Origin of the sequence: Nonomuraea sp. NPDC050328 (assembly GCF_044459405.1) — a bacterium.
Taxonomy (GTDB): domain Bacteria; phylum Actinomycetota; class Actinomycetes; order Streptosporangiales; family Streptosporangiaceae; genus Nonomuraea.
Window position 1 is genome coordinate 55,733 of sequence record NZ_JBITIW010000013.1, and the last position, 56,169, is coordinate 111,901.

Sequence of the window (56,169 nt, forward strand, 5' to 3'; positions counted from 1 at the left end):
GACCTGCCCGGCTAGCAGCCCGTACGGCCGGCGCTAAGGGGGGCGCGGGGCCCGCCCTGGACGGGCGGGCGCGCGCACCCAGTCGTCATGTCGTCGTCATGTCGTCGTCATGTCGTCGTGTGGTGTCGTGTCGTCGTCGTGTCGCGTGTCGTCGGGTCCCCGGCGGGCGACGCCGGACGGTTACGCCCTACTCGCCGCCCTTTTGCACATATCCCCTGATGAACTCTTCCGCGTTCTCTTCCAGCACCTCGTCGATCTCGTCCAGGATCGCGTCGACGTCGTCGGTGAGCTTCTCGTGCCGCTCCTGGACGTCGGAGCCTGCGCTGGCCTCGGTCTCCTCGACCTCACCCTCGCGCTTGCCGGCCTGCTTCTGGCCGCCGGTATCCTTCGCTGCCATGTCTACCTCCGCATGGGGGACTCGTCTGTCCTTATCTTTCCCCGAACCGGCCGACCTTGCGCGCGGATGGCGCCGCGATCTTCGGAGCGTGTCCGGGCAGGAGAAGGAGTCATTCGCCGCCGGTCAGCGCGGCCACGAGGTCGGCCGCGGTGCGGCAGCGGTCGAAAAGCTCGCCCACGTGGGCCTTGGTGCCCCGCAGCGGCTCCAGCGTGGGCACCCGCTGCAGCGACTCCCGGCCCGGGATGTCGAAGATGACCGAGTCCCAGGAGGCCGCCGCGACGGACTCGCTGTACTGGGCCAGGCACCGGCCGCGGAAGTAGGCCCGGGTGTCGGTGGGCGGGTTCTCCACGGCCCGCTGCACGGCCTCCTCGGTCACCAGGCGCTGCATGCGCCCGCGGGCCACCAGGCGGTTGTACAGGCCCCGGTCGGGGCGGATGTCGGAGTATTGAAGATCGACGAGCTGCAGGCGCGGGTGCGACCAGGCGAGGCCGTCGCGGCTGCGGTAGCCCTCCAGGAGCTCCAGCTTGGCGACCCAGTCGAGCTCGCGGGAGAGCTGCATCGGGTCGTCGGCCAGCCGGGTGAGCACCGACTCCCAGCGGTCGAGGACGTCCTTGGTCATCTCCTCCTGGGCCGCGCCGCGCTCCTCGACGTACTTGCGGGCCTGCTCCAGGTACTCCATCTGGAGCTGGATCGCGGTGAGCTTGCGCCCGTCGCGCATGGAGATCTCGTAGCGGCAGGTCGGGTCGTGCGAGACGGCCCGCAGCGCCTGGACGGGGTTGTCCACGGTCAGGTCGCGGGTGAGGAAGTTGTCCTCGATCATCGCCAGGACCAGCGCGGTGGTGCCGAGCTTCAGGTAGGTGGAGATCTCCGACATGTTGGCGTCGCCGATGATGACGTGCAGCCGCCGGTACTTCTCCGGGTCGGCGTGCGGCTCGTCGCGGGTGTTGATGATCGGCCGCTTGAGGGTGGTCTCCAGGCCCACCTCGACCTCGAAGAAGTCGGCGCGCTGGCTGATCTGGAAGCCCTCACTGCGCGAGTCCTGGCCGATGCCGACCTTGCCGGCGCCGACGACGACCTGGCGCGAGACGAAGAAGGGCGTCAGGTGCCGGACGATGTCGGCGAAGGGGGTGGCCCGGCGCATGAGGTAGTTCTCGTGGCAGCCGTAGGAGGCGCCCTTGGCGTCGGTGTTGTTCTTGTAGAGCTGGATCGGCGCGTTGGTCGGCACCGCCGAGGCGCGCACCGCCGCGTCGTACATGACGCGCTCGCCGGCCTTGTCCCAGATGACCGCCGCCCGCGGGTTGGTGCACTCCGGCGTGGAGTACTCCGGGTGGGCGTGGTCGACGTAGAGCCGCGCGCCGTTGGTCAGGATGACATTGGCCAGGCCGAGGTCCTCGTCGGTGAGCTGGCTCTGGTCGGCCACCTCCCGGGCCAGGTCGAAGCCGCGCGCGTCGCGCAGCGGGTTCTCCTCCTCGAAGTCCCAGCGAGCCCGGCGCGCCCGGGCCGCCGAGGCGGCCAGGTAGGCGTTGACGACCTGTGAGGAGGTCACCATCTGGTTGGCGCCCGGCTGGCCCGGTACGGAGATCCCGTACTCGGTCTCGATGCCCATCACTCGACGCACCGTCATGCGCACCCCATGTCTAGCGGTCTGCCTGCTCTCCCGAGCCTAGCCCTTTCTTGATGCCCGGCCAGCACTCCGTTATGGCACAGATGCCTGATGCGTTCGCGGGGCCAGTTCCTGGATGGGCTCCGACGGGGTACGGCGGCGCCGGCCTTTGCCCTTGTCACGGGGCATCAGGCGGCGCAGGAGCGCCTGGCCGGGCTTGTCCACCAGGATGTACACCAGGTAGGACACGGCGATCGAGATCAGCATCGTGAGCCCGGCCAGGAGCCAGGGGTTCATGCCGTCCTTGAGCGGCGGGATGACGACCGCGGCGAGCGTCTGGTGGACCAGGTAGATCGGATAGGTGAGCGCGCCCAGGATCGTCAGGCCCTTCCACGTCATCCAGCGCAGCCAGCCCAGGGCGACCGCGGCGACGAGCACGTAGATGAGGATGATCGCGATCCAGACGCCGATCTCGGAGGCCGGGAAGTTCTCGAAGCCCTTCGACTTCACCCGGCTGCCGACCCGCTCCAGTGCGGCGTAGACCGACGGCCCGAAGCTGAGCGCGACGAAGAACCACGACAGGAACGAGTGCCCGAAGCGCCACAGCAGGAAGAAGGCCATGCCGGCGATGAAGTAGGGCGCCTGGCGCGGCATGAAGAACAGGGTGAGCCACTCGTTCAGCTCGGGCAGGTGCAGCCACTGCTTGGCGGTGAACTCCGCGGCCAGCGCGCCGAGGGTCCACAGGCCCATGAAGGCGTAGCACCGCTTGAGGGTGATGCCGACCACCACGAAGATCGCCATCAGCACGTAGAACCGCAGCTCGGCCCAGAGCGACCAGAACACGCCGGAGGCGTGCCCGACCTTGGCCAGCGCCTGGACCATCGTGAGGTTCCAGAGGTAGTCGCCCACGTCGAACTTGGGGCGGAAGCCCTGGACGCTGGTGAAGGTGTAGAGCGCCCAGATGCCCAGCACGGTGAACCAGTAGGCCGGGTAGAGCCGGGCGAAGCGGGAGACGGCGAAGGCGCCCACGCCGCGGCCCCAGGCGCTCATCAGGATGACGAAGCCGCTGATGAGGAAGAAGAGCTCGACGCCGAGGATGCCCAGGGTGGCCACCGGCGCGACCGGGGCGAAGATGTGGTTCGGCTCGGTCACCCAGATCGACTTGAACGCGGCCAGGTAGTGGAAGGCCATCACCGCGAACGCGGCCAGGAAGCGCAACGCGTCGAGTTCGCGCAGGCGGGGAGGGGGTGTCACCGGTGTCCATCCCTGGGAAGCGTGTGGCTGGCGTGGGGGAAGTCCCGTGTGACACCTTATTTCCACTTTGAGACGCATGTGACAGCTTTGGCGACAGTGACGCGTGCGCTCGGTGGCAGGACGCCTGCCGTACCCCGTAGACAGCGGAAAGGCCCGCACCGGGCGGTGCGGGCCTTTCGCGGGTGGTGCTTAGAGGTACTGGCCGGTGTTGGCCACCGTGTCGATGGAGCGGCCGGCCTCGGTGCCCTGCTTGCCCGACACGAGGGTGCGGATGTAGACGATCCGCTCGCCCTTCTTGCCGGAGATGCGGGCCCAGTCGTCGGGGTTGGTGGTGTTGGGCAGGTCCTCGTTCTCGGAGAACTCGTCCACGCAGGCCGCCAGCAGGTGCTGCACCCGCAGGCCCTTCGTGCCGCTGTCGAGGAACTGCTTGATCGCCATCTTCTTGGCCCGGTCGACGATGTTCTGGATCATCGCGCCGGAGTTGAAGTCCTTGAAGTACAGGACCTCCTTGTCACCGTTGGCGTAGGTGACCTCCAGGAAGCGGTTCTCCTCGCTCTCGGTGTACATGCGCTCGACGACGCTCTGGATCATCCCGTGAATGGTGGATTCGCGGGAGCCGGCGTGCTCGGCGAGGTCGTCGGGGTGCAGGGGCAGGTCGGAGATGAGGTACTTGGAGAAGATGTCCTTGGCCGCCTCGGCGTCCGGCCGCTCGATCTTGATCTTGACGTCCAGGCGGCCGGGCCGCAGGATCGCCGGGTCGATCATGTCCTCGCGGTTGGAGGCGCCGATGACGATGACGTTCTCCAGGCCCTCGACACCGTCGATCTCGCTGAGGAGCTGCGGGACGATGGTGTTCTCGACGTCGGAGGAGACGCCCGAGCCACGGGTACGGAAGATCGAGTCCATCTCGTCGAAGAACACGATCACCGGGGTGCCCTCGGAGGCCTTCTCCCGAGCACGCTGGAAGACCAGGCGGATGTGCCGCTCGGTCTCGCCGACGTACTTGTTGAGCAGCTCGGGGCCCTTGATGTTGAGGAAGAAGCTCTTGCCGGACTGGCCGGTCTTCTCCGCGACCTGCTTGGCCAGGGAGTTGGCCACGGCCTTGGCGATGAGCGTCTTGCCGCAGCCGGGCGGGCCGTACAGCAGCACGCCCTTCGGGGGACGGAGCTTGTGCTCGCGGAACAGGTCGGCGTGCAGGTAGGGCAGCTCGATGGCGTCCCTGATCTGCTCGATCTGCCGCATGAGGCCGCCGATCTCCTCGTAGGAGATGTCGGGGACCTCCTCCAGCACCAGCTCCTCGACCTCGGACTTGGGGATGCGCTCGTAGACGTAGCCGGAGCGGGGCTCCAGCAGCAACGAGTCGCCGGCGCGGATCGGCTGGTCGAGCAGGGACTCGGCCAGGCGGACGACCCGCTCTTCGTCGGCGTGGGAGATGACCAGGGCGCGCTGGCCGTCCTCCAGGAGTTCCTTGAGCATCACGATCTCGCCGAGCTCCTCGTAGCCGAGGGCCTCGACCACGTTGAGCGCCTCGTTGAGCATGACCTCCTGGCCACGCCTGAGGGTGTCGACGTCGACGGCGGGGCTGACGTTCACGCGGAGCTTGCGGCCGCCGGTGAACACCTCCACGGTGCCGTCTTCCCGGGCCTCGAGGAAGACGCCGAAGCCGGACGGCGGCTGCGCCAGCCGGTCGACTTCCTCCTTGAGGGCGACGATCTGGTCTCTGGCTTCCTTGAGCGTCGACACCAGGCGCTCGTTCTGCGATGTGACCGCAGCGAGGTTCGCCTGTGCCTCGTGAAGACGCTCTTCGAGAATCCTGGCCTGACGGGGTGATTCCGCGAGCTTCCGCCTCAGCGCGGTGATCTCCTCTTGGAGGAAGGAGACCTGTGTGTTGAGGTCAGCGACCTCCCGATCGCGCTGCGCGTGCCTAGCCTCATCATCGCGAGCTGCCACGCCCCGTCACCTCCTTCCCAGTCGAGGGCGACTACTAAGGACCTTACCTATCTCGGGCCCCTCCGTAACCTGGCCGGGCAGTATTCGTCCAATGACACTAAGTATTCGGTAATTAATCCCCATAAGAGCGTTTAGTCCTTGCAGCGTAGAGGTGTGATGATCTGTTCCCTCTTGCCGCGCCCGCACGCTCTCGTGGCCGAATTGTCATAGTTCCTCGGTGGTCCCCTTCGGACGGCGTCGGCGTGGCGGCGGGGTGACCCCGTCGGCCATGCGGCGGGCCATGACCAGGAAACCGGTGTGGCCGATCATCCGGTGATCGGGCCGGACCGCGAGTCCCTCGACATGCCAGTCGCGACTCAGGGTCTCCCACGCGTGGGGCTCGGTGAAACTCCCATGATCCCGAATCGTCTCGACGGTCTTCGACATCTGGGTGGTTGTGGCCACGTATACGCAGATCACGCCGCCGGGCGTGAGCGCCTTCGCGACCGCGTCCACGCACTCCCACGGCGCGAGCATGTCGAGGATGACCCGGTCGACGTCACCCTCGTCGATCGACTCGACCAGATCGCCGACGACCAGGCGCCACGACTCCAGCGGCCCGCCGAAGAACTTCTCCACGTTGGAGCGCGCGATGTCGGCGAAGTCCTGGCGGCGCTCGTAGGAGGTGACGTGCCCCTCGGGCCCGACCGCGCGCAGCAGCGAGCAGGTCAGCGCGCCCGAGCCGACGCCGGCCTCGATCACGCGGGCGCCGGGGAAGATGTCGGCCATGCCGACGATCTGCGCCGCGTCCTTGGGGTAGATCACCGCCGCGCCGCGCGGCATCGCCAGGGTGTAGTCCTGGAGCAGGTGGCGGAAGGCCAGGTACTGCGTGCCGCCCGACGAGCGCACCACGGAGCCCTCAGGCTGCCCGATCAGGTCGGAGTGCGGGATCGCGCCCTTGTGGGTGTGGAAGATCCCCTCTTCCTTCAACGTGATCGTGTGGCGCTTGTTCTTGGGATCGGTGAGCTGCACCTGATCCCCGGGCTGGAACGGCCCGTGCCTGCGAAAACCCATGCGGACAAGGCTAGGGCCAAATCGGGGGGCTCAGTCCGGGTGCGGTTTGATAGCAATGGACCCATGCTTCCCCGTGAAACGATCTCCACCGGCCCCCTGGTGTTGCGGCCCCCGACCGAGCACGACGCCGAGGCGATCATGCGTGCGGCCAACGATCCGGTGACCGCCCACTTCCTCCCCCTGCTGCCTTCGCCGTACACGCTGGAGGACGCCCACGCCTGGATCAAGAAGGCCGGGGAGGGCACCCAGTTCGCGATCTCCGGGCCTGAGGGCGGCTACCAGGGCGCCGTCGGGGTCACCGGGCCCGACAGGTGGGGGACGTGCCAGATCGGCTACCTGGTGGCCCCCTGGGCCCGCGGGCAGGGCATCGCGGCGCGGGCGGCCCGTGCGGTCACGGACTGGGCCTTCGACCGCGGCGTCGCCCGGATGGAGCTGTCGGTCAACGTGGAGAACCTCGCCAGCGTGCGGGCCGCCCTGTCGGCCGGCTTCTCCCTGGAGGGCGTCCTGCGCGACCTGCGGGTGCTGCGCGACGGGCGCCGCGCCGACCACGCGCTCTTCTCCCGGCTGCCGGGCGACCCCGGCGAGCCCGCCTCGCGCTACCTGCCGCGCTTCGACGAGCTGACCGACGGGGTGGTACGGCTGACGCCGATCGACGCCGGCGACGCGGCGGACTTCCACGCCCTGCTCAGCGACCCGCTCACGGTCCGGTACTCGGTCAACCCGGTCCCGCCGATGGACCAGCTCCTGCGGCGCTGCCGTACCACCGAGTTCTGGTGGGCCACCGGCCAGCGGGTCGAGCTGGCCGTCCGGGACGCGGCCACCGGGGAGTTCGCCGGGCAGATCCAGCTCGCGCAGGTCGTGCAGCCGCTCGACCAGGCCATGGTGGGCTACTCCCTCGTCCCGGCCTTCCGCGGGCGCGGGTACATGGGCCGGGCGCTCGGGCTGCTGGTGGACTGGGCCTTCCGCGAGACCGCGCTGCACCGCATCGTCGCGGGCACCGACGTGGCCAACGAGGCGTCGCAGCGGGTGCTGGAACGGGCCGGGTTCGAGCGGGTGGGCGTGGAGCGCGAGCTGTTCCCGCGGCCGGACGGGACGCGGACCGACGACGTGCTCTGGTTGCGGCTGCGCTCCTGACCGCCCGAGAAATCCGGATTTCCGGATCAGGTCTGGCCAAAGCGGGCGCGGCGGGTAAGACTCTGGGTCACCGCCCATGAGTGTCCCGTGATCACCTCGGGGGTTCCCCTATGGCCATGCCCGCCTGCTCGCCTGTCCACGACCTGGTCGCGGCCCTGCGCCGGCTCGACGCGGACGAGGTGCTGGACCGCCTCGTCCGCTCGGCCGCCGCGCTGGCCGGCACGGGGTGCGCGGGGCTGGTCGAGGTGGACGCCCTGCGCGAGTGCGCCTGGCCGGTGCGGGTGCAGGCGCCGCCGGGCGATCCGCTGCGGGTGCGGGCCTGGCTGGCCGAGTCGGTGACGCTCAAGGTGCTGGCCGGCGCCGAGGGCGGGGTCCGCCTGCCGTACGAGCCGGAGTTCGGGGAGCCGGGCTTCCTGGCGGTGCCGGTGCCGATGGCCACGCGCGGGCAGGCCTACCTGTGGGCCGCCGGGCGGGCCTTCGACGACGGCGACGAGCACCTGCTGGGCCGGCTGGCCACGGCAGGCGGGCGCGCGCTGGAGGCGGCGCGTGGCCTGGAGGCCGCGGTGCGGATGCTCCGCGGCGTCCAGGCGTTCCGCTGAACCCCCGCCTCGGCGGAGGCGGTCAGGAGCGGCGGGCCTCGAAGCGCATCGTGCGCGAGACGCCGATGCGCACGGTGGTGCCCGGCGTGATGGTGACCGGCTCGTTCGGCGGGATGTCGTAGAAGTTGGGGTCGCCGGGCGGCTGGATCTGCGTGCCGTTCACCGAGCCGAGGTCGACCAGGTTGACGTCCCAGCCGTCGAGCGCCACCCGCAGGTGCCTGCGCGAGACCGAGCCGTCGGGGCTGGTCACCTTGGCCGGGCGGGCGGTGCCGCCGGTCACCTCGGGCGCGCGGTCGGGATCGCGGCCGAGCAGGTAGTCGCTCTCCAGCGGCAGCGCGGTGCCGTCGTCGAGGATCAGCATGCCCAGCGGCGGGCGCGGCCCCTTGTACGGCACCAGCGTCCGCTGCACCAGCGCCACCCCGCAGGAGGCGCAGTACGGCAGGCGGGGGTCGTTGAAGTGGTCGTTCTTGCAGTCCACCCCGTAGACCAGGTTCTGGCCGTCGGCGTGCTGCTCCTGCGGGCCCGAGTGGGCGCCGTGGTGCTGCTCGCCCTCCGGGCCGGCGCCGTTGCCGGGCGGGTGGTGGTCGAAGGGCGCACCCGGCTCGAACGGCGGCGGCCCGTGCTCGAAGTGCGGCTGCGGCGGACCCTGCTGCTCGAACGGCGGGGGCCCTTGGTGCTCGAACGGCGGGGGACCCTGCTGCTCGAACGGCGGCGGTCCGGGCTGCTCGAACGGCTGCTGCTCCGCGAACGGAGGTACGGCACGCAGCGGCCCCGAGGGCGGACCGGGCGGCGGCGCCTGCGGCGGGATCGGCCCGGACGGCGGCCCCTGTGGCGGCGGGACCGGGCCCGACGGCGGCTGCGGCCGGTGCTGGCCCGGGTCCGGCGGCGCGGGCATCTCGTGGCGCGGCTGCGGCCCCGACTGCATGGGGTAGGGCGCCAGCGGCACCGAGGGACGCTCGGGCGCCGGCGGCTCCTGGCGGGGCTTGCGCAGCTCTTCCTCGACGTTGTGGTAACCGGTCGCGGGCATCTCGGTGGTGAGCGGACGCACCTCGGGCCGGGACGGCGCCGGCGTGCCGGGCCGCTGGTCAGCGTGCTCGCTCAGCTCCAGGACCACGCCGCCGGCGCGCACCACGCCGCCGTCGAGCTGGAGCAGCGGGTCGGCCTGGCCGGCGTCGGGCAGGGACAGCTCGACGTGCTGGACCGGGCCCTTCACCAGGCGGTCGGTCCACGTCAGCGCGTCGCTGCCGGTCAGGCGCTGCTCGCCGTCGCCGGAACGGACCGCGGCGGTGGCCTGGCCGCTGACCAGGAGCGCCACTCCCCCGTTGCCGGACGGACCGGCCACGGCACAGGTGGCGGGGTCGCCGGTCATCGACCGGGCCAGGATCTGCGCCGCGCGTCGGGCCAGGGCGCGCCCGTCGCCACCGGTGGCGGCCGTCTCGCGCAGCGCCTGGACCAGCTCGGCCGCGGCGGCGTCGCCGGAGTCGCACACCAGCAGAAGCCCACCCAGGTGGGCGACCAGCCCGTTGCCGGGAAGCGGTCGCACCACCATCCCGAAGCCCTGGTCGGTCACTGAACTCTCCTCCCCGGAACAGCAACTGCCGCCCGCGAACTCATAGCCTTACGCATACCCAGCCCATGCCTGGCGCTCGCGCGATCGCGGTCTCGATTCGGTGAATCCGCTGGACCGCGACAACCCTATCCGCAAGGGTCAACGACCCGGAAGTGGGCTGATCACTTCAGACCCCGCTGAACACCCGGTTCACGTCGGCCGTGGCCAGCACGCCGAAGATCTCCCCGCCGCGCTCGACGAGGAGGTACTCGGCCGAGGGCGCCTGACGCATCGCCTCGATCAGCTCCTCGCCGGTCAGGTCCGCGGCCAGCACCATGGCCGGCTCCAGCGTGCGCGACAGCGACGCGGCGGTCAGCCAGGGCCGGCGCTGCTCGGGAGTGGCCTGGACGGCGGCCTCGTTGAGGATCGCGGTGGGCCGGCCGTCGTAGTCGGTGACCACGACCGCGCCGGCCTGGCTCTCCGCCGCCTTGCGCAGCGCCTCCGACAGCGGCACGTCCGGGGTGACCGGTACGGCACGGCGGGCCAGCTCGCGGGCGTTGATCCGCGGGATGCGCGCCCGCACCTTGGCGAAGCGCAGCGACTGGCCGGCGCCCATCCAGATGAACGAGCCGAGCAGCAGGGACCACACCACCTGCCACTGGTCGAGCGGCTGGCCGCTCATCATCGACAGCAGGAACGGCGACAGGATCAGCAGGACCGCCAGGACGCGCCCCACCCACGCGGCGACGATGGTGCCGGTGCCCATGTCGCCGCTCAGCTTCCAGACGCCCGCCCTCAGCATCCGGCCGCCGTCCAGCGGCAGGCCGGGCAGCAGGTTGAACACGCCGACGATGAGGTTGGCGAACCACAGTTGCAGGACCAGCACCTGCGCGACGCCCGGCCCCTCGATCAGCAGCAGGTCCGCCGCCAGCCCCAGCCCGGCCAGGCCCAGCGACAGCACCGGGCCCGCGGCGGCGATCAGGAACTCCCTGCCGGGCCGCTTCGGCTCCGTCTCGATCTCGGACACGCCGCCGAGCAGGTACAGCACGATCCGCCGCACCCGCAGCCCGTACATCTTGGCCACCACGCTGTGCGCCAGCTCGTGCAGCAGCACCGACAGGTACAGCAGCACGGCGAACGCGAACGCCACCGCGTAGGAGGCCGCCGGGGCGAACCCGGGCAGGTGCTCGCGGAACACCGGGGCGAACATCCACGTGATCACCGCCGCGACGATGAACCAGGTCCAGGAGACGTACACGGGGATGCCGAACGGCCTGCCCATGGGGATGCCGGAGTTCTCCTGGCGTGGCTCCTGCTCGCTCACCGGTTGTCACCAACTCCTCGACGCATCTCGTGTCCCGCTGCCCCGATGCTACGCGCCCCAACCCTCCCCCAGCCCCCCACCCAGCCAGGAGACGGCAATCCCGGCAGCGGGGACGGGGAAGAACACCGGTCCGGTGCCCCGGCGCCCCGGGGACTGGGGCCGGGGATCCGGGGACCGGGGCCGGGAGACCCGGGCTGAGGACGGAAACCGCGAACCGGGGCTGGGGACGGAGACTTGGGGCTGGGGGCCGGGGGGAACTGAGGCCCCGGGACTGGAGGCTGGAGACTCGTGGAGCGGGACTCGCGGGCTCAGGAGGCGGAGGCTCGGGGGGCGGGGGCCTCGGGGAGCGGGGGCCTCGGGGAGCGGGGGTTCGGACGGCGGGGTTCGGACGGCGGGGCTCGGACGGCGGGGCTCGGACGGCGGGGCTCGGACGGCGGGGCTCGGACGGCGGGGCTCAGGGAGCGGATGCTCGGAGGTCGGAGACGAGGACGGGGCCGGTCCATCACCCACCCCCTTCCACCAATGCGGCGAGAACCCGTACGCCGGGTGATGATCCTGTCCGACCCCCACCCCGGTACGGCGACCAAACCCAAGCACCCGAGCCAGGTTGTCACCCCCATCACCTACAGTGCGGTGCATGACGTTGACATCGCCCGCCGAGCCAGGGCCCGTGATCACCGGAGCCCTCTCCCCGTCGCGAGCGGGCGACTTCATGACCTGCCCCCTGCTGTACCGCTTCCGCGTCATCGACCAGCTCCCCGAGAAACCCTCCCAGGCAGCGGTCCGAGGCACCCTGGTCCACGCGGTCCTGGAGCGCCTGTACGACCTCCCGGCCCCCTCCCGCTCGGTCACCGCAGCTCTGGAGCTGCTGGAGCCCCAATGGGCCCGCCTGCTCGGCGAGGACCCGGCCTTCGCCGCGATGTTCGCCGGCCCCGAGGAGGAGGCGGCCTGGCTGGCCCAGGCGCGCGAGATGCTGCAGCGGTACTTCACCCTGGAGGACCCCACCCGCCTGGAGCCCGCCGAACGCGAGCTCTACGTGGAGGCCGTGCTCGACAGCGGCCTCATGTTGCGCGGGTACGTCGACCGGCTCGACGTCGCGCCCACCGGCGAGGTGCGGGTGGTCGACTACAAGACCGGCAGCGCACCGGGGCCCGACTTCGAGGCCAAGGCGCTGTTCCAGATGAAGTTCTACGCCCTGGTGCTGTGGCGACTGCACGGGACGGTGCCCCGGCTGCTCCAGCTCGTCTACCTCGGCGGACGGGGCGAGGTGTTGCGGTACGCCCCGGACGAGGCCGACCTGCGCGCCACCGAGCGCAAGGTCCAGGCGTTGTGGACCGCCATCGAGCGGGCGCTGGAGTCGGGCGAGTGGCGGGCGCGGCCGTCCCGGTTGTGCGACTGGTGTGACCATCAGGCGCTTTGCCCGGAGTTCGGGGGGACGCCGCCGCCCGTCCCGGACCGCCAGCCTGGCGACCGCATCCGCAGCCACCGCCGCTCCGCCACCGACGAACTCTGACCTACCCAGCCACCCGGCCAACCCGTTCTTGGCCACCGCACAGGAGCATCACCCGCCGCCGGGCTACAGACCGCATTGGTTGGGTGGGCTGCGGAGGTGGGGCCGCCCGCGTGCGGCTCCCCGCCTGAGCTGCCCGAAGGGCTCCCGCTCCATCTGTTGCTGTCCCCTGCCTTGCCCCCTTGTTCCGCCCGGCTCTGTCCCCCTGTCTGTGCGCCGTCCTCCGTCTCTGCGCTGGCCCCTCGTGGCCCCGCCCCGTCCCGGCCGCCTAGCTCGCCCCCGGCCATCCCGGGCGGGGACACCTGGCCGCCGCACAGGAGCATCACCCGCCGTCGGGCTACAGACCGCATTGGTTGGGTGGGCTGCGGGGGTGGGGCCGCCTGTCCCGGTCCTTTTCCCCCGGCCCCCCTTCCCCCGGCCCCCTTCCCCCGGTCCCCCTCCCCGGATCCGGCCGCTCCCCGGACCCGTTCCCCTGGTCCCCGCTCCCCGCTCCTCCCGGCCCTCGGTCCCGCTCCCGGTCCCCGCTCCTCCCGGTCGCTGGTCCCCAAAACCCCGCTCCCCCGGGCTCCGTCCCCTGTCTCCGGGCCCCCGTCTTCCTGGGTCACCTTCCCGAAGGCCCCCGCCGCCCCCTCTTTGGGTCGCCCTCCCCCGTACATGTGGGGAGATGGGGTGGTCTGGAGGGGGATGGGGGGTTCCTCCCTTGGGAGGAGGAAGGGGTCGTTCACCTGCGGTTACAGTAAGCCCGTGCACAACCGCCGAGCCCTGCTCATCGACTCGGCCCTGGCGATCGGCCTGGCCGTGGTTTCCGTCTCGCTGTTCGTCCTCGTGGACTCGGGCGAGCTGGCGGGCTCGGCCGCCGGTGACCTGCTACGGCCGGTGCGGGAGCCGGACGGCGGGGCGGCGGTGCTGGTGGGGCTGGCGTGCCTGCCGGTGGCGGTACGGCGGCGCTGGCCGCTGGCGGCGTTGTGCGCGAGCCTGCTCCCCGACGTGGTGCTGGTGATCACCGGTTACGGGTTCTCCAGCGTCGCCCACCTGGTCCTGCTGTACTCGGTGGCCGCCTACCGGGGGCTGGCGGTGGCACTGGGCGGGTTGCTGGTGTCGCTGCTGGCGTACGCGCTGGCGGTGGTGTCGGCCGAGGAGCTGCCCGTGACGGTGGCGGTGCACGTGCTGCAGGTGGCGATCCTGGCCGGGGTGTGGGGCATGGGCCGCGGATTGCGGCTGCGCCGGGCCTACCTGGAGGAGCTGAAGGACCGCGCAAGCCGTCTGGAGCGCGCCAGGGAGGCCGACGCCCGGGCGGCCAAGGCCGAGGAGCGTTCGCGGATCGCCCGGGAGCTGCACGACGTGGTGGCCCATCACGTGAGCGTGATGACGGTCCAGGCGGCGGCGGCCCGGCGGGTGCTGACGGAGGATCCGGAGCAGGCCCGCGAGGCGCTGTCGGCGATCGAGAGCACGGGCCGGGTGGCGATGCGCGAGATGCGGGACCTGGTCGGGGTGCTGCGCAGCCCGGCCGAGCGGGGGCCGCAGCCGGGGATGGAGTCGCTGCCGATGCTGGTCGAGCAGATGCGGGAGGCGGGGCTGGCCACCGATCTGGTGGTCGAGGGCGAGGCCGCCCCGTTGCCCGCGGGGGTGGATCTGGCCGCCTACCGGCTGATCCAGGAGGGGCTGACCAACAGCCTGCGGCACGCGGGGACGGCGGCCAGGGCGGTGGTGACCGTACGGCACCGGCCGGGTGAGCTGGACGTCGAGGTCCTGGACGACGGCCAGGGCGCGGCGACGGCGGGATCGCCGGAGCGCGGCGGCCCGGGCGACCGGAGCACCGGTGAACGGGGCCCCGGTGAGGCGGGCAGGGGCGAGCGCGGGCGGGGCCACGGCTTGGTCGGCATTCGCGAGCGGGTGGCCATCTATGGTGGAATCCTGAAGGTCGGGCCGCGACCGGGCGGTGGTTTCGAGATCCAGGCGAGGTTCCCGCTGTCATGACGATCAGAGTGCTGCTGGTGGACGACCAGCCGCTGCTGCGCACCGGGTTCCGGCTGATCCTGGAGGCCGAGACGGACATCACCGTGGTCGGTCAGGCGGGCGACGGCAAGTCGGCCATGGAGCAGACGCGGGCCCTGCTGCCGGACGTGGTGCTGATGGACATCCGGATGCCCGGCATCGACGGCATCGAGGCCACCCGGCGGATCGTGCGCGACGGCGCGGCCGGGGCGCACGTGCCCAAGGTGCTCGTGCTGACCACCTTCGACCTCGACGAGTACATCGTGGAGGCGCTCCGCGCGGGCGCCTCGGGCTTCCTGCTGAAGGACGTCCCGCCGGACGAGCTGGTGCAGGCGATCCGGGTGGTGGCCGACGGGGACGCGATCGTGGCGCCGAGCGTGACGCGGCGGCTGCTCGACCGGTTCGCGGCCAAGCTGCCGCCGGCGTCCGAGCAGTCGACCCCGGCCCGGCTCGACCGGCTGACCGAGCGGGAGCTGGAGGTGCTGCGGCTGATCGCGCGGGGCATGTCCAACGCGGAGATCGCGGCCAAGCTGGTGGTCAGCGAGACGACGGTCAAGACGCACGTGGGCAACGTGCTGACCAAGCTGGGGCTGCGTGACCGGGTGCAGGCCGTGGTGCTGGCCTACGAGACCGGGCTGATCACTCCCGGGGCGCTCTCCTAGCCCGTCAGGGGGCGTAACGGGCGCGGGGGCGCGCGCGGAGAGGTGAGTGTCCCGGCGCCGCCGTCCTGGGAGTGCCCCTGTGAACTCTGTAGCCGTGTGGGCGCCCCGCCTGGCCGAGCGCCTGGCTCCCGGCGAGGTGGCGCTGGCCGCCCAGGTCGGCCTGGCCTACGTGCGGGGCGGTCCGGAACGTGAGGCGCTGTTCAGCGCGGAGGGCGGCGAGCCGGGCGGGTTCGGCCAGGGCCTGTCGCCCGCGGAGCTGCCGGTGCTGCTGGACGGCCTGCGCGCCGCGGCGGAGCTCCTGCACGACCTGCTGTCGGACGGGCTGATCGGCAACACCCTGGCCGTGTACTCGCTGATCGACTCGCGCCGCCGGGATCGCCGGGCGGCGGCCGCCGGCCAGAGCGGCCGGCCGGACTTCGTGGCGCCGGGCGGCGGCGAGGGCGAGCTGCTGCAGGACGCGATCGACGTGATGACCGCCCGCTTCCGCGTCCACGGCTGGTCGCCCGAGCAGGCGAGCGAGAAGGCGTACGCCCAGGTCGGCCTGCTGCTGGACGCCGAGCTGGCGGAGGCTCGCCGGCTGGTGGCGGACCTGGCCGCCAGCGAACCGGCCGGCTCCTCCCCGGCCCGCCGCCGGCCGGGCTGGATGTCGCCTCCGTGGTTGTGGCTGTACCTGGCGGGCTATCTGGTGGTCGGGCTGCCGGAGATGGTGGCCGAGTGGGTGCGGCGCTTCGGCGAGTACGCCGCGCTGGCCCAGCCGGCGTCGGCGTTGCTGCTGCTGGGCAGCGTCAGCGCGCTGCTGCCGGCGCTGTTCCTGCTGGCGGGGGTGGTGAGCCTGCTGTTTCCGGCGGCTCGCGGACGCTACGCCGAGCGCGGCCGGCGTGGCCGGGGCGGGCTCGTCGTCTCCGACGACCCGGTGGTGCGCGAGGTCGAGGCGTACGTGGCCGAGCTGGCGCCGGGGGTGGGCGTGCGGGTGGGAATCCGCAACGACCGGCTCGCGCGGATCTACCCGACCGGCTGGCGCTCGGCACGCGTGGCGGTCTTCCCGCCGCTGCTGCGGATGTGGCAGGAGGATCGCGAGGCGGCCTGCGCGGTGCTGCTGCACGAGGTCGCGCACGTCCGCCAGCGCGACCACCTGATCGTCGGGCTGGCCAGCCCGTTCACCCGGATGGTCGGGGTGGCCGGGCCGGTGCTGGCGGTGGCGGTGCTGTTGCCGCTGGCGGTCTACGTGGCCACCGGGAGCGCCGTCTTCGGCGCCGAGCTGGGCGCCGAAGTGCTGCTGCAGGTGTCGAACGTGGTGCGGGTGCTGGTGCTGCCGGTGGCGGCGTTGTGGCTGGCGGAGCTGTCGGCCGACCGGCTGGCGGTGCGCGAGCTCGGGCCGGAACCGCTGCTGCGCGCGCTGGCCTCGCCGCAGCGCAGGTCCTGGCTGACCCATCCGCCCGCGTCGCTCAGGCGCGCGGTCGTGCGGCGCCGCCGTACCGGAAACGTGCTGGTGTTGCTCGCCTTCCCGCTGGCGTGGGCGCTGCGGCTGGCGCTGGCGGCGCTGGTCGCGCTGCCCGCCTACCTGCTGATCGGCGAGGAGCCGTGGGGCAGCGTCGCGGCGCGGGTGCGCGAGGCGCTGGTGGACGGCCGGGTGCAGCTCGCCGCCATGATCGTGCTGCTGCTGGCCTGGCCGTTCGTGACCGGGCTGCGCGGGCGCCGGGCGCCGCTGACCGCCTACTTCGCCGCCGCCCTGCTGCCGGCGCTGCTGTACGGCATGGCGCTCGGTTCCGACGTGCGCTGGCACGGCCGGAGCCTGCCGGTGAGCGCCCGGACCGTCGAGGTGAGCTCGGTCCAGGTCATGGAGGGCAGGCCCGAGTGGGCCGCCGCGGCGAGGCAGCGGCTCGGCACGGCCCGCTGGCGGTTCGAGCGCGACGGCGGCTTCACCTTCGCCCCCGCGCTGACCAGGACCGACCTCTATCCGCTGCGCGGCACCTGGACGCGCCGGGGCGACCTGGTCCAGTTGTCGGCGAGCGCCGAGACCGGCCAGGACGCCACGAAGGCGTCGGCCGGCCTGCTCGGCGCGCTCGACCTCACCAAGTCGCCCCCGGTGCTGTCGCTGGTGTGGAGCTCCGCCAGCGGCATCACGCCGGGCTCGGCCTACCGGGCCTGGCTGGTGATCCGCTTCGGGCCCTGAGCCGTCAGCCGCCCGTGGGCGCGTTCTCCGGGAAGTGGCAGGCGACCTGCTGGCCCCCCGCGTGCGTGACCAGGGCGGGCTCCTCGGTCTTGCAGATCTCCTGGGCCTTCCAGCAGCGGGTGTGGAAGCGGCAGGCGGGCGGCGGGTTGAGCGGGGAGGGCACGTCGCCGGTGAGGCGGATGCGCTCGCGCTCGGTGCGGGCCTTGGGGTCGGGGATGGGCACCGCCGACAACAGGGCGTTGGTGTAGGGGTGCATCGGGGTGCTGTAGAGCGTCTTGCGGTCGGCCAGCTCGACGATCTTCCCGAGGTACATGACCGCGACCCGGTCGCTGATGTGCCGCACGACCGACAGGTCGTGCGCGATGACGACGTAGGTCAGGTCGAGCTCGCCCTGCAGGTCCTCCAGCAGGTTGACGACCTGGGCCTGGATGGAGACGTCGAGGGCGGAGACCGGTTCGTCGGCGATGATCAGCTTGGGCCGCAGGGCCAGCGTGCGGGCGATGCCGATGCGCTGGCGCTGGCCGCCGGAGAACTCGTGCGGGTAGCGGTTGTAGTGCTCGGGGTTGAGCCCGACCAGTTCGAGCAGGTCCTGGACGGCCTTCTTGACGCCGTTCTCGGTCTTGACGCCCTGGATGCGGTAGGGGGCGCCGACGATGGTGCCGACCGTGTGCCGGGGGTTGAGCGAGGAGTACGGGTCCTGGAAGATCATCTGCATGTCGCGGCGGAGCGGCCGCATGCGGCCCTGCGACAGGTGCGTGATGTCGACGCCCTCGAAGGTGATCGTGCCGCCGGTGGGTTCGAGCAGCCGGGTGAGCAGCCGCCCGGTGGTGGACTTGCCGCAGCCGGACTCGCCCACCAGGCCGAGCGTCTCGCCCTTGAAGACCTCGAAGCTGACCCCGTCGACCGCCTTCACGGCGCCGACCTGCCGCTGGAACAGGCCCTTGGTCACCGGGAAGTGCTTTTGCAGGTCGCGTGCCGCCAGCAGCGGTTCACGTGCGGTCACTGTGTCTCCAGGAAGGGCTTGATCTCGGTCTCCCACAGGGCGCGCCGCTCGTCCCGGGGCAGGTGGCACCGGACGAGGTGGCCGGGCTCGGCCTGGTTCAGCTCGGGCACCTCGGCGGCGGCCCGGCCGTCGGTGCGGTCGGCGTAGGGGCAGCGCGGGTGGAAGGAGCAGCCGCTCGGCACGTTGATCAGCGAGGGCGGGGAGCCCTTGATCGGCAGGAGCCGTTCGGTGGGCTCCCGGTCCAGGCGGGGCATGGAGCCGAGCAGGCCCCAGGTGTAGGGGTGCTCGGGGCGGTAGAAGACGTCTTCGGCGGAGCCGTACTCGATGCACTTGCCGCCGTACATCACCAGGATGTCGTCGGAGAGCTCGGCGACCACGCCCAGGTCGTGGGTGATGACGATGAGCGCGGAGTTGAACTCGCGCTGCAGGTCGCGCATCAGGTCGAGGATCTGGGCCTGGACGGTGACGTCGAGCGCCGTGGTGGGCTCGTCGGCGATGAGCAGCTCGGGGTCGCACGACAGCGCCATGGCGATCATGGCGCGCTGGCGCATGCCGCCGGAGAACTCGTGCGGGTAGCTGTCGACGCGGCTGGCGGGTTCGGGGATGCCGACCCGGCCGAGCAGGTCGATGGCGTGCTTGCGGGCCACCTTCTTGCTGACCGGGTTGTGGATCCGGTACGCCTCGATGATCTGGTTGCCGACGGTGTAGTACGGGTGCATCGACGACAGCGGATCCTGGAAGATCATCGCCATCTTCTTGCCGCGCAGCCGCCGCACGTGCTCGGGGGTGGCCGAGACGAGTTCCTCGCCGTCGAGCCAGATCTCGCCGGAGATCTTGGCCCGGCCGCCCTTGTGCAGGCCGAGGATGCCCAGGCTGGTCACGCTCTTGCCGGAGCCGGACTCGCCGACGATGCCGAGGGTCCGGCCGCGCTCCAGCCGGAAGGACAGGCCGTCGACCGACTTGACCAGGCCGTCGTCGGTCGGGAAGTGGATCTTCAGGTCGCGCAGTTCCAGGAAGGCGCGCGGGCCTTCCGCGAGGTCCACCAGGACCTGCTCAGGGGCGGTCATCCCAGCCTCACCCTCGGGTCGACGAGTCCGTAGATCAGGTCCACGACCAGGTTGGCGAAGACGATGAAGGAGGCGGCGACCATCGTCACGCCCATGATCCGCGGCAGGTCGTTGGTCTGGATGGATTCGATGGCGAACTGGCCGATGCCCTTGAGCGAGAAGGTCGACTCGGTGAGCACGGCGCCGCCGAGCAGCAGGCCGAGGTCGAGACCGAAGATCGTGACGATCGGGGTCAGCGCGGCGCGCAGGCCGTGCTTGGCGATGACCTTCGACTCGCGCAGGCCCTTGGCGCGGGCGGTGCGGATGTAGTCCTCGCTCATCGTCTCGAGCATGCCGGCCCGGGTGAGCCGGGCGTAGGCGGCCGCGGTGAGGAAGGCCAGCGTGATCCAGGGCAGGATCAGGTTGTAGGCCCACATCAGCGGATCTTGGGTGATCGGGGTGTAACTGCCGCCCGGGGCGGTGAGCTTCCAGGCGTAGCTGAAGACGACCAGCGACATCATGCCGGTGAAGAAGACCGGCAGCGAGACGCCGGCCAGCGCGACGGTCATCGCCGCGCGGTCGAAGATGGTGCCCTTCTTCAGGGCCGACAGCACGCCGATGGCCACGCCGACGACCAGCCAGATGATGCCGGCGCCGATGGCCAGCGACAGGGTGACCGGCAACCGGCTGAGGATGTCGTCCCAGACGGGCGAGTTCTTCAGGAAGGAGTAGCCGAAACACGGCGCCGGGCAGGTTTCGATCGAGGTGCCGGTGTCGAAGGTGTCCCCGACGAAGACGGCCTTGATCCAGCGCCAGTACTGCAGCGGGATCGGGTCGTAGAAGCCGAGCTTCTGGGCCAGTGCCACCATCATCTCCTGATTGGCGGACTTGCCGAGATAGCGGCTGGCGAAGTCCGTGGGCGTCGCGCCTGCGGCGCGCGGCACCAGGAAGAAGATCGAGAAGGTGACCATGCTCACCACGATGAGCATGAGCAGGGCGCCGAACAGGCGCCGGATGAGGTAGGTGACCACTGCTCCCCCGGTTCCGGTGGCCGGGCCCCGCGGGGCCCGGCCACCATCACCTCGGTCGTGCCGGATGGACGGTTACTGCTGCACACCCATGTTCAGGTAGTCGTACATGTCCCAGGCGCCGCTCACGAAGACGTTCGTGACGCCCTTGCCGCGCATCGGCAGGCCCTTGGAGTAGACGCCCGGAAGGACGTAGGCCCGCTCCATGACGATCTGGTCGATCTTCGCCCAGTACTCGGCGACCTTGTTGGCGTCGGTCTCACCGAGCGACTGGTCGATGAGGCCGTCGATCTCCTTGTCCTTGATGGACAGGTTGTAGTTGCCGCCCGACTCGCGGATGGTGCGGCTGTCCACGATCTGCGACATGAAGCCGAAGCCGGTGTTCCAGTCGGCGCCCCAGCCGTTGACGGCCAGGCCGATGCCGTTCTTCTTCACGAAGTCGGGCTTGCCGGCGTAGAGGCGGAAGTAGTCGCCGGTCGGGTAACCCTTCGGGTTGACCTTGATGCCGACCTTGGCCAGCGCCTGCTGGATGGCCTCGGCGGTGGCCTTCTCCTTCGGCCGGTCGGCGCGGTAGGAGATGTTGGTCTCGAAGCCCTCGGGCTTGCCGCAGGCGGCCAGGGCGGCCTTGGCCTTCTCGACGTCGCCGCTGCCGCTGGTCGGGTAGAGCTCGATCTTCTTCCAGCCGGCCAGGCCCGGAGGCATGAGGCTGGTCGCGATCTCGCCGCCGATGGCGCCGCCGTAGGCGTTCTGCAGGGCGTCGCGGTCGGCCGCGAAGAGCACGGCCTTGCGGCACTCGACGTTGTCGAACGGCGGGACGTCGGGGATGATCGAGGTGTACCAGGTCCGGGTGGCCGTCGGGTTGTCGGTCCGGGCCTTGAGCGCCTCGTCGCCGGCCACGCGGCCGAGCGCGGCGGGCTGCAGGCCGGTGCCGGCCACGTCCACGTGCAGGTCGCCCGAGATCAGGCGGTTGTCGAGGTCGTCGGCGTTGACGCCGAGCGAGATCTCGTACCGGTCCGGGAGGGCCTTGCGGATCGGGTCGGTGGCCTGGTCCCAGTTCGGGTTGCGGACCAGCACGTACTGCTTGCCGGCCTCGACGGTCTCGAACATGTAGGGGCCGGACGCGATCGGGTGCTCGCGGTACTTGGCGCCGGTGTCCTTGGCCTGCGGGACCGGGGCGGTCGCGGGCAGGGCCGCGAAGTAGTCGAAGCCGCCGAACGCCTTCTTCAGGTGGAAGATGATCGTCTGGTCGTCGGGGGTCTCGATCGCCTGGTCGGTCTTCACGTCCGGCGTCTTGTAGACGCTCTTGAAGTCCTTCGGCAGGTCGAGGAAGTCGTTGAAGTAGGTCGGGCCGTTCACCAGGACGGTCTTGTCCAGGGAGCGGAGCACCGCGTACTTGACGTCCTTCGACGTGATCGGCGTGCCGTCCTCGAACTTCAGGCCGGCGCGCAGCTTGTAGGTCCAGGTCTTGGCGTCGTCCGACGGGACGCCTAATGCCTCGGCGAGGTCGGGCACGAGCTCCTGGCCCTGCTTGCCGGGGGCCGGCTTGTAGGTGACCAGCGGCCGCGCGTAGATGCGGCTGAGGTTCCAGGACATGCCGTAGTAGGTGTCTCCGGGGTCGATGGAGTCCCAGTCCTCGGAGACGGCCATCTTCAGCGTCCCGCCCTTGGCGTCGGACGGGTTGAAGACGTTGTCGATGCCGGCGTTGAACTTGTCCTCCGCCGCCGCCGCGGGCTGCGAGGCCCCGCCGGGGCTGCCGGTGGCGCCGGGCGAGCTCTCCGTGCCGGTCGAGCCGCCGCCGCAGGCGGCCAGGGCGAGCGCGAGCGTGGTGCCCGCGGCCGCCAGTGCCACTTGTGATCTTCTCATCATTCCTACTTGCACCCCTTGGTGGTGGTGGACAACGAAAGTTGTCGGTCAGCGTGAGGACTTCGGGTCCAAGGCGTCGCGCAGCCCGTCGCCGAAGAGGTTGAACGCCAGCACGGTGATGAAGATCGCCATGCCGGGGAAGAACATGAAGTGCCACATGTTGTACCGGCGCACCGCGTCGGCGAGCATGCCGCCCCAGGTGGCGGTCGGCGCCTGGACGCCCACGCCCAGGAACGACAGCGCCGCCTCGAACAGCACGTTGGTGGGGATGAGCAGCGTGGCGTAGATCAGGATCGGCGCGATCAGGTTGGGCAGGATCTCGCGGAACAGGATGTACGGCCCGCGTGCCCCCAGGCTGCGCGCGGCGTCCACGAACTCCCGCTCACGCAGCGACAGGGTCTGCCCTCGGATGATCCGGGCGATGTACGGCCAGCTGAAGAAGCCGATCACGAAGATCAGCAGCCCGATGCGCAGCGTGTCGCCCTGGATCTTCAGCTCCTGCTCGAACTGGCCCAGCACGCCGACCAGGGCGATGGCGAAGACCAGGAGGGGGAAGGCGAGGAAGACGTCCATGATGCGGCTGATGACGGTGTCGACCCAGCCGCCGAAGTAGCCGGCGATGACGCCCATCACGGTGCCGATGATCACCGAGAGCACGGTGGCGAAGAAGGCGATGAGGAGCGAGATGCGCGAGCCGTACAGGACCCGGCTGAAGATGTCGCGCCCGTTGCCGGGCTCCACGCCGAACAGGAACTCCGAGCTGATCCCGGTCCCGCCTATGGGGAGGGTGAACGGGTCGAGCTGGTCCTTGTGGAACTCGTTGGGCGGGTGGCCGAACCAGCTCACGATCAGCGGCGCGAACAGCGCGATGAGGATGAGCAGGACGATCACGATGCCGCCGGCGATGGCGACCTTGTCGCGCTTGAGGCGCATCCAGGCGATCTGACCGAGCGAGCGGCCCTGGATGGCTTTGGCGCTGGATAACTGGGCCACCGCCTCCGGCGTGGCCTCCGTCGCCGAGCCGGGGACGTCGAGCGGCGCGGACATCAGACCCCCACCAGGGGGGCGGATACCGCGGCCGTTCCGATGAAGACCGGCTCACTGCGTTCGGTCATGCTTCCTCCTTCGCATGACCAAGGCGCTGCGCAGCCTTCACTGCCAAAAGCGTGTCGCAGCCCCTGGATCTCAGACGGCTTGAGCCCGTCCGAGCGCCTCCGGGTCAGGGGCGCCCGTTCGCGCGGGGACCGCGGTGGCTAGGTCCCACGACGGAGGATGTATTGCGGGCAATTGTGCTGGCTAGTCCCTTGAGGGGGTCTGTGGCTCAACTGTGATCGGTGCGAAACGGGTTCGTGTTGATCTTGACGAGTTTGTCCGTGAGGGGTTCCGGTTAGGTCCCGGAACCGTGACATTAATTGATGCCGTGCTTTTTGAGGATGTCCTCGATGTCGGAGAAATCCTCGTCGCCGGCCGGCTTGCGGCGGGCCGGAGCGGCGGCTTTCGGTGCGGCCGGAACGGCCTGCGGGGCGGTCGGGGCGGCAGCGACAGCCGTACCCTTCTGCTCGGCTTTGACCGATTTGTCGGCCTTCTTCGGCCTGCCCTCCGTCTTGGCGAGCTTGCGGCCCCGCAGCACGCCGGTGACCACGAACAGCACCGCCGAGACCGCGGCCAGGATCACGCCCGCCCACACCATCGGGTTGAGCACCAGGCCCGTCACGAACCCCACGATCGACGAGCCGATGTTCCACAGCACGCCGAGCGCCCCGGTCAGCAGGGCCGCGATCGGCAGCAGCGACCAGGCCGCCAGCCGGAGCGCCGGCAGCAGGCCCCGGCGCCGCCAGGCGAGGTAGGTGAACACTCCCCCGGCCGCCGTCAGGCCGATGCACAGCGCCGGCCAGAAACTGGAATCGATCGGCATCTCGCCCCGCCCCTTCGTCTGTGGCTTTGTCCCCATCCTGGCACGCCCGCGCCGGGCCGGCGGTCCTCCGCAAGGAGGGTCCTGCCCTGAGGCGCCCTCGGGGGCATACCGGATGCGCCGCCCCCGATACGGCGAAGCGCCCCGCCGTACGGGAAGGGCTTCTTCCACAGTACGGCGGAGCGCCGGGGAGTGAGCGGGCGGCGGCCGGCCGGTCAGACGGGCAGGCCGACCTCGGTCGCGGTCGGGTCGTGCGAGCTGGCCGCGGCCTGGATGCGGCCGGAGACGATCTCCTCCGACCAGTGGCAGGCCACCTTGCGCCCCGGCCGGATCTCCCGCAGCGCCGGCACCTCGTCGGCGCAGCGGGTGGTCTGCCGGAAGGGGCAGCGGGTGTGGAAGCGGCAGCCGGGCGGGATGTTGGCCGGCGAGGGCAGGTCCCCGGTGAGCAGGATGCGCTCACGCCGCTCCTCGACCTCGGGGTCGGGGATCGGGATCGCCGACATCAGCGCGATCGTGTACGGGTGCAGCGGCTCGGCGTACAGCTCGTCGGAGGAGGACTCCTCGACGATCGCGCCGAGGTACATGACCCCGATCGTGTCGCTGACGTGCCGCACCACCGCCAGGTCGTGCGCGACGACCACGTAGGTGAGGCCGAGCTGCTCCTGCAGGTCCTCCAGCAGGTTGACGATCTGCGCCTGGATCGACACGTCCAGCGCGGAGACCGGCTCGTCCGCGATGATCATCTCCGGGTTGAGCGCGATCGCGCGGGCGATACCCACCCGCTGGCGCTGGCCGCCGGAGAACTCGTGCGGGTAGCGCCCGGCGGCGTTGGCCGGCAGGCCGACCACGTCGAGCAGTTCCCGCACGCGCGCGCCGTGATCGCCCTTGAAGGCGTGCGTGCGCAGCGGCTCGGTCAGGATCGACTCCACGCTCTGGCGCGGGTCCAGGGACGCCAGGGGGTCCTGGAAGACCATCTGGAGCCGGCGCCGCAGCAGCCGCAGCGGCTCGGGCCGCAGCGAGCGCATCTCGACGCCGTCGAAGGTGACCGTGCCGTCGGTGGGCTCGACCAGCCGGAGCATCGCCCGGCCGAGCGTCGACTTGCCGCAGCCGGACTCGCCGACCAGGCCGTAGGTCTTGCCCCTGCGGATGTCGAGGTCCACCCCGTCGACCGCCCGGACGTGCCCGACGACCTTGTCGACGAACACCCCCTTCTTGATCGGGAAGTGCACCTTGAGCCCGCGCACGGACATCAGCACGTCGTCGTTGGTCTGCTCAGTCATTCGATCCCCCGAGCGGGTTGTAGCAGCGCAGCTCGTGCTCCGGCCGCAGGCGGTCGGGCCCGAGCGCGGGCGGCGTGCCGACGCACTCCTCCACCCGGTTGCGGCAGCGCGGTGCGAAGGCGCAGCCCTCGGCCCAGGCCAGCATGTCGCGCGGCGAGCCCTGGATGGGCTCCAGGCGCTCCCCCCGGGGCTGGTCGAGGCGCGGGATGGAGGCGAGCAGGCCGCCGGTGTACGGGTGACGCGGGTGGCCGAACAGCTCGCGCCGCCCGGCCCGCTCCACGATCCGCCCGGAGTACATGACGTGAACGCTGTCGCACATGCCCGCGACCACGCCCAGGTCGTGCGTGATCATGATGAGCGCGGTGCCGGACTCGCGCACGAGCTCCTTGAGCAGCTCCAGGATCTGCGCCTGGATGGTCACGTCGAGCGCCGTGGTGGGCTCGTCGGCGATCAGCAGCCGGGGCTTGGCCGCCAGCGCCATCGCGATGAGGGCGCGCTGGCGCATGCCGCCGGACAACTGGTGCGGGTACTCCTTCAGCCGCCGCGCCGGGTCGGGGATGCCGACCCTGGCCAGCAGGTCGGCCGCCTCCTTGCGGGCGACGTCGCCGCTGAGCCCGCGATGGCGCACCAGCACCTCGGTGACCTGCGTGCCGATGGGGATCACCGGGTTGAGCGAGGTCATCGGGTCCTGGAAGACCATGGCCAGGTCGCGGCCGCGCATGCGGCGCAGCTTGTCCTGGGGCAGGCCGATCAGTTCGGTGCCGTCGAAGGAGATGCTGCCGCCGAGCCGTACGCCCCGCTTGGGGAGCAGGCCCATGATGGCCAGCGAGGTCACCGACTTGCCGCAGCCGGACTCGCCGACCAGGCCGACGGTCTCGCCGGGCGCGACGGAGAAGCTGACCTTGTCGACCGCGCGCACGTCCCGGCGGCCCCGACGACTGAAGACGATCTCCAGATCGTTGACGTCGAGCAGGTTGTTCACGTTCACCGCCGGTACTTCGGGTCGAGGGCCTCGCGCAGCGCTTCGCCGAGCAGCGTGAAGCCGAGCGCGGCCAGGACGATCGCCACGCCGGGCGCGATGACCAGTTGCGGGGCGTTGGCCAGGTGGCGCTGCGACTCGGCGAGCATGCGGCCCCACTCCGGGATGGAGGGGTCCTCGCCGGACAGCCCGAGGAAGGCCAGGCCGGCCGCCTCGATGATGGCCGTGGCCAGCGTCAGGGTCCCCTGCACGATCACCGGGGTGAGCGAGTTGGGGAAGACGTGCCCGAGGATGATCCGGCTGCGCTTGACGCCCAGGGACTTGGCGGCCAGCGCGTAGTCGGCCTCGCGCTGGGCCAGCATCTGGCCACGCAGCAGCCGGGCGAAGACCGGGATGTTGACGACGCCGATGGCGATCATCACGGCGGTCATGCCCTGCCCCAGCATGGCGGCGATGCCGATGGCGAACAGCAGGCCGGGGATGGCGAGCATCATGTCAACCAGGCGCATCACGGTGGAGTCCACCCAGCCGCCCAGCCCGCCGGCCAGCAGGCCCAGGATGATGCCGCCGGCCATGCCGAACAGCAGCGAGACCACGCCGACCAGCAGCGACTGCCGGGCCCCCAGGATGATCCTGGACAGCAGGTCGCGGCCGTTGTCGTCCAGGCCCAGCCAGTGCTCCGCGCTCGGGCCCGGCACGTGGCCGGGGCCCTCGATCTGGGACAGGTCGGGGGCCATGGCGGTGTACGGGGCCAGCCAGTCGGCGAAGATCGCCACGAAGACGAACAACGCGATGAGGACGGCCCCGATGATCGCGGCGGGGTTGCGCGACAGCCGCTTGACGGCCTCGCGCCACAGGCCGCCGCCCTGCTCCTCGGCCACCGTGATGGCGGCCTCTGCGGCTCCAAGGCTCATTTGACCCTCACCCTCGGATCAATCAGGCCGTAGGCCACGTCCACCACCAGGTTGATCAGCACGAAGAGGGTGGCGATCACCAGGATGAACCCCTGGATGCTGGGATAGTCGCGGGTGGGAATGGCGTCGGCGACGAACTTGCCCACGCCGGGGAAGGCGAAGACGGTCTCGGTCAGGATCGCTCCCGACATGAGCAGGCCGAACTGCAGGCCGACCACGGTGGTCACCGGCAGCAGCGCGTTGCGCAGCACGTGCCGGCGGGTCACCACCCCGGCGGTGAGGCCCTTGGACTCGGCCGTGCGCACGTAGTCCTCGTTGAGCACGTCCAGCACGGCGGCGCGCGTGATGCGCGCGATGATCGCCAGCGGGATCGTGGCCAGCGCGACGGCCGGCAGGACCAGGTGCAGGATCGCGTCCCAGAAGGCGGCCATGTTCCCGGTGACCAGGCCGTCCAGGACGTAGAAACCGGTGGGGTGCTCGACGTTCAGCATCCGCGCCTCTTGCCGGCCGGTGTTGGGGAACCAGCCCAGCTTGACGGCGAAGACGTACTTCAGCATGTACGCGAGGAAGAACACCGGAATGGTGATGCCGACCAGCGAGCCGGTGATGGTGGCCGAGTCGAGCCACGTCCCGCCGCGCCGGGCCGCGAAGTAGCCCAGGGGGACGCCGACGACCACGGCCAGCAGCAGCGCCGTGACGCCGAGCTCGAAGGTGGCGGGGAAGCGCCGGATCATCTCGTCGAGGACCGGCTGATTGGTCTGGACAGAAGTGCCGAAGTCGAACTGCACGATCTTGCCCAGGAACCTGAAGTACTGGACGTAGATCGGCTCATCCAGGCCCATCTGCCGGTTGATGAGATCGATCTGCGCCTGGGTGGCGCGCTCGCCCAGAAGCGCCTGTGCAGGCGATCCGGGCAGCGCGCGCACCCATGCGAAGAGTGCTATCGACAGCCCCAGGAGCACGGGAACGAGCACCAGGAGCCGCCGGACGATGAACCGGAGCATCAGCCTCGGGACACCAGGGAGAAGTTCTCGTTGCTCAGCGGGTCGGTGAGGAAGCCCTTGATGTCCTTGCCGAGGCCGACGAACGACTTGTTGTGCACGTACGGCAGGCCGGGCAGGAAGTCCATGATGAGCTTGTTGGCTTCCTGGTACAGGGCGGTCCGCTTGGCGGGGTCCGTCTCGCGCTCGGCCTCGTCGAGCTTGCCGAAGATCTCCTTGTTGTCGAAGCTCCAGCGCTTCTGCGGGGCCTGGAAGAAGGTCCCGACGAAGTTGTCGGCGTCGGCGAAGTCGGCGTTCCAGCCGATCATGAAGATCATGGCCTTGCCGTTGTCGACGGCGTCGATGTACTCGGGGGTCCACCGCGCCGACTTGACGACGACCTTGAAGCCGGCGGCCTCGAGGTCGGCCTTGAAGGCCTCGAAGTTGGCCTTGGGGTCGGGCATGTACGGGCGGGTGACGCCGGTCGGGTACCAGAGCTCGACCGTCGGGTTGGCCACGCCGGACTCGGCGATGAGCTGCTTGGCCTTGTTCACGTCGTACGGGTAGGTCGTGACCTGCTCGTTGTAGCCGGCCAGCTCCGGCGGCATGAACTGGGTCGCCACGGTGGAGCCGGGCGGGTACTTCGCCTTGACCAGGGCCTCACGGTTGATCGCGTGGGCGATGGCCTGGCGGATCTTGGGGTTGTCCATCGGCGCGAGCTTCTGGTTGAAGCCGATGTAGCCCACGTTGAGCGCCGGGCGCTCCTGGATGGTGTAGCCGGCGCCCTTCAGCGTCTCGACGTCGGCGGGCTCGACCTGGTCGAAGCCGTCGATCTCGCCGCTCTCCAGAGCCTGGCGGCGGGCGGGGGCGTCGGAGATGGCGCGGAAGATCAGCGACTTGATCTTGGCCTTCTCGCCGTGGTAGCCGTCGAAGGCCTCCAGGGTGAGCTTGTCACCGCGGGCCCAGGAGACGAACTTGTAGGGGCCGGTGCCGACCGGGGCCTCGGTGGCGAACTTGCCGGTGAACTCCGGCGCGTCGCCCTTCATCTCGACCGCGTCGCCGCTCTTCTGGATCGCGGCGGGGCTGACCATCGAGAACGACGGCAGGCTCAGCGCGGAGATGAAGCTGGCCGACGGCGAGGCGAGGCTGATGACGATCTTGTCGGCGCCCTCGGTCTTGCAGCCCTTGTAGGAGCTGGGCGTCATCTCCGGGTCTTCGTTCTTCGCGAAGCCGCCGAAGACGGTCTGCCAGTAGTAGCTGACCGCGGGGTTCTGCTGGGCGCCCTTGAAGTTGAACCAGCGCTCGAAGTTCCAGCAGGCGGCCTCGGCGTCGAAGTCGGTGCCGTCGTGGAACTTCACGCCCTGCTTGAGGGTGAAGGTCCAGTTGGTGGCGTCGGTGGACTCCCACTTTGTGGCCAGCGCCGGGACCACGTCGGTGGCGCCGGGCTTGGTGCCGACCAGACCCTCGAAGATCTGGCGGACGACCCGGAGCGACTCGCCGTCGCTGACGTACGCGCCGTCCAGGGCCTTGGGCTCAGCCGACAGTGCCCAGACGAAGGCCTTGTCCCCGCCGCCCCCTGCGGAGGGCTGCGTGCTCTCGCCCGGCTGGTTGCCCGTCCCCCCGCCACCGCCACAGGCGGCCGCCGCCAGCAGCAGAGCGCCGCCGGCCACGACCGCGGACAGTCGCTTTCGTGCTTCCATATTCCACCTCAGTAAGTTCCGTCCTGCCAAGGACGGACCCGGTCATAGGTCTTCGGAGTATGGTCTCTGGCGGGGTTGTGTCAGGAAAAGCCCTAGTCACGACCTGTGTCGCAATCGTGATTGGGTCATGACCCGGTGGACACAAGGTCACGAAGTTGAGACACGTTGGTCTCAGTCAATGAGACCAGAACGAGACGTCCTGGCGCGGGCTCGATCGGCAGCAGGCTCGGCACCGCCACGACGGCGCACCCGGCCGCCGTTCCGGCCGCCACCCCGTTCGGCGAGTCCTCCAGGACCACGCAGCGGGTCGGCTCCACGCCCAGCCGCTGCGCCGCGGTCAGGTAGGGCTCGGGGTCGGGCTTGGTGTGCGTCACGTCGTCGGCGGTCACGATGGTGTCGAACCGCTCGCGGCCCACGAAGGTCAGCACCGCGTCGGCGATCTCCTTCAGCGAGGAGGTCACCAGCGCCACGGGCACCCCCTCGGCGCGCAGCGCGTCGAGCAGCTCCAGCGCGCCGGGCATCATCGTCACGCCCTCGCGCAGCCGGGAGATCATGCCCTGGATCATCCACTCACGCAGCGTCTCGGGGGCGACGTCGGAGCCGGAGACGGCCAGCATGTAGGCCACCGTGCGCTCCATCGAGCCGCCCACCAGGTGGGTCTGGTGCTCCGGCGTCCACTCGCCGCCGAGCTTGGCCATGACCTTGGTCTCCACCTCCAGCCACAGCTTCTCGGTGTCGACCAGAAGGCCGTCCATGTCGAAGAAGACCGCTTCCATGCATTCTCCCTGCTCTCGATCGGGCAAGTGTCAACGATGCCAGGCGGGCCGCGCATTCCTGCGCGCCGGGGTAGACGGGCCTTTGCCCAGCTCCTGACCCCGGGCATCCCGGAGGAGCGGGGCTCGGCCCGCCTGCCGTACCGATCGGGGAGGTCGGTTCAGACGTTGAAGTACTTCGCCTCCGGGTGGTGGGCGACCAGGGCGGAGGTGGCCTGCTCGGGGTGGAGCTGGAACTCCTCCGACAGGCTCACCCCGATGCGCTCGGGCCGCAGCAGTTCGAAGAGCTGCTGCTGGTCCTCCAGGTTGGGGCAGGCCGGGTAGCCGAAGGAGTAGCGGCAGCCCTGGATGTTGACCTTGAGCATGTCGTCCAGCGACTCACCGCCGCCGATGCCGAGCTCGGCCCGGACGCGGGCGTGCCAGTACTCCGCCAGCGCCTCGGTGAGCTGCACCGACAGGCCGTGCAGCTCCAGGTAGTCGCGGTAGGCGTCCTTGGCGAACAGCTCGGCCGTCGCCTCGGAGATGCGCCCGCCCATGGTCGCCACCTGGAAGGCCACGACGTCGGTCTGGCCCGACTCGCGCGAGCGGAAGAAGTCCGACAGGCACAGGTGCCGGTCGCGCCGCTGGCGCGGGAAGGTGAAGCGGGTGCGCTCGTCGCCGGCGTCGTCGAGGATGATCAGCGAGTCGCCGTCGCTGACGCACGGGAAGTAGCCGTAGACGACCGCCGCCTCCAGCAGGCCCTCGGTCTGGATCCGCTCCAGCCACATGCGCAGCCGCGGCCGGCCCTCTGTCTCGACGAGCTCGTCGTAGCCGGGCCCGTCGCCGCCGCGGGTCGGCTTGAGCCCCCACTGGCCCAGGAACAGCGCCCGCTCGTCCAGGAAGGAGGCGTAGTCGTTGAGCGAGATGCCCTTGACGATGCGGTCGCCGAGGAACGGCGCGACCGGCAGCGGGTTGTCGGCGGCCACGTCGGAGCGGGCGGGCAGCTCCTCGACCGCGGTGCGCTGGAGCACCGCGCCGGTCTTGACGCGGCGCTCGCGCAGCGCGGGCAGCGGGGCGCCCTCGCGCTTGTGCGCCATGAAGGCGTCCATCAGGCGCAGGCCCTCGAAGGCGTCGCGGGCGTAGCGGACCTGGCCCTCGAACATGCCCGCCAGGTCCTGCTCGACGTAGGCGCGGGTCAGCGCCGCGCCGCCGAGCAGCACCGGGAAGCGGGTGGAGATGCCCCGGGAGTTCATCTCCTCGAGGTTCTCCTTCATGATCACGGTCGACTTGACCAGCAGGCCGGACATGCCGATCACGTCGGCCCGCTTGTCCTCGGCCGCCTCCAGGATGGCGCTCACCGGCTGCTTGATGCCGAGGTTGACCACCTCGTAGCCGTTGTTGGACAGGATGATGTCGACCAGGTTCTTGCCGATGTCGTGCACGTCGCCCTTGACCGTGGCCAGCACGATCCGGCCCTTGGTCTCGCCCTCGACCCGCTCCATGTGCGGCTCCAGGTGGGCCACCGCGGTCTTCATCACCTCGGCCGACTGCAGCACGAAGGGAAGCTGCATCTGGCCGGAGCCGAACAGCTCGCCGACCGTCTTCATGCCGTCGAGCAGCACGTCGTTGATGATCTCCAGGGCGGGCCGCTGGGTCAGCGCGTCCTCGAGGTCGGCCTCCAGGCCCTTCTTCTCGCCGTCGATGATGCGGCGCTTGAGCCGCTCCCACAGCGGCAGCGCGGCCAGCTCCTCGGCCTTGCCCTGGCGCATCGCGGCCGCGTCGACGCCCTCGAACAGGTCCATGAAGCGCTGCAGCGGGTCGTAGCCCTCGCGGCGGCGGTCGTAGACCATGTCGAGCGCGACCTGGCGCTGCTCGTCGGGGATGCGCGCCATCGGCAGGATCTTGGAGGCGTGCACGATCGCCGAGTCGAGCCCGGCGTTGACGCACTCGTTGAGGAAGACCGAGTTGAGCACGATGCGCGCGGCCGGGTTGAGGCCGAAGGAGATGTTGGACAGGCCCAGCGTGGTCTGCACCGTCGGGTAGCGCCGCTTGAGCTCGCGGATGGCCTCGATGGTCTCCAGGCCGTCGCGCCTGGTCTCCTCCTGGCCGGTGGCGATCGGGAAGGTCAGGCAGTCGACGATGATGTCCTCGACGCGCATCCCCCAGTTGGCGGTGAGGTCGTCGATCAGCCGGGAGGCCACGCGCACCTTCCACTCGGCGGTGCGGGCCTGGCCCTCCTCGTCGATGGTCAGCGCCACCACGGCCGCGCCGTGCTCGCTCACCAGCCGCATGATCTTCTGGAAGCGGGAGTCGGGGCCGGCGCCGTCCTCGTAGTTGACCGAGTTGACCGCCGCCCGGCCGCCGAGCATCTCCAGACCGGCCTGCAGCACCGCCGGCTCGGTCGAGTCGAGCATGATCGGCAGCGTGGAGGCGGTGGCGAAGCGGAAGGCCAGCTTCTTCATGTCGGCCACGCCGTCGCGGCCCACGTAGTCGACGCACAGGTCGAGCAGGTGGGCGCCGTCGCGGGCCTGGTCGCGGGCCATCTCGACGCAGTCGTCCCAGCGGCCGGCCAGCATCGCCTCGCGGAAGGCCTTGGAGCCGTTGGTGTTGCAGCGCTCGCCGATGGCCAGGTAGGAGGTGTCCTGCCGGAAGGGGACCGACTGGTAGAGCGAGGAGACGCCCGGCTCGGGCTGCGGCTTGCGCGCGGCCGGGGCCTTGCCCGGGCGGACCTCCTCCTGCTCCGGCGCGGGGGCCGCGGCGCCGACGCCGACGCGCTCCACCACGTGGCGCAGGTGCTCGGGGGTGGTGCCGCAGCAGCCGCCCACCAGCGTCAGGCCGTAGTCGCGGGTGAAGGCCTCGTGCGCGTCGGCCAGCTCGGCCGGGCTCAGCGGGTAGTAGGCCCCGTCGGCGGTCAGCACCGGCAGGCCCGCGTTCGGCATGCACGACAGCTTCAGGCGCGAGTGGCGGGCCAGGTGGCGCAGGTGCTCGCTCATCTCGGCCGGGCCGGTGGCGCAGTTGAGGCCGACGATGTCGACGCCCAGCGGCTCGATCGCGGTCAGCGCCGCGCCGATCTCGGAGCCCAGCAGCATCGCGCCGTTGGTCTCGATCGTCACCTGCGCGATGATCGGCACGTCGCGCCCGGCGGCCGAGATCGCCCGCTTCGCGCCGACGACCGCCGCCTTCACCTGCAGCAGGTCCTGGCTGGTCTCGATGATCAGCGCGTCCGCGCCGCCGGCGATCAGGCCCGCCGCGTTGTCGCGGTAGGCGTCGCGCAGCGTCTTGTACGGCAGGTGCCCCAGCGTGGGCAGCTTGGTGCCCGGGCCCATCGAGCCCAGCACGAACCGCGGGTGCTCCGGCGTGGACCAGCGGTCGGCCGCCTGCCGGGCCAGGCGCGCGCCGGCCTCGGAGTACTCGTACACGCGCTCGGAGATGTCGTACTCGCCGAGCGCCGACAGGTTGGCGCCGAAGGTGTTGGTCTCCACGCAGTCCACCCCGACCGCGAAGTACGCCTCGTGCACCCCGGCGACGATGTCCGGCCGGGTGACGTTGAGCACCTCGTTGCAGCCCTCGTGCCCCTCGAAGTCGTCGAGGGTGGGGTCCTGGGCCTGCAGCATCGTCCCCATCGCCCCGTCGGCGACGACCACGCGCTGGGACAGGACTTCACGGAAGGATGGGGAGCTGTTCATGCCCCCAAGCTTAGCGACCCCGGCCGTCCCGCCTGGCGCGCGATCACGGGGTGAGACACGCGTTTCCGTCTTCGCCGACGGCTCCGGTTTCCGTCTTGTGTACGGCTACCGCCCGTTGTGTACGGCTACCGCCCCTGAAGCCCGCTACGGGCGCCCACCGGGCCGATCAAGGCCGACGTCACTACCCCCGCCGGGCGCCCCCGACACCCGGCCCCTCCGGCGGCCCCCTTCGCCCGGGGCCCCTGAGACGGCGGAGACAGGAGGGAAACCCCAGGAAAACACCCACGCGAACCCCGGTGCGCACGGGAACCCCGTGGGCGGCGGTGCGCTGGAAGCGTAAGGCCCCCGGAGTCGTGACGCGGCCCCCTCCTCACGGCATAGGCTTAGGCCACACCAGCGAGAGGAGGGCGCGCGTGATCGAGCTCGAAGGGCTCCCCGAGCTCGTCGACCCGGTGCTGATCGCCGCGTTCGAGGGGTGGAACGACGCGGGCGAGGCGTCGAGCGGCGTCATCGCCCACCTCGAGAACACCTGGCAGGCCCGGCCGCTGGCCGCCCTCGACCCTGAGGACTACTACGACTTCCAGGTCACCCGGCCCATCGTCGAGCTGAGCGAGGGCCTGCAGCGCTCGATCGTCTGGCCGACGACGCGGCTGTCGCACGCCCGCCCGCCGGGCGCCGAGCGCGACGTCGTCCTGCTGCGCGGCATCGAGCCGAACATGCGCTGGCGTTCCTTCTGCGAGGAGATCGTCGAGGTCTGCCGCGAGCTCGGCATCGAGCTGGCCGTGATGCTGGGCGCGCTGCTCAACGACTCCCCGCACACCCGGCCCGTGCCGATCATCGGCGCCGCCTCCGACGAGGGCCTGGCGCGCTCGCTCAACCTGGAGCTCAGCCGCTACGAGGGCCCGACCGGCATCGTCGGCGTCCTGCAGCACGCGCTCGGCGCGGCCGGGCTGCAGTCGGTGTCGCTGTGGGCCTCCGTGCCGCACTACGTGGCCCAGCCGCCCAACCCCAAGGCCACCCTCGCCCTGCTGCGCCGGGTGGAGGACCTGCTCGACATCCCGATGCCGGTGGGCGACCTCGAAGAGGAGTCACGCGCCTGGGAGCACGGCGTGGACGAACTCGCCTCGCAGGACACCGAGGTGGCGGAGTACGTCAAGGAGCTCGAGGAGCGCAAGGACGCCGCCGACCTGCCCGAGGCCAGTGGCGACGCGATCGCGGCCGAGTTCGAGCGTTACCTCCGCCGTCGCAACGGCAACACTGACAGCTAATTTTCAGCCTTTTCGCACTGGTTTCGCGCAACAATCGTTATCCGCGCTCTTTACGGCGGATCGCACCAGGCTGGCACTCCAACCGGCAACAATTTGATGACAAGGGGAAACGCGGTCGATAAACACCGCCGAATCCCGCCAGCGCCACGTCGAACCTGTCCATGTGACTGCGCACGTTAGGCCAACCATGGCGACTTCCCATGTAGATCCGCACCAAAGAAGTCAGGACACCAGGCTGCGCGTTCTGAAGATGGCTCTTTCGCTGCGCGAGAATCGCACCGGCGGACCCGTGGACCACTTCCTCGCCCTGCTCCAGGACCGTCTCCCGCTCTGGCTCCGCATCCTGCACAACCTCACGCCCGGTCAGGGCGAGGTCCAGGACAACCTCCGCTTCGCCGCCCGGGCCGGGATCGACTACTACGTCGAGGTCCAGTCGGCGGCGTTGCCCGCCTTCATCGAGCCGTCGGTGACCGTCCGCTACCGCGAGGCCGTCCGCGACAGCGAACTCGGGCCGATGGCGGAGATCGTGCCGCTCTCGGTGTACTTGGAGGCCGAGCAGCGCCGTGGCCGCGTCGACGCCTCCGTCGACCCCACCGGCAGCGCCCGGCTGCTCCTGGCGGGGTGCTTCCAGCACGCCTACTATGAGATGTTCATGGGAGCGGACGCCGGGCACTCCCGGGACGCGGCCGCCGCGGAGATCGTCCGCGCGCTCCGCCTCGAACCCGCCTCCGGCTGACCGGACGCCACCCGGTTCACGCCCGTCCGGATTCTCGGGCCGCCTTCGCTGGCGGCTCGCCGGCCTGCGGGCTCGTCTGTCGGAAGGTGCTGACTCGTGACCCCATCCGCGCAAGGCCCCGCGGCCAGGGCCGTGCACCGGTTCGTGCCGGTGGTGCTGCCGTTGGGGGTGCTCGCGGTGGCTGGTGGCGGGCTGCCGTCCTTCGAGCCGCGCACCTATCTGGCGGTCGCCGCGGCCGGCACGGTGGTGGCCGTCCTGGCCTTGCGCCCCCGGCCCGCCGCTCCCCCGGCGCCCGCCACCCCGCCCAGCAGGTGGTGGCCGTGGGCGGGGCCGGCCGCCGTGTTCGGGGTGCTGGAGTTCTGGGCGCTGCTGTTCCCGGCCCCGGACCGGCCGACGTTCAGTGACCTGCTGGATCCGCTGCTGGCCGACCCGGTGGGCCGGGCGGTGGGGTGGTTCGCGTGGCTGCTGACCGGGTGGTGGCTGGTGCGACGGCGATGATGATGGCCGTGGCCTTCGCCGCCGTCCTGGTGGCCGCCGCCGTCCTCGACGTGACGGCCAGGCGGCGGCCGGAGTCGAGGCTGCCGACGCTGGGCCGGTGCCTGGCGGTGGTGCTGCGTCATCCGGCGGGGCGGGTGGCGGTGGTCCTGGCGTGGTGCTGGATGGGCTGGCACTTCCTGGCCCGCTGAACCGCCTCGTCGTAGCGCAGCCAGCCGAGCTCGGCCACCTCCTCGCCCAGCGGCGCGCTGACCAGGGGTGCGCCGGCGGCCCGGAGGCGGTCGTGGAAGAAGCCGGGGGCCAGCAGGTAGGAGGCGATCGCGGTGTCCGGCCCGATGGCCGCGGCCAGGGGCGGGGTGCCCTCCGCCGTGAAGTCGGCGTCCCCGGCGTAGGCCGCGGTGACCGGCCGCGCCAGCCGTACGGCGAGCAACCGCGCGGCGGCCCGCACCTCGGCGCGGGCGGCCGGATCGCTGGAACCCGCCGCACCCAGGACCACCCGGTGCCGCGGCGTGAGCCCGGCCTCGTCCAGCCGGCGGGCCAGGGCGTGGGCCAGGAGCGGGTGCGGGCCGAGATGCCGGGCCGGCAGCACGTCCGGGACGTGGCCGGAGGTGGGCCGGCGGGTGAGGGTTTCGGGGAGGTCCACGTGGACGTGGTAGCCCCCCGCCAGCAGGAGCGGCACGACGACGGCCGGGCCGGTGAGGGTCGCGAGCACGGAGCCGAGGGACGGGCGGCTGATCTCCAGGTAGGCGAGCGTCACCCGGTGGCCCGGACGGCGGGCGCGCATGACGTGGGCCAGGTGTTCCAGGGTCCGCTCGCCGGCCCGGCTGCGCGTCCCGTGGGCGGCCAGGACGAGCGCGGGCTCGGCGGAAGACAGCGGACCCGCGAGGGAGGGGGCGGTCATGGGGTGGGGCGGTCGCAGGCGAGGCGGTAGCCGCGCTTGACGACGGTCTCGATGACGTCGCGGGCGCCCAGGGCGCGGCGCAGGCGCGTGACGGCCATCTCGACGGCGTGTTCGGCCGAGTCGCGGCTCTGGCTGCCGGGCAGTACGGCACGCAGGTCGCCACGGTGGACGACATGGCCGGGCTTGTCGGCCAGGCGTTTGAGGACCGACATGGGCGCGGGCGGCAGCGGACGCAGGTCGCCGTCGACGACGACCGCGTGACCACGGATCTCCAGTGCGTGTCCGCCGGCGACCAGGCGGGTGACGCCGTGTTCGGGCAGGTGCCGGGCGAGGGTACGGGCCAGCGCGCCGAGCCGGGCCCGCTCGGGCTGGACGACGGGGACGCCCCGCGCGAGCAGGGGCTGGGCGGTGACCGGCCCGACGCACGCGGCCACGACGCCATCGGCGAAGGCGGCCAGCAGGTGCTCCTCCTGGCCTGCGGCACGGGCGGCGGCGAGCATGGCGTGGACGGCGGGCGCGCTGGTGAAGGCGACGGCGTCCACGGTGCCCGCGACGGTCTGGGTGATCAGTCGCCGCAGCGGCGAGGGGTCGCGGTAGGGCAGCCACCGGTAGACCGGCACCTCGATCACCTCGGCCCCCGCCCCCCGCAGCGCGGCCACGAACTCGGTGAGCGGCTCGCCGTGCAACTGGACGGCGATGCGGCGCCCGGTGAGGTCCTGGGCCAGCAGGTGCGCCTTGACCTCCTCGCACGATTCGGTGGCCGCGGTCCAGTGGTCGCTGAGCCCGGCCGCCCGGACCGCGCCCCGCGCCTTGGGGCCCCGGGTGAGCAGCCGGGCGGCGCCGAGCTGGGCGGCCAGCTCGGCGGACAGGCCCCAGCCCTCGGCCGCCGCCGTCCAGCCGCGGAAGCCCACGCCCGTGGTGATCACGACGTCGTCCAGCCGGCCGGCCAGCACGTCCCGGGTGGCGGCGAGCAGTTCGGCGTCCTCGGGCAGCGGGACCAGCCGGATGGCGGGGGCGCTCACCACGCGCGCGCCGCGCCGTTCCAGCAGCGCGCCGAACTCCTCGCGCCGCCTGGTCGCCGTGACGCCGATGGTGAAGCCGGCCAGCGCGTCGGGCGCGGTCTCCGGGGTGGGCGGGAGCTCCGCGGGCAGGGCGCTCATGGAGGTCTCCTTTCGGTTCTGGGTGGTACGGCAGGCCCGCGTCGTGCGCAGGACGGGGTTCGCGGGCGGGACGGGGTGAACGGCGCGAGGGGGCTACACGGCGACCTCCACCACGCCGTGGCGGGCGCGGACCCGGTAGGTGGCGACCGTGACCGCCGGGTCGTCGAGGCAGGCGCCGGTCCGCAGCGAGAAGACCTGCTTGTGCATGGGCGAGGCGACGGTCGGCTCGCCGCCGCGGCTGCCGACGATGCCGCGCGACAGCACGTGCGCGCCGCTGAAGGGGTCGAGGTTGTCGAGGGCGTGCAGGTGCCCGGTGTGGTCGCGGAAGAGGGCCACCTGCCGCCCGCCGACCAGCGCGCAGGCGCCTCGCTCCGGCAGCAGGTCGGCCACCCGGCAGACCGGGGTCCAGGTCAGGGTGGCGGACGGGCTCGGGTTCATCGGGACGACACCTCCAGGGGAATCAGGACCGGCTTGATCTGCTCGCGTTCGGTCTCGAAGGCGATCGACGGGTCGGGCACGCCGGGCGCGTTGACGAAGCTGGTGAAACGCCGGAGCTTGTCCGGATCGTCGAGCACCGCCCGCCATTCATCGAAATATCCGGCGACGTGGCGCTCCATCCGCGCCTCCAGCTCGGCACAGATCCCCAGCGAGTCCTCCACCACGACCTGCCGCAGGTACTCCAGCCCGCCCTCCAGCGACTCCAGCCACGCCGAGGTCCGCTGCAGCCGGTCGGCGGTGGCGATGTAGAACATCAGGAACCGGTCGATCACCCGCACCAGCTCCTCGGTGGACACGTCGGCCACCAGCAGGTCGGCGTGCCGGGGCCGGAAGCCGCCGTTGCCGCCGACGTACAGGTTCCAGCCCTGCTCGGTGGCGATGATCCCGAAGTCCTTGCCGCGCGCCTCGGCGCACTCCCGGGCGCACCCGGAGACGGCCGACTTGAGCTTGTGCGGGGCGCGGAGCCCGCGGTAGCGCAGTTCGAGGGCGATGGCGAGCCCGACGGAGTCCTGCACGCCGTACCGGCACCAGGTGGAGCCGACGCACGACTTGACCGTCCGCAGCGACTTGCCGTACGCGTGCCCGGACTCGAACCCGGCCTCGACCAGGCGCTTCCAGATCAGTGGCAACTGCTCGACCCGGGCCCCGAACAGGTCGATCCGCTGCCCGCCGGTGATCTTCGTGTAGAGCCCGAAGTCGCGGGCCACCTCGCCGATGACGATGAGCCGCTCGGGCGTCAGCTCGCCGCCCGGGATGCGGGGCACCACGGAGTAGGTGCCGTTCTTCTGGATGTTGGCGAGGAAGTGGTCGTTGGTGTCCTGCAGTGCCGCGAGCTCGCCGGACAGCACGTGCTCGCCGCGCAGCGAGGCCAGGATGGAGGCGACCACCGGCTTGCAGATGTCGCACCCGCGCCCGGTCCCGTGCGCCGAGACCAGCTCGGAGAAGGTGGCGATGCCCCGCACCCGCACGATGTCGAACAGCTCGGCCCGGCTGTGCGTGAAGTGCTCGCACAGCGCCTTGCCGACCTCGACGCCGGAGCGCTCCAGAAGCTGCCTGAGCATCGGCACGCACGACCCGCAGGTGGCCCCGGCCCGGGTGCAGGCCTTGATCCCGGCCACCTCGGTCAGGCCGCGCTCGGCGATCGCCGAGCGGATCGTCCCGGCGCTGACGTTGTTGCACGAGCAGACCGACGCCTCGTCCGGCAGGTCCAGCGCCACCCCCGAACCGGCGAAGAGCAGGTCGGAGGGGGCGGCGGGCAGCGCCTTGCCGACGAAGCCCTTCAGCGCGGTGTACGGGGAGGCGTCGCCCACGCAGATGCCGCCGAGCAGCGTGGCCGCGTCGTCGCTGAAGAACAGCCGCTTGTAGACCCCGGCCACCGGGTCCATGTAGACCACGTCCAGGGCCCCGGTCATCGCCCCGAACTGGGCGACCTCGACGCCGAGCAGCTTGAGCTTGGTCGAGGTCTCCGCCCCGCCGAACTCCGCGCCGCCGCCCATGATCCGGTCGGCGGCCACCTCGGCCATGGTGAAGCAGGGCCCCACCAGGCCGTAGACCGTGCCGCCGACCAGCGCGCACTCGCCGATGGCGTAGATCGCCGGGTCGCTGGTGCGCATCCCGGCGTCGGTCACGATGCCGCCGCGCTCGCCGACCTCCAGCCCGCAGCCGCGTGCCAGCTCGTCGCGCGGCCGTACCCCGGCGGAGAAGACCACCACGTCGGCGGCCAGTTCGCGGCCCCCGGCCAGCACGACCCTGCCCGGTTCGATGCGCTCCAGCATCTCGCCCGCGTGCACGGCCAGGCCCAGGGCCTCGATGTGCGCCTTGAGCACCGCGCCGCCGCCCTCGTCCACCTGGCGCGGCATCAGCCGGGGCGCGACCTCGACGATCGAGGTCTCCAGCCCGAGGCCGCGCAGCGCGTCGGCGGCCTCCAGGCCGAGCAGCCCGCCGCCGACCACCACGCCGGTCCTGGCCCCCCGCGCGGCGGCGCGGATGGCCTCCAGGTCGTCGATGGTGCGGTAGACGAAGGCCAGCCCGGCGCCGGGCACCGGCGGCACGAACGGCGCCGACCCGGTCGCCAGCACCAGCACGTCGTACGGCTCCCGCCGCCCGTCCTCGACGAGCACCGCCCTGGCCTCCCGGTCGACGGAGACCACGCGCGCCCCCAGCCGGGTGGTGACGCCCTCGGGCACCGGGTAGGCCAGGTCGGCCCCCTCGGTGAGGTGGGTGGTCAGGGCCACCCGGTCATAGGCGGGCCGGGACTCCTCCCCCAGCACCACGATCTCGCCGCCGAAACGGCGCTCGCGCAGCGTCTCCACCAGCCGCTGCGCGGCCGGGCCGTACCCGGCCACCACCAGGCGCGTCACGCGGTCGCCCCTTCCTGCTCGCACAGCCATCCGACGATTCCCTCCACCGCTTCGCGGCAGGTGCCGCAGCCGGTCGTGGCACGGGTGGCGGCGGCCACCGCGGCCACGTCGCGCGCCCCGGCCTCCCAGCACGAGCGGATCTGTCCCTTGGTGACGTTGTTGCAGTGGCACACCTTGGCCGCGTCCGGCATGCGCGTCGGGCTCGGCGCGCTGGGAGCGCTCCCGGCCAGGCCGGGGAACAGCAGCCCGGCGCGGTCGCCGGGCAGCGGGCCGCCCCGGTCGAACAGGTGGGTGAGGGTGCCCACGGCGTCGCTCTCGCCCAGCACGATCGCGCCGACCAGGCGGCCCTCCCTGATCACGAGCTTGCGGTAGGTGCCGCGGGCGCGGTGGCTGAAGCGCACCACCTCGGCGTGCTCCTCGGTGAGCTGCGTCTCGCCCATCGCGGCCAGCTCCACGCTGCGGGCCTTGAGCCGGGTGACCAGCCGCGAGCCGCGGTACAGCGCCTTGCCGCCGGTGATCACCTCGGCGGCGGCCGCGGCCTGCTCCCAGGCGGGCGCGACCAGGCCGTAGACGTGGCCGTCGTGCTCGGCGCACTCGCCGACGGCGAAGACGCTCGGGTCGTCGGTGCGCAGCTCGTCGTCGACGACGATGCCGCGCCGCACCTCCAGCCCGGCGGCCTCGGCCAGGCCGGTGAGCGGGCGCACCCCGCAGGCCAGGACGACCAGTTCGCCGGCCACGTGCTCGCCGCCGGCCAGCCGTACGCCGTCTTCGAGGACCTCTGCCACGTGCACGCCGGTGCGGATCTCCACGCCGAGGCCGGCCAGGGTCTCGCCGAGCACCAGCCCGGCCTCGGCGTCGAGCTGGCGTTCCATCAGGTGCCCGGCCAGGTGCAGCAGGGTCACCGGCAGGCCGCGCCCGGCCAGCCCGCGGGCGGCCTCGATGCCCAGCAGCCCGCCGCCGACCACGACCGCGCGGGCGGCCGAGCCGGCTTCGGCGAGGATGCGCCGGCAGTCGTCGAGGGTGCGGAAGGCGATCGCCCGCTCGACGCCGGGGATGGGCGGCACCAGCGGCTCGCTGCCGGTCGCCAGCACCAGCACGTCGTACGGCTCGCGCCGCCCGTCCTCGGTGACGACGGCGCGGGTCTCGCGGTCGATGGCGGTGACGCGGGTGCCGAGCACGGCCCGCACGTCGTGCTCGCCGTACCAGGAGGGGTCGAGCAGGCGCACCTGCTCGGGCCCGTGGCTGCCGGCCAGCACCTCCGACAGCAGCACGCGGTTGTAGGGCTGCCAGGCCTCGGCCCCGAAGACGGTCACCCGCAGGTCCGCCGAGCGGGCGCGCACCTCGCTGACCAGCCGGGCCCCGGCCATGCCGTTGCCCACGACGACGAGTCTCATGCCACACGCTCCAGTCGGACGGCGCAGACCTTGAACTCCGGCATGCGCGAGAGCGGGTCGAGCGCGGGGTTGGTGAGACGGTTGGCGCCCTCCCAGTGGAAGGGCATGAAGACGGTGTCGGGCCGCACCGCGTCGGTGACGCGGGCCACGCCGCGCGCCGTGCCCCGGCGGCTGGTCACCTCGACCAGGTCGCCCGCGCCGATCTCGAGCTGGGCGGCCAGGTCGGGGTGGATCTCGACGAAGGGTTCAGGGGCGGCCTCGATGAGGGCGGCGATCCGGCGGGTCTGGGCGCCGCTCTGGTAGTGCGCCAGGAGCCGGCCGGTGGTCAGGTAGACGGGGTAGTCGGCGCAGGTCTCCTCGGCGGGCGGCCGGTGCTCGACCGGGACGAGGCGGGCACGGCCGTCGGGGGTCGGGAACCGGTCGAGGAAGACGCGCGGAGTGCCGGGGTGCTCCGGCGCGGGGCACGGCCAGAACAGGCCGGTCCCGGCGGCCAGCCGCTCGTGACTGATCCCGGCGTAGTCGGCCGGGCCGCCCGCGCTGGCGCGGCGCAGCTCGTCGAAGACCTCGGCGGGCTCGGCGGCGAAGTCGTGGCCGAGCCGTCCGGCCAGCTCCCGCAGGACCTCCAGGTCGGAGCGGACCCCGGCGGGCGGGTCGACCGCCCGGCGGCGCAGCAGGACGCGGCCTTCCAGATTGGTCATGGTGCCGCTCTCCTCGGCCCACTGGGTGGTGGGCAGCACCACGTGCGCCAGGGCGGCGGTCTCCGAGGGCACGAAGTCGGCGACGACCAGCAGGTCGAGCGCCTTGAGCCGTTCGGTGATCCGCAGCGAGGCGGGGGCGGACACGACCGGGTTGGAGCCGAACAGCAGCAGCGCTCGCGGCCCGTCCGGGGTGCCGAGCGCCTCCAGCAGCTCGTAGGCGCTGCGGCCGGGCCCGGGCAGGCTGGCGGGGTCCACGCCCCAGACCCCGGCGACGTGCGCGCGGGCGGCCGGGTCGTCGATACGGCGGTAGCCGGGGAGCTGGTCGGCCTTCTGCCCGTGCTCGCGCCCGCCCTGGCCGTTGCCCTGGCCGGTGAGGCAGCCGTAGCCGGAGCCGGGGCGGCCGGGCAGGCCGAGCGCGAGGGCGAGGTTGATGAAGGCGGTGACCGTGTCGGTGCCCTTGGCGTGCTGCTCGGCGCCGCGCCCGGTGAGCACGACGGCCCGGTCGGCGCGGCCGAGCGCGTGCGCGGCCTGGCGCATGCGGGCCACCGGGACCCCGGTGACGCGCTCGACGCGCTCGGGCCACCAGGCGGCCAGCGAGGTGCGCACGGCCTCGAAGCCGGTGGTGCGCGCGGCGAGGTAGGCCTCGTCGGCCAGCCCCTCGGCCAGCACCAGGTGGAGCAGCCCGAGCGCGAGGGCGAGATCGGTGCCGGGCAGCGGGCGCAGGTGCAGCCAGGCCAGCTTGGCGGTGGCCGAGCGGCGCGGGTCGATGACGATCAGGCGCGGCCCGGTCAGGTGCCGCACCAGCGGCGGCATCGTCTCGGCCACGTTCGCGCCGGCCAGCAGCACGACGTCGGCCTCGGCCAGGTCGGTCACCGGGAACGGCAGCCCGCGGTCGAGCCCGAAGGCCCGGTTGGCCGCGGCCGCCGCCGAGGACATGCAGAAGCGGCCGTTGTAGTCGATCTGGCTCGTGCCCAGCGCGACCCGGGCGAACTTGCCCAGCGTGTAGGCCTTCTCGTTGGTGAGGCCGCCGCCGCCGAAGACCGCCACCGAGTCGGGTCCGTGCTCGGCCCGCAGCGCGCGCAGCCGCCCGGCCACGTGGTCGAGCGCCGCCGTCCAGGAGGCCGGCTCGCCGTGCAGCAGCGGGGCGGTCAGCCGGTCGGGATGGGCGAGCAGGTCGGCCGCGGTCCAGCCCTTCTGGCACAGCGCGCCGCCCGCGTTGGCGGGCACGTCCCGGCGCGGCGCGACGGTCGCGGGCGAGCCCGGCGTCACCGTCATGCCGCACTGGAGTGCGCAGTAAGGGCAGTGCGTCTTCACGGGCTTGATGGTGCTCAGCGGTGATTTCACACCGAGGTCCCTTCTGTTACCAACGTGCTAACGGTCGTTCACACGCGGGCGTGAGCGAGCCGCGCGGCGCCGACCGGCCGGGCGTAGCACCACCACGTGGTGGCGAAACAGGCGGCGTAGAACAGGCCGAAGGCCAGGAAGGCGGGGGCCGGGCTGCCGCCGGCGGCGAAGGACATGCCGAAGGCGCGGTTGATGAGGAAGCCGCCGAACGCCCCGACCGCGGAGATGATGCCGACCGCGGCGGCGGCCTGGCGCCTGCCGTACTCGGGGCTGTGGCCGGAGGCGGCGGCCAGCGCGCCGAAGATGGCCGGGACCATCCGGTAGGTGGAGCCGTTGCCCAGGCCCGCGGTGACGAACAACGCCTGGAAGGCCAGCGCGAACAGCCAGAAGTCGCCCGAGCCCACGGCGAGCCACACCAGCGCCACTCCCCCGGCCATGGCGGCGAAGTTCCACAACGTGACCCGGGCTCCGCCGAGCCGGTCGGCCAGCCAGCCCCCGGCCGGGCGCACCAGCGAGCCGAGCAGCGGGCCGAGGAAGGCCACCGTCTGCCAGGCCGAGCCCGGGAACAGGCTCTTGGCCAGCAGCGGGAAGGCGGTGGAGTACCCGATGAAGGAGCCGAAGGTGCCGATGTAGAGGAAGGACATGAGCCACGTCTGGCCGTTGCCGGCCACCGCGAGCTGCTCGCGCGGCGAGGCCTTGGCGGTGGCCAGGTTGTCCATGAACAGCCAGGCGCAGCCGGCGGCCACCACGATGAACGGCACCCAGAACCAGCCCGCCGCCGCGAGGCCGAAGGCCCCGATGACCAGCGGCACCACGAGCTGCACCGAGCTGACCCCGATGTTGCCGCCGGCCGCGTTCAGCCCGAGCGCGGCCCCCTGGCGCGACTGCGGGTAGAAGTGCGTGATGTTGGCCATGCTGGAGGCGAAGTTGCCGCCGCCGAACCCGGCGGTGGCCGCGATGAGCAGGAAGACCCAGTACGGCGTGTCCGGCGAGCCCACCGCCCAGCCCAGCGCCAGCGCCGGGATGAGCAGCAGCAGCGCGCTGAACACGGTGAAGTCGCGCCCGCCGAAGCGGGCCGGCCCGAAGGTGTACGGCAGGCGCAGCGCCGAGCCCACCAGGTTCGGCAGCGCCACCAGCCAGAAGAGCTGGTCGGTGCTGAAGTCGTAGGCGCCGAGCTGGGCCGCCACCACGCTCCACACCGTCCAGACGGTGAAGCCCAGATGTTCGGCCAGGATGGAGAAGACCAGGTTCCGCCGGGCGACACGCCGCCCCGTGGCTCGCCAGAAGGCCGGGTCGTCCGGCCGCCAGTCTGAGATCATGATCCGGAGGCTAGGAAAGTGCGGTTACGCACTTGGCCACGGAGCGGCTGTGCGGCGGTTACTTCCCGGTCACCCGGGCAACATGCCGGTAACACCCGGACACGGTTGACTCGGCGGCATGCGGGGAATCCTGGCTCTGACGTCGCGACGCATCGGGGAGTTCCGCGTGCCTATCTGCGCCTACGATGATCCGGCCCTCCGGGTCGCAGCAGAACCGGTGACCGCCTTCGACAAGGAGCTGCGGCAACTCGTCAAGTCCCTCACCCTGACCATGCGCTCGGCCGCCGGCGGCGCCGGGCTGGCCGCGCCGCAGATCGGCGTCCCGCTGCGGGTGCTGGTCTTCGACTACGACGGGCGGGCCGGGCACCTGGTCAACCCGCGTTTGGAGCTGTCCGGCCGCAAGGTGATCGCCGACGAGGCGTGCCTGTCCGCGCCGGGGCGGTGGCGGCCGCTGGAGCGTTCCTTCGCGGTGACCGCCCGCGGCCGCGACATGTACGGCAAGCCGCTGACGGTCCGGGCGATCGGCATGCTGGCCAGGATCCTCCAGCACGAGGTCGACCACCTCGACGGGGTGCTGATCCCGCTGTAGCGGGTCAGGCGGCCCGGGGGGCGTAGCGCGCCGCGCGGCGTTCGCCGGGTTCCAGACCGCCCCAGACGCCGTGCTGCTGGCGGGTCTCCACCGCGTACTCCAGGCACGGGCGCCGCACCGGGCACCGGCCACAGACCGCCTTGGCGTGCGCGATCTGGGACCGGCTGGGCCCGAGCGGGGAGATGGGGAAGAACAGGTCCGGGTCCTGGTCCAGGCAGGCGGCCCGGTGGGACCAGTCGTACGCGTGGGTCATGAGGTCTCCATGCCTCCGAGGTCGGAGTTCCGTCCCCGGAGGGACAGATCGGAAAAACCCGCGCCTACCCCCGCGTTCCGCCCTCACACCTCACCAGCGGCTCCAGCTCGCGATCTGCGCCGGGTGCAACGCGCCGCCCGCGATCAGATGGTTGAGCGTGTCCACCGGTTCCATCTCCATGATCCGCTGCACCGCCTCCGGCAGGCTCGCGGCCAGCTCGTCGGCCTCGGCGAACTCCGAGGGCCGCGTCGCCGGCGTGGGCACCATGATCGCCCGCGCGCCGGCCGCCCGCGCGGCCTTCATGTCGCTGCCGATGTCGCCCACCATGACGCAGTCGAGCGGGCTGATGTCCATGATCGCCGCCGCCCGGATGATCAGGCCCGGCCGCGGCTTGCGGCACGAGCAGGCGTCCATGTCGTCGTGCACGCAGATCGCCCAGGCGTCGAACGGGCCGAGCAACTCCTCCACCCGCTCGTTCACCTGGTGCAACTGGTCGGGCGAGATCAGGCCGCGGGCCACGCCCGACTGGTTGGTCACCACGCCCACCAGCACGCCCGCGTCACGCAGCCTGCGCAACGCGGCCTGGGCGCCCGGCATGGGCCGGACCAGGGAAGGATCGCGGTTGTAGGGCACGTCGTGGATCAACGTTCCGTCACGGTCGAAAAGGACGGCTGCGGGACGGCGGGACTTGGACACTCGGCACCTCCTGGAAGTGTCCGGGAGCTACCCGGCGGCACGCCCGGCAAACGGCCCGTGCCTGGCGGAGGGCCGGTGAGGTTTGACCGTCGCTCCCACAGGTAGCCGTTACCGCGACAGCGCGGGTACGAAAGGCGGTCCTGAAGCCACCCGAGCCGACCACCGCCGACCCCGGTCCGAAGGCCGGGCCGACCCGCGACCTGGTGCGCACGGCACATCCGGCCCCGTCCTCTCGCGGGAGCCGCACGACAGAACCTCGCACCCGGCCACGCCCCCGGCGAGGGGCCGCGGCCGGGCGATGGCTCACGCCGCCGGGCGGCCGCGAACACCCGGCGGCGGGCCCGTCCATGCCTGACCTCGGCGGGCGCCGAGCAGGCCGTCCAGGCCACAGGGAGCTGACGCCATGAAGGTAGATCTCATCTCGGAACACGCCGACCCGCTGGCCGCCCTCGGCGGCGTGGACGCCGGCGGGCAGAACGTCTACGTCTCCTGCCTGGCCGCCGCGCTGGCCGCTCGCGGGCACGACGTCGTGGTCCACACCCGGCGCACCGCACTGGGCCAGCGGGCCGTCACGCTGCCGACCGGCGTGCGGGTGGAGTACGTGCCCGCCGGGCCGCCGCTGCCCATCCCGAAGGACGACCTGCCGCCCTACATGGCGCAGTTCGCCGGGCACCTGGCCCGCGGCTGGCGGCGGCGCCGGCCCGACGTGGTGCACGCGCACTTCTGGATGAGCGGGCTGGCCGCGCTGGAGGCCGCCCGGGGCAGCATCCCGGTCGTCCAGACCTACCACGCGCTCGGCACGGTCAAGCGCCGCTGGCAGGGCGCGGCCGACACCAGCCCGCGGGTCCGGCTGGCCGCCGAGGCCCGGCTCGGCAGGCAGGCCGACGCGGTGCTGGCGACCTGCACCGACGAGGTCGCCGAGCTGCGGGCGATGGGCGTGCCGGCCGAGCGGATCTCGATCGTGCCGTGCGGCGTCGATCTCCAGACCTTCTGCCCCGAGCCGGGCGGGCGGCCCGTACCCGGCCGCATCCTCAGCATCGGCCGTCTCGTGCCGCGCAAGGGCGTGGAAACCGTCGTGCGCGCCCTGGCCGAGCTGCCCGAGGCGCACCTGGTGGTCGCGGGGGGCTCGGCCGACGACAAGGAGGCCCGGCGGCTGGCGGAGCTGGCGCTGACCCTCGGCGTGGCCGGGCGGGTGCGGGTGCTCGGCAGCGTGTCGCGCCACCAGGTGCCCGCGCTGATGCGCTCGGCGCAGGTGGTCGCCAGCGTGCCGTGGTACGAGCCGTTCGGGCTCGTGCCGGTCGAGGCGATGGCCTGCGGCGTTCCGGTGATCGCCTCCGCGGTCGGCGGGCACCTGGACACCGTCGCAGGAGCGGGCCTGCTGGTCCCGCCGCGCGAGCCGCTGGCGCTGGCCACCGCGCTGCGGCGGGTGCTCGAGGCCCCGGAGCTGCGCTTCAGGCTCGGCCGCGCCGGCGCCCGCCGGGCCCAGGAACGGTACGGCTGGCCGCGCGTGGCCGAGCAGGTGGAACAGGTCTACCGGCAACTGGCCCGCGGCTCGGCGACCGAGCTGCTGGCCTCCGGCAGCTGAGACGGGCGTGGCCGCCGAGCCCGGAAGGGGCCGGCGGCCACGGACGCCCTCAGCGGGCGCGGTGTCTCAGGGACTCAGTCGGACGTCAGCACGTCCAGCAGGTCGCCCACGGTGGCGTCGGGCACCGCGCGGGTGACCTCGGCCAGCGAGACGATGCCCACCAGGGTGTGGCCGTCGATGACGGGCAGGCGGCGGACCTTGTGCCGGGCCATCGTCCGCAGGATCTCCCGCGTGTCGTGGTCGGCTCCGATCGTGACCGCCTCGCCCTGGGCCAGCTCGCCGGCCAGGCACGACTTCGGGTCCTTGCCCTTGGCCAGGACCTTCACCACGATGTCGCGGTCGGTGAGCATGCCCTTGAGCTTGTTGTCCGGGCCGCAGATGGGCAGTGACCCGACATCGAGCCTCGCCATCTTGTCGGCCGCGTCGAGAACCGTCTCGTCGGCGCTGACGCAGGTGCAGTCCGGGGTCATGATGTCACGGGCAGTCGGCATGGTCTCTCCTTTCGACTCATGACCCGACTGCCCACGAATCAGAGCTTCACTCCGAGAAGGGTGTCGGCGACCTTGGCCGCGAGGTCGGTCGGCTGCTCGCCCTCGCCGTCCAGGGCCTTCCGCGCCCAGTCGTCGAAGGCGGCCACGGCGCCCGGCGCGTCGAGGTCGTCGGCCAGGCGCTGCCGTACGGTGGCCAGCAGTTCCTCGGCGTGCGGGCCGCAGCCGGAGGCGACGGCGCGGCGCCAGAGGTCGAGCCGGGCCTCGGCGTCGGCGAGCTGGTCGGGGGTGTACTCCCAGTCGGCGCGGTAGTGGTGGGCCAGCAGCACGAGGCGGACGGCCATCGGGTCGTGCTCGGCGCGCAGCCGGGAGACGAAGACCAGGTTGCCCTTGGACTTCGACATCTTCTCGCCGTCGAGGGCGACCATGCCGGCGTGGGTGTAGAAGCGGGCGAAGGGCCACTCGCCGGTGGCGGCGTGCCCCTCGGAGGCGCCGCACTCGTGGTGCGGGTAGATCAGGTCGGAGCCGCCGCCGGCCACGTCGAAGCCCGCGCCGAGGTGGTCCAGGGCGATCGCGGTGCACTCGATGTGCCAGCCGGGCCGGCCGCGGCCGAGGCTGCTGTCCCAGGCCGGCTCGCCCGGGCGCTCGGCCCGCCACAGCAGCCAGTCGAGCGGGTCACGCTTGCCCGGCCGGTCGGGGTCGCCGCCGCGCTCGGCCGACAGGGCGAGCATCTCGGCCTCGGAGTAGCCGGAGACCTCGCCGAACTTGGGCGCGTCCGCGCGGCTGAAATAGACGTCGCCGTCGAGGTCGTAGGTGAGCGGCCGCAGCCGCTCCACCAGCGCCGCCACCCGGTCGATGACCTCCGTCACGCCGACGTACTCCTGCGGCGGGATCATCCGCAGGGCGGTCATGTCGGTGCGGAACAGTTCGATCTCACGCTCGGCCAGCGCCCGCCAGTCCTGGCCGGTCTGCTCGGCACGTTCCAGCAACGGGTCGTCCACGTCGGTGGCGTTCTGGGTGTAGTGCACCTCGTGCCCGTTGTCCCGCCACACCCGGCCGACCAGGTCGAAGGCCAGGTAGGTGTTGGCGTGGCCCAGGTGGGTGGCGTCATAGGGGGTGATGCCGCAGACGTACATCCGCGCGGTGGGCCCCGGGTCGGTCTGCCGGACCCGCCGGGCGGCGGTGTCGTAGAGCCGGAGCGGAACACTCTCGCCGGGAAGCCGAGTGATGTCAGGAGCGGACCACGATCTCATGGTCTGAGCCTATCTGCCGGAACTCGTAGCTCTGCGGGGTGACCAGGGTGATCGACAGGGAGGCGTAGACCCGCCCGTCGGGCAGTTCGTAGTGCAGCAGGAGCGCGCTGGGGTCGGCCGCGGGCTCGTCGCCGACCACCGACCACCAGTCGCTCGTGGCGCGGAAGCGGTCGAGGTGCGCGGTGACGCGCGGGCCCTCCATGCCGTCGTTGACGATCATGACCGTCTCGTCCGGTAGGAGCGTTTCGGTGAGCTGCTCGCCGTCCCAGCTCCACAGCCGGCCGCCGGCGCGGTCGGTGTAGACGAGGTGGAAGGGGTCGTACCTGGTCAGGTCCACCTCGGGCAGGCCGCCCACGGTCACCGCGCGCAGCGGCAGGTCGCCGCGGGAGACGCGGTCGGTCTCGGGGGCGAGGGTGCCGCGGCCGTTGAGGAGGGCGGCCACCCGCCCGCTCTCGCGGTGGACGGCCAGCCACGTGCCGCCCGCCTTGAGGTCACGGCCGCCGACGACGCCGGGGTAGTCGTCGGGCCAGTGTTCGCCGGGCCCTTCCCAGGGACGGTCGGCCAGCTCGTCCCTGATGCCCATCAGGGCGCCCGGCCGTACGATCACGGTGCACATCAGATCGGCGGCCAGGGGACGGCCGGCCAGTCCTTGGACGGCGAGGGGTGCAGGCCGGTGTCGAGCAGCCGCCGGACCCGGCGCCAGGTGGCCTCGACCTCGGCCAGGGTGAGCAGCTCGCGCAACCGGCGGCCGAGCGTGCCGGACTCCAGGTCGCGCTCCAGGCCGGCCAGCACGCCGACGGCCTCGCGGCTGAGCGGCCGGCCGCGCCACTGCCACAGCACGGTGCGGAGCTTGTCCTCCTCGGCGAAGCAGACCCCGTGGTCGACGCCGTAGACGTGCCCGCTGGGCAGGGGCAGCAGGTGGCCGCCCTTGCGGTCGGCGTTGTTGACCACCGCGTCGAAGACGGCCATCCGGCGCAGGGCCGGGTTGCGGCTGCGGACCAGCGCGATCAGGTCGGGCTCCTGCCCGGCGTGGTCGTGGCTGTCGATCCAGAGCTGGCACATCCCGGGGCCGAAGGGGCCCTCGCGGTAGACGGTGGGCGGCACGATGCGCCAGCCCGTGGCACGGGAGACCTCGAAGGCGGCCACCTCGCGGGCGGCGAGGGTGCCGTCGGGGAAGTCCCACAGCGGCCGCTCGCCGCGCACCGGCTTGTAGACGCACGCGGCGGTGACGCCGCCGAGGGTGATGGAGCAGTAGAGGGTCATGTTGGTCGCCTCGACGAGGCGGCCGACCACCTCCATGCGGCCTTCGGCGAGCAGCCGCAGCGCCTCCTTCTCGGTCTGCCCCGCCGGAGGGGGGCTGAGCACGGGCTCACTCTCCGGCACGGTGCTCATGAAGCCACCTCACCCCCGCGGTAGCCGTTGAGGCGGACGCAGACGTGGCCCTCGGGGTCGAGCGGCTGGGTGCACAGCGGGCAGGGCGGGCGACCGGCGGCGACGAGCTGCAGGGCGCGGCGGGTGAAGGCGCGGGCGACGCCGGCGCTGATCCGCACGCGCAGCATCGCCGGGTCGTCGACCTCGACGGGCTCGTCGCCGAGGTACTCCTCGGCCTCGATGACCACGCGGGCCGTGTCCTCGTCCCATTGCAGCGCCATCGTGCCGACCCGGAAGTCCTCTTCGATGGGCAGGTCGAGCGGCCCGTCGTCGGTGAGGTCGGCGGGTGCCAGGGCGGGGATCTGGGCCGTGCCGCCGGACTGGCGCAGCACCTCGTCGAGCAGCTCGTCGAGCCTGCCCGCGAGTGCGGCCACCTGCAGCTTCTCCAGCGCTACCGTCGTCAGTCTGCCCTCTCCTTTGGCCTGCAGGAAGAAAGCCCGCGAACCCGGCTGCCCCACGGCACCGGCCACGAACCTCTCAGGTGGGTCGTAGTCGAAGACCGGCATAGCCTGACCTTACGTGGTTCCCGATCCGCCGCCGACGGCGGCATCGCTCCCGGTGAGGTTTTCTCCCCCGTCTTTCTCTCCCGAACCCTCTGGCAGCGTCAATTCCCCCATATCGTTAAGTTTGACCACAAAGGGGCGCAAGGGGGTGTAGCGAATCACCGTCAAAGCGGCCGGATCCGCACCGATTCGCTGAAATCCATCCAAGTGCAGGCCGAGGGCGTCCGCCACGATCGCCTTGATGACGTCGCCGTGCGTGCAGACCAGGTAGACAGCCTTCTCCCCGAGACGATCATTCCACTCCCGGACCGCTTTGACAGCGCGCGCCTGCATGTCCGCGATGGCCTCGCCGCCGGGGAAGGTGACCGCGCTCGGGTGGGCCTGGACCACCCGCCACAGCGGCTCCTCGGCCAGCTCCCTGAGCTCCCGCCCGGTCCACTCGCCGTAACCGCACTCGCCGAAGCGCTCGTCGGTCTGGATCTCCAGATCCCGCCCCCGCGCGACCGCCTCGGCGGTCTCCCGGCAGCGCTCCAGCGGGCTGGAGACGATCGCGTCCAGCCGGGTCCCGGCCAGCCGCCCGCCGAGCGCCTCGGCCTGCGCCCGGCCGCGCTCGTTCAGGTGGACGCCGGGGGTCCAGCCGGCGAGGACGGGACCGGTCAGCGGGGTCAGGCCATGGCGGGCCAGCAGCAAAGTCGTCACACGGCAAAGTATGGCCAGCCCCGGAGGTGGTTGGCGTAATCTAGCCGGATCATGGAACAGCGTTATGTGGGCCGGAGCGGCCTGTCGGTCTCCCGACTCGGCCTGGGGACGATGACCTGGGGGCTCGACACCGACCCCGAGGACGCCGCGGCCCAGCTCCGCACCTTCGTGGAGGCCGGCGGCAACCTCGTCGACACCGCCGACGTCTACACCTCCGGCGACTCCGAGCGGCTGCTGGGGCGGCTGCTGCGCGAGTCGGTGCGGCGCGAGGACGTGGTCCTGTCCACCAAGGCCGTGGTGACCCCGCTCGGCCCCCGCCCGCGTGACGCCTCGCGCCGCCATCTCATCGCCGCCATCGACGCCTCGCTCTCGCGGCTCGGCGTCGACTACGTGGACCTGTGGCAGCTCCACGCCTTCGACGACGAGGTGCCGCTGGAGGAGACGCTGGCCGCGCTGGACGCCATCGTCAGCTCCGGGCGCGCGGTCTACGCCGGCGTGTGCGGCTACAGCGGCTGGCAGCTCGCCGCCGCGGCGACCGCCCAGCGCGTGGTGCCCGGCCGCATCCCGCTCGTCTCGGCCCAGGCCGAGTACTCGCTGCTGGCCCGGGAGGCCGAGCGCGAGCTGCTGCCGGCCGCCGCGCACGTGGGCGCGGGCGTGCTGGCCTCCTCGCCGCTCGGGCGCGGGGTGCTGACCGGCAAGTACCGCACGGGCATCCCGGCCGACTCGCGCGCCGCGGCGCCGCACTTCGCCGAGTACGTCCGCCCCTACCTGGACGAGCGCTGCCGCCGGGTGGTCGAGTCGGTGATGACCGCCGCCGACGGGCTGGGGCGCACGCCGCTGGCCGTGGCGCTGTCGTGGGTGCGCGACCAGGACGGCGTCTCCTCGGCGATCGTCGGGGCCCGCACCGCCACCCAGCTCAAGGCCATCCTCCAGGCGGAGGACCTGGTCCTGCCGAGGGAGATCCGGGAGGCGCTGGACGACGTCTCGTCCTGCTGACCCGATAGAACGAGAGTCCGACTCGCGTATCACTAGTCGATACCGAACCGCAACTTTCCGCGGGCAACGCGGGGCCGATCCGCGAGGATTCCCCCACGGAGAGTGTTTGGGGGGAGACAGATGCGACGCACCGCCGGGGTCCTGGCGTTCGCCATCGCCACGATCACGCTGGGCGCCGCTCCGGCCGCCGCGACCGCACCCTACCCGGCGCTGGGAAACACCCTGGGAGGCGCGCTGCTCGCCGACTGCGAGCAGGGCGGCGGCCTGCTGTCCGGCGTCACCGGCGGGCTGTGCGAGCTGGTGGACGGAGTGACCGACACGGTCGACTCGCTGACCGGCGACCAGCTCGGCCCGGTCACCGACGGGCTCGACGACACCGTGGGCGGCGTCACCAACCCGCTCGGCGAGGTGCTCCCCACCCCGCAGACCCCCGAGCCGACCCCGCCGCCCAAACCCGGCGACCAGTCCGAGCCCGCCGACACCGCCGACGCCGGCAAGCCGGGCGGGGGCGAGGGACTGCTGCCCAGCGTGCTCGACGAGGTCTGCCTGCCGGTGCTGGCCTGCAAGGGGCAGGGCGTGCTCGACGGCCTCACCCCGCCGCCGCCCAAGCCCGGTCTCACCACTCCCCCGCCGAAGCCGCGGCCCGAGCCGAAGCCCTCCGAGAAGGCGGACGAGGACGAGCAGGCGGTGCTGCCCACGACGGTGCCCGTGCCTCCGGACAGCCGGCCGTACCTGCTCAACAGCACCGAGCACGACCTCGGCGACGAGCCGGCCGCCGACCCCGACCGGGCCGGGCTCGGACTGCTGTGGCCGGGGCCGCTCACCGAGCGGCTGCGGGTACGGCTCAGCGACCAGCAGGTGGTACGGCCCAGCGACACCGACGGCGACGTGCTGGGCACGGCGCTCACCGCGACGCTGCTGGCCTCGGCCGTGCTGGCCACCCGCATCGTGCACAAGCGGCGGCGCAAGGCCGAGGAGAGCGCGTCCATCCCGTTCGAGCCGATGCGCGTCGGCGGCCGGCACCGCCTGGCCTGAGCGGCCCGGGTGCGAACAGGACGGTTCTCGAGCGGTGCGGTCAGACGCCCATGGCGTGGACGCCGCCGTCCACGTGGACGATCTCGCCCGTGGTGGCCGGGAACCAGTCCGACAGCAACGCC

51 protein-coding genes (2 of these 51 only partly in view) are annotated in these 56,169 nt (G+C 71.9%); 15 read left to right on the forward strand and 36 right to left on the reverse strand.

The features are described from left to right. Positions 1-15, forward strand: the 3' end of a protein-coding gene (locus ACIBG7_RS36840; protein WP_357930373.1) for a DNA polymerase IV. It extends 1,020 nt beyond the left edge of the window; 15 of the gene's 1,035 nt are visible here — the last part of the coding sequence; the start codon falls outside the window, past its left edge; its stop codon occupies positions 13-15. Positions 16-187: 172 nt separating this feature from the next. Here the strand turns inward: ACIBG7_RS36840 and ACIBG7_RS36845 are convergent, their stop codons facing one another. The 5 genes from ACIBG7_RS36845 to ACIBG7_RS36865 form a co-directional block, all read right to left on the reverse strand. Beyond that, positions 188-397: a ubiquitin-like protein Pup gene (locus ACIBG7_RS36845; RefSeq protein ID WP_357930375.1), complete on the reverse strand. Its 210-nt coding sequence runs from the start codon at positions 395-397 to the stop codon at positions 188-190. Between the two features lie 109 nt (positions 398-506). Next, positions 507-2,021, reverse strand: coding sequence for a depupylase/deamidase Dop (gene dop, locus ACIBG7_RS36850; RefSeq protein WP_357930378.1), 1,515 nt, complete (start codon positions 2,019-2,021; stop codon positions 507-509). 72 nt (positions 2,022-2,093) lie between these two features. Further along, a complete protein-coding gene (locus ACIBG7_RS36855; RefSeq protein ID WP_357930381.1) occupies positions 2,094-3,254 on the reverse strand; it encodes an acyltransferase in 1,161 nt (386 codons plus the stop codon). 189 nt (positions 3,255-3,443) lie between these two features. Beyond that, positions 3,444-5,204, reverse strand: coding sequence for a proteasome ATPase (arc, locus tag ACIBG7_RS36860; RefSeq protein WP_357930384.1), 1,761 nt, complete (start codon positions 5,202-5,204; stop codon positions 3,444-3,446). Between the two features lie 204 nt (positions 5,205-5,408). Then, positions 5,409-6,257 (reverse strand): tRNA (adenine-N1)-methyltransferase, encoded by an 849-nt coding sequence (locus ACIBG7_RS36865; RefSeq protein ID WP_357930387.1) that lies wholly within the window; start codon positions 6,255-6,257, stop codon positions 5,409-5,411. A gap of 63 nt (positions 6,258-6,320) precedes the next feature. On the opposite strand from ACIBG7_RS36865, the gene ACIBG7_RS36870 reads away from it, so the two are divergent. Together ACIBG7_RS36870 and ACIBG7_RS36875 are read left to right on the forward strand one after the other, a co-directional pair. After that, on the forward strand, positions 6,321-7,391 hold the full coding sequence (locus tag ACIBG7_RS36870) for a GNAT family N-acetyltransferase (RefSeq protein WP_397339251.1): 1,071 nt from the start codon (positions 6,321-6,323) through the stop codon (positions 7,389-7,391). A gap of 110 nt (positions 7,392-7,501) precedes the next feature. After that, positions 7,502-7,990: a hypothetical protein gene (locus ACIBG7_RS36875; RefSeq protein ID WP_357930391.1), complete on the forward strand. Its 489-nt coding sequence runs from the start codon at positions 7,502-7,504 to the stop codon at positions 7,988-7,990. A 22-nt stretch (positions 7,991-8,012) separates the two neighbouring features. Here ACIBG7_RS36875 and ACIBG7_RS36880 read toward each other — a convergent pair whose 3' ends face one another. Both ACIBG7_RS36880 and ACIBG7_RS36885 read right to left on the reverse strand, forming a co-directional pair. Then, positions 8,013-9,560, reverse strand: a complete 1,548-nt coding sequence (locus ACIBG7_RS36880) for an FHA domain-containing protein (protein WP_397339252.1) — start codon at positions 9,558-9,560, stop codon at positions 8,013-8,015. Between the two features lie 166 nt (positions 9,561-9,726). Next, positions 9,727-10,863, reverse strand: a complete 1,137-nt coding sequence (locus ACIBG7_RS36885; protein ID WP_397339253.1) for a site-2 protease family protein — start codon at positions 10,861-10,863, stop codon at positions 9,727-9,729. A gap of 637 nt (positions 10,864-11,500) precedes the next feature. Between ACIBG7_RS36885 and ACIBG7_RS36890 the strand changes: the two genes are divergently transcribed. The 4 genes from ACIBG7_RS36890 to ACIBG7_RS36905 all read left to right on the forward strand — a co-directional run bounded on the left by ACIBG7_RS36890 (position 11,501) and on the right by ACIBG7_RS36905 (position 17,203). After that, complete coding sequence (locus ACIBG7_RS36890; RefSeq protein ID WP_397339254.1) at positions 11,501-12,376, forward strand: RecB family exonuclease; 876 nt, start codon at positions 11,501-11,503, stop codon at positions 12,374-12,376. Between the two features lie 741 nt (positions 12,377-13,117). Beyond that, on the forward strand, positions 13,118-14,350 hold the full coding sequence (locus tag ACIBG7_RS36895; RefSeq protein WP_397339255.1) for a sensor histidine kinase: 1,233 nt from the start codon (positions 13,118-13,120) through the stop codon (positions 14,348-14,350). Then, complete coding sequence (locus tag ACIBG7_RS36900; RefSeq protein ID WP_357931700.1) at positions 14,347-15,030, forward strand: response regulator transcription factor; 684 nt, start codon at positions 14,347-14,349, stop codon at positions 15,028-15,030. Before ACIBG7_RS36895 ends, ACIBG7_RS36900 begins: the two co-directional genes overlap by 4 nt. Before the next feature lie 79 nt (positions 15,031-15,109). Continuing rightward, positions 15,110-17,203, forward strand: a complete 2,094-nt coding sequence (locus tag ACIBG7_RS36905) for a M48 family metalloprotease (protein ID WP_397339256.1) — start codon at positions 15,110-15,112, stop codon at positions 17,201-17,203. A gap of 4 nt (positions 17,204-17,207) precedes the next feature. Here the strand turns inward: ACIBG7_RS36905 and ACIBG7_RS36910 are convergent, their stop codons facing one another. The 13 genes from ACIBG7_RS36910 to metH all read right to left on the reverse strand — a co-directional run bounded on the left by ACIBG7_RS36910 (position 17,208) and on the right by metH (position 34,346). Then, positions 17,208-18,206, reverse strand: a complete 999-nt coding sequence (locus ACIBG7_RS36910) for a dipeptide ABC transporter ATP-binding protein (RefSeq protein ID WP_357931694.1) — start codon at positions 18,204-18,206, stop codon at positions 17,208-17,210. After that, positions 18,203-19,273: an ABC transporter ATP-binding protein gene (locus ACIBG7_RS36915; RefSeq protein WP_397339257.1), complete on the reverse strand. Its 1,071-nt coding sequence runs from the start codon at positions 19,271-19,273 to the stop codon at positions 18,203-18,205. Before ACIBG7_RS36915 ends, ACIBG7_RS36910 begins: the two co-directional genes overlap by 4 nt. Beyond that, positions 19,270-20,283, reverse strand: a complete 1,014-nt coding sequence (locus ACIBG7_RS36920) for an ABC transporter permease (RefSeq protein ID WP_357931688.1) — start codon at positions 20,281-20,283, stop codon at positions 19,270-19,272. The genes ACIBG7_RS36915 and ACIBG7_RS36920 overlap by 4 nt, the downstream gene beginning before the upstream one ends. Before the next feature lie 72 nt (positions 20,284-20,355). Next, entirely contained in the window at positions 20,356-22,128 is a 1,773-nt protein-coding gene (locus ACIBG7_RS36925) for an ABC transporter substrate-binding protein (protein ID WP_357931685.1), read from the reverse strand. 63 nt (positions 22,129-22,191) lie between these two features. Further along, positions 22,192-23,190 carry an ABC transporter permease gene (locus ACIBG7_RS36930; protein WP_357931682.1) on the reverse strand — a complete coding sequence of 333 codons (999 nt, stop codon included), beginning with the start codon at positions 23,188-23,190 and terminating at the stop codon, positions 22,192-22,194. A 361-nt stretch (positions 23,191-23,551) separates the two neighbouring features. After that, the gene (locus ACIBG7_RS36935) at positions 23,552-24,058 is read right to left on the reverse strand and encodes a cellulose synthase (protein WP_357931679.1); all 507 of its coding nucleotides are present in this window, start codon (positions 24,056-24,058) and stop codon (positions 23,552-23,554) included. Between the two features lie 212 nt (positions 24,059-24,270). Then, positions 24,271-25,335, reverse strand: a complete 1,065-nt coding sequence (locus ACIBG7_RS36940; protein WP_357931676.1) for an oligopeptide/dipeptide ABC transporter ATP-binding protein — start codon at positions 25,333-25,335, stop codon at positions 24,271-24,273. Continuing rightward, positions 25,328-26,323, reverse strand: a complete 996-nt coding sequence (locus ACIBG7_RS36945; protein WP_397339258.1) for an ABC transporter ATP-binding protein — start codon at positions 26,321-26,323, stop codon at positions 25,328-25,330. The genes ACIBG7_RS36940 and ACIBG7_RS36945 overlap by 8 nt, the downstream gene beginning before the upstream one ends. Continuing rightward, a complete protein-coding gene (locus ACIBG7_RS36950) occupies positions 26,320-27,228 on the reverse strand; it encodes an ABC transporter permease (RefSeq protein ID WP_357931670.1) in 909 nt (302 codons plus the stop codon). Before ACIBG7_RS36950 ends, ACIBG7_RS36945 begins: the two co-directional genes overlap by 4 nt. Then, entirely contained in the window at positions 27,225-28,232 is a 1,008-nt protein-coding gene (locus tag ACIBG7_RS36955) for an ABC transporter permease (protein WP_357931667.1), read from the reverse strand. Before ACIBG7_RS36955 ends, ACIBG7_RS36950 begins: the two co-directional genes overlap by 4 nt. Further along, positions 28,232-29,908, reverse strand: a complete 1,677-nt coding sequence (locus ACIBG7_RS36960; protein WP_397339259.1) for an ABC transporter substrate-binding protein — start codon at positions 29,906-29,908, stop codon at positions 28,232-28,234. The genes ACIBG7_RS36955 and ACIBG7_RS36960 overlap by 1 nt, the downstream gene beginning before the upstream one ends. A gap of 125 nt (positions 29,909-30,033) precedes the next feature. After that, complete coding sequence (locus ACIBG7_RS36965; protein ID WP_357931661.1) at positions 30,034-30,684, reverse strand: HAD family phosphatase; 651 nt, start codon at positions 30,682-30,684, stop codon at positions 30,034-30,036. Positions 30,685-30,842: 158 nt separating this feature from the next. Then, positions 30,843-34,346, reverse strand: coding sequence for a methionine synthase (gene metH, locus ACIBG7_RS36970; RefSeq protein WP_397339260.1), 3,504 nt, complete (start codon positions 34,344-34,346; stop codon positions 30,843-30,845). A 413-nt stretch (positions 34,347-34,759) separates the two neighbouring features. Here metH and ACIBG7_RS36975 point away from each other — a divergent pair, with 413 nt between their 5' ends. The 4 genes from ACIBG7_RS36975 to ACIBG7_RS36990 all read left to right on the forward strand — a co-directional run bounded on the left by ACIBG7_RS36975 (position 34,760) and on the right by ACIBG7_RS36990 (position 37,036). Further along, a complete protein-coding gene (locus tag ACIBG7_RS36975) occupies positions 34,760-35,614 on the forward strand; it encodes a PAC2 family protein (RefSeq protein ID WP_357931655.1) in 855 nt (284 codons plus the stop codon). A 250-nt stretch (positions 35,615-35,864) separates the two neighbouring features. Continuing rightward, positions 35,865-36,350: a hypothetical protein gene (locus tag ACIBG7_RS36980; RefSeq protein WP_357931652.1), complete on the forward strand. Its 486-nt coding sequence runs from the start codon at positions 35,865-35,867 to the stop codon at positions 36,348-36,350. A gap of 96 nt (positions 36,351-36,446) precedes the next feature. After that, positions 36,447-36,848 carry a hypothetical protein gene (locus ACIBG7_RS36985; protein ID WP_357931649.1) on the forward strand — a complete coding sequence of 134 codons (402 nt, stop codon included), beginning with the start codon at positions 36,447-36,449 and terminating at the stop codon, positions 36,846-36,848. Beyond that, complete coding sequence (locus tag ACIBG7_RS36990) at positions 36,845-37,036, forward strand: DUF6186 family protein (RefSeq protein ID WP_397339261.1); 192 nt, start codon at positions 36,845-36,847, stop codon at positions 37,034-37,036. The genes ACIBG7_RS36985 and ACIBG7_RS36990 overlap by 4 nt, the downstream gene beginning before the upstream one ends. Here ACIBG7_RS36990 and ACIBG7_RS36995 read toward each other — a convergent pair. From ACIBG7_RS36995 to ACIBG7_RS37025, 7 genes are all read right to left on the reverse strand, one after another. Continuing rightward, a complete protein-coding gene (locus ACIBG7_RS36995; RefSeq protein ID WP_397339262.1) occupies positions 36,967-37,746 on the reverse strand; it encodes a sirohydrochlorin chelatase in 780 nt (259 codons plus the stop codon). The two genes, ACIBG7_RS36990 and ACIBG7_RS36995, sit on opposite strands and share 70 nt — an antisense overlap. Continuing rightward, entirely contained in the window at positions 37,743-38,906 is a 1,164-nt protein-coding gene (locus tag ACIBG7_RS37000; protein ID WP_357931640.1) for a uroporphyrinogen-III synthase, read from the reverse strand. Before ACIBG7_RS37000 ends, ACIBG7_RS36995 begins: the two co-directional genes overlap by 4 nt. Before the next feature lie 93 nt (positions 38,907-38,999). Next, positions 39,000-39,344: a nitrite reductase small subunit NirD gene (gene nirD, locus ACIBG7_RS37005; RefSeq protein ID WP_357931637.1), complete on the reverse strand. Its 345-nt coding sequence runs from the start codon at positions 39,342-39,344 to the stop codon at positions 39,000-39,002. Continuing rightward, complete coding sequence (nirB, locus tag ACIBG7_RS37010; RefSeq protein ID WP_397339263.1) at positions 39,341-41,764, reverse strand: nitrite reductase large subunit NirB; 2,424 nt, start codon at positions 41,762-41,764, stop codon at positions 39,341-39,343. The genes nirD and nirB overlap by 4 nt, the downstream gene beginning before the upstream one ends. Continuing rightward, positions 41,761-43,158 carry an FAD-dependent oxidoreductase gene (locus tag ACIBG7_RS37015; protein WP_397339264.1) on the reverse strand — a complete coding sequence of 466 codons (1,398 nt, stop codon included), beginning with the start codon at positions 43,156-43,158 and terminating at the stop codon, positions 41,761-41,763. Before ACIBG7_RS37015 ends, nirB begins: the two co-directional genes overlap by 4 nt. Next, on the reverse strand, positions 43,155-45,170 hold the full coding sequence (locus tag ACIBG7_RS37020; protein ID WP_397339265.1) for a molybdopterin oxidoreductase family protein: 2,016 nt from the start codon (positions 45,168-45,170) through the stop codon (positions 43,155-43,157). Before ACIBG7_RS37020 ends, ACIBG7_RS37015 begins: the two co-directional genes overlap by 4 nt. 68 nt (positions 45,171-45,238) lie before the next feature. Continuing rightward, positions 45,239-46,519 carry an MFS transporter gene (locus ACIBG7_RS37025; RefSeq protein WP_397339266.1) on the reverse strand — a complete coding sequence of 427 codons (1,281 nt, stop codon included), beginning with the start codon at positions 46,517-46,519 and terminating at the stop codon, positions 45,239-45,241. Between the two features lie 118 nt (positions 46,520-46,637). On the opposite strand from ACIBG7_RS37025, the gene ACIBG7_RS37030 reads away from it, so the two are divergent. Then, entirely contained in the window at positions 46,638-47,108 is a 471-nt protein-coding gene (locus ACIBG7_RS37030) for a peptide deformylase (protein ID WP_397339268.1), read from the forward strand. Between the two features lie 4 nt (positions 47,109-47,112). On the opposite strand, the gene ACIBG7_RS37035 is transcribed toward ACIBG7_RS37030, so the two are convergent. Next, positions 47,113-47,361 carry a WhiB family transcriptional regulator gene (locus ACIBG7_RS37035; RefSeq protein ID WP_357931620.1) on the reverse strand — a complete coding sequence of 83 codons (249 nt, stop codon included), beginning with the start codon at positions 47,359-47,361 and terminating at the stop codon, positions 47,113-47,115. A gap of 90 nt (positions 47,362-47,451) precedes the next feature. Beyond that, complete coding sequence (locus ACIBG7_RS37040) at positions 47,452-48,057, reverse strand: HAD family hydrolase (protein WP_357931618.1); 606 nt, start codon at positions 48,055-48,057, stop codon at positions 47,452-47,454. 403 nt (positions 48,058-48,460) lie between these two features. Between ACIBG7_RS37040 and ACIBG7_RS37045 the strand changes: the two genes are divergently transcribed. Further along, positions 48,461-49,642 (forward strand): glycosyltransferase, encoded by a 1,182-nt coding sequence (locus ACIBG7_RS37045; protein WP_397339270.1) that lies wholly within the window; start codon positions 48,461-48,463, stop codon positions 49,640-49,642. A gap of 74 nt (positions 49,643-49,716) precedes the next feature. Here ACIBG7_RS37045 and ACIBG7_RS37050 read toward each other — a convergent pair whose 3' ends face one another. From ACIBG7_RS37050 to ACIBG7_RS37075, 6 genes are read right to left on the reverse strand one after another with little or no spacing between them, the layout of a single operon-like run. Then, complete coding sequence (locus tag ACIBG7_RS37050; RefSeq protein WP_357931612.1) at positions 49,717-50,133, reverse strand: CBS domain-containing protein; 417 nt, start codon at positions 50,131-50,133, stop codon at positions 49,717-49,719. A 38-nt stretch (positions 50,134-50,171) separates the two neighbouring features. Beyond that, complete coding sequence (mshC, locus tag ACIBG7_RS37055; RefSeq protein ID WP_397339271.1) at positions 50,172-51,383, reverse strand: cysteine--1-D-myo-inosityl 2-amino-2-deoxy-alpha-D-glucopyranoside ligase; 1,212 nt, start codon at positions 51,381-51,383, stop codon at positions 50,172-50,174. Then, positions 51,361-51,990 (reverse strand): NRDE family protein, encoded by a 630-nt coding sequence (locus tag ACIBG7_RS37060; RefSeq protein ID WP_397339272.1) that lies wholly within the window; start codon positions 51,988-51,990, stop codon positions 51,361-51,363. The genes mshC and ACIBG7_RS37060 overlap by 23 nt, the downstream gene beginning before the upstream one ends. An 8-nt stretch (positions 51,991-51,998) precedes the next feature. Then, a complete protein-coding gene (locus ACIBG7_RS37065) occupies positions 51,999-52,775 on the reverse strand; it encodes an SCO1664 family protein (protein ID WP_357931605.1) in 777 nt (258 codons plus the stop codon). Next, a complete protein-coding gene (locus ACIBG7_RS37070; protein WP_357931602.1) occupies positions 52,772-53,320 on the reverse strand; it encodes a DUF3090 domain-containing protein in 549 nt (182 codons plus the stop codon). The genes ACIBG7_RS37065 and ACIBG7_RS37070 overlap by 4 nt, the downstream gene beginning before the upstream one ends. A gap of 9 nt (positions 53,321-53,329) precedes the next feature. Continuing rightward, positions 53,330-54,016, reverse strand: coding sequence for a histidine phosphatase family protein (locus tag ACIBG7_RS37075; RefSeq protein ID WP_357931599.1), 687 nt, complete (start codon positions 54,014-54,016; stop codon positions 53,330-53,332). Positions 54,017-54,067: 51 nt separating this feature from the next. Here ACIBG7_RS37075 and ACIBG7_RS37080 point away from each other — a divergent pair, with 51 nt between their 5' ends. Further along, complete coding sequence (locus ACIBG7_RS37080; RefSeq protein ID WP_357931596.1) at positions 54,068-55,012, forward strand: aldo/keto reductase; 945 nt, start codon at positions 54,068-54,070, stop codon at positions 55,010-55,012. Between the two features lie 120 nt (positions 55,013-55,132). Next, complete coding sequence (locus tag ACIBG7_RS37085) at positions 55,133-56,047, forward strand: hypothetical protein (RefSeq protein ID WP_357931593.1); 915 nt, start codon at positions 55,133-55,135, stop codon at positions 56,045-56,047. A 40-nt stretch (positions 56,048-56,087) separates the two neighbouring features. On the opposite strand, the gene fabI is transcribed toward ACIBG7_RS37085, so the two are convergent. Next, positions 56,088-56,169 carry the final stretch of an enoyl-ACP reductase FabI gene (fabI, locus tag ACIBG7_RS37090; protein ID WP_397339273.1) on the reverse strand. The gene runs 683 nt beyond the window's last position, so only the last 82 of its 765 coding nucleotides appear in the window; its start codon lies off the right edge, out of view — the gene reads right to left on this strand; its stop codon occupies positions 56,088-56,090.

Excerpts from the sequence above, each read along its gene's own strand:
- ACIBG7_RS36930 (WP_357931682.1), bottom strand. The coding sequence starts at position 23,190 with ATGTCCGCGCCGCTCGACGTCCCCGGCTCGGCGACGGAGGCCACGCCG.
- nirD (WP_357931637.1), bottom strand. The coding sequence starts at position 39,344 with ATGAACCCGAGCCCGTCCGCCACCCTGACCTGGACCCCGGTCTGCCGG.
- ACIBG7_RS37015 (WP_397339264.1), bottom strand. The coding sequence starts at position 43,158 with ATGAGACTCGTCGTCGTGGGCAACGGCATGGCCGGGGCCCGGCTGGTC.
- ACIBG7_RS36935 (WP_357931679.1), bottom strand. The coding sequence starts at position 24,058 with ATGCCGATCGATTCCAGTTTCTGGCCGGCGCTGTGCATCGGCCTGACG.
- ACIBG7_RS37065 (WP_357931605.1), bottom strand. The coding sequence starts at position 52,775 with ATGAGCACCGTGCCGGAGAGTGAGCCCGTGCTCAGCCCCCCTCCGGCG.
- ACIBG7_RS36950 (WP_357931670.1), bottom strand. The coding sequence starts at position 27,228 with ATGAGCCTTGGAGCCGCAGAGGCCGCCATCACGGTGGCCGAGGAGCAG.
- ACIBG7_RS37000 (WP_357931640.1), bottom strand. The coding sequence starts at position 38,906 with ATGAGCGCCCTGCCCGCGGAGCTCCCGCCCACCCCGGAGACCGCGCCC.
- ACIBG7_RS36955 (WP_357931667.1), bottom strand. The coding sequence starts at position 28,232 with ATGCTCCGGTTCATCGTCCGGCGGCTCCTGGTGCTCGTTCCCGTGCTC.
- ACIBG7_RS36900 (WP_357931700.1), top strand. The coding sequence starts at position 14,347 with ATGACGATCAGAGTGCTGCTGGTGGACGACCAGCCGCTGCTGCGCACC.
- ACIBG7_RS37030 (WP_397339268.1), top strand. The coding sequence starts at position 46,638 with ATGCGGGGAATCCTGGCTCTGACGTCGCGACGCATCGGGGAGTTCCGC.
- ACIBG7_RS37085 (WP_357931593.1), top strand. The coding sequence starts at position 55,133 with ATGCGACGCACCGCCGGGGTCCTGGCGTTCGCCATCGCCACGATCACG.
- ACIBG7_RS36875 (WP_357930391.1), top strand. The coding sequence starts at position 7,502 with ATGGCCATGCCCGCCTGCTCGCCTGTCCACGACCTGGTCGCGGCCCTG.
- ACIBG7_RS36890 (WP_397339254.1), top strand. The coding sequence starts at position 11,501 with ATGACGTTGACATCGCCCGCCGAGCCAGGGCCCGTGATCACCGGAGCC.
- ACIBG7_RS36845 (WP_357930375.1), bottom strand. The coding sequence starts at position 397 with ATGGCAGCGAAGGATACCGGCGGCCAGAAGCAGGCCGGCAAGCGCGAG.
- ACIBG7_RS37080 (WP_357931596.1), top strand. The coding sequence starts at position 54,068 with ATGGAACAGCGTTATGTGGGCCGGAGCGGCCTGTCGGTCTCCCGACTC.
- ACIBG7_RS36940 (WP_357931676.1), bottom strand. The coding sequence starts at position 25,335 with ATGACTGAGCAGACCAACGACGACGTGCTGATGTCCGTGCGCGGGCTC.
- ACIBG7_RS37025 (WP_397339266.1), bottom strand. The coding sequence starts at position 46,519 with ATGATCTCAGACTGGCGGCCGGACGACCCGGCCTTCTGGCGAGCCACG.
- ACIBG7_RS36915 (WP_397339257.1), bottom strand. The coding sequence starts at position 19,273 with ATGACCGCCCCTGAGCAGGTCCTGGTGGACCTCGCGGAAGGCCCGCGC.
- ACIBG7_RS36870 (WP_397339251.1), top strand. The coding sequence starts at position 6,321 with ATGCTTCCCCGTGAAACGATCTCCACCGGCCCCCTGGTGTTGCGGCCC.
- ACIBG7_RS36995 (WP_397339262.1), bottom strand. The coding sequence starts at position 37,746 with ATGACCGCCCCCTCCCTCGCGGGTCCGCTGTCTTCCGCCGAGCCCGCG.
- ACIBG7_RS36865 (WP_357930387.1), bottom strand. The coding sequence starts at position 6,257 with ATGGGTTTTCGCAGGCACGGGCCGTTCCAGCCCGGGGATCAGGTGCAG.
- ACIBG7_RS37050 (WP_357931612.1), bottom strand. The coding sequence starts at position 50,133 with ATGCCGACTGCCCGTGACATCATGACCCCGGACTGCACCTGCGTCAGC.
- ACIBG7_RS37045 (WP_397339270.1), top strand. The coding sequence starts at position 48,461 with ATGAAGGTAGATCTCATCTCGGAACACGCCGACCCGCTGGCCGCCCTC.
- ACIBG7_RS36980 (WP_357931652.1), top strand. The coding sequence starts at position 35,865 with ATGGCTCTTTCGCTGCGCGAGAATCGCACCGGCGGACCCGTGGACCAC.
- metH (WP_397339260.1), bottom strand. The coding sequence starts at position 34,346 with ATGAACAGCTCCCCATCCTTCCGTGAAGTCCTGTCCCAGCGCGTGGTC.
- mshC (WP_397339271.1), bottom strand. The coding sequence starts at position 51,383 with ATGAGATCGTGGTCCGCTCCTGACATCACTCGGCTTCCCGGCGAGAGT.
- ACIBG7_RS36960 (WP_397339259.1), bottom strand. The coding sequence starts at position 29,908 with ATGGAAGCACGAAAGCGACTGTCCGCGGTCGTGGCCGGCGGCGCTCTG.
- dop (WP_357930378.1), bottom strand. The coding sequence starts at position 2,021 with ATGACGGTGCGTCGAGTGATGGGCATCGAGACCGAGTACGGGATCTCC.
- ACIBG7_RS36990 (WP_397339261.1), top strand. The coding sequence starts at position 36,845 with ATGATGATGGCCGTGGCCTTCGCCGCCGTCCTGGTGGCCGCCGCCGTC.
- ACIBG7_RS37070 (WP_357931602.1), bottom strand. The coding sequence starts at position 53,320 with ATGCCGGTCTTCGACTACGACCCACCTGAGAGGTTCGTGGCCGGTGCC.
- ACIBG7_RS37035 (WP_357931620.1), bottom strand. The coding sequence starts at position 47,361 with ATGACCCACGCGTACGACTGGTCCCACCGGGCCGCCTGCCTGGACCAG.
- ACIBG7_RS36965 (WP_357931661.1), bottom strand. The coding sequence starts at position 30,684 with ATGGAAGCGGTCTTCTTCGACATGGACGGCCTTCTGGTCGACACCGAG.